This is a genomic window from Pantoea sp. App145, from assembly GCF_047947045.1.
In the GTDB taxonomy this organism is placed as follows: Bacteria; Pseudomonadota; Gammaproteobacteria; order Enterobacterales; family Enterobacteriaceae; genus Pantoea.
Genome location: NZ_CP133291.1, coordinates 57,672 through 115,342 on the forward strand (window position 1 = coordinate 57,672; position 57,671 = coordinate 115,342).

Genomic DNA, 57,671 nt, shown 5'->3' on the forward strand with positions numbered 1-57,671 from the left:
TCGATGGCTTCCGACTCATCATCAAAGACTTTTACCGCGAGCACCGGACCGAACACTTCATCACGCCATAAGTTAACGTTTTCACTTTCAATCTCAATCACCGTCGGCAGGATGTAGTTAGCGACTGTCTCGATTTCGCGTTGTTCGCCACCAGCGCGCACAATACCGCCCTGAGTCACTGCGGTCTGAATAAAATCCATCACCTTATCTTTATGCGCAGTCGAAACCATCGCGCCCATCCTTGCATTTGGGTTAAGCGGATGGTCAGGTTGCCAGCCGTGCAACTTCGTGATCAACTTCGCCATAAAGTCGGGATAGATCTGACGTTCAACTAATAATCTGGAGTTGGCTGAACAAACTTCACCCTGATTGAAACAGATACCGAAGGCGGCTTTTTCGGCGGCTAAATCGAGATCCTGGCAATTGGCAAAAATAATGTTGGCGCTTTTGCCACCACATTCCAGCCACACCTGCTTCAAATTGGATTGGCCGGAATAGGCCATAAAGGCTTTGCCCACTGCGGTTGAACCGGTAAAGGTAAGCACATCAATATCGTTATGCAGGCCCAGCGCGGCACCGGCTTCGATCCCCAGCCCGGTAACAACGTTTAACACCCCGGCGGGCAATCCGGCTTCCAGCGCCAGTTCTGCCAGTTTCAGTGCGGTGAAAGGCGAATTCTCCGAGGGTTTCAGGATTACACTGTTTCCGGCGGCCAGGGCCGGTCCGATTTTCCAGGCAGCAATATCGAGGGGGAAATTCCACGGTACAATGGCGGCCACAACGCCGACAGGCTCACGAGTGATGGTTGCCAGCGTTCCTGGACGGGTCGGGGCGACTTCGTCATAAATCTTATCGATACTTTCTGCGTACCAGGCAATCACATGGGCAGCCCCCGGCACATCAACGTTATAGGCATCGAGCACCGGTTTCCCCATGCTGACGCTTTCCAGAAGTGCCAGTTCTTCCCGGTGCTCCAGCATCAGCTCCGCCAGCCTGCGCAGCACCGCTTTGCGTTGCGCTAACGGGCACCCGGACCAGATGCCAGAGGTAAACGCCTGGCGGGCGGAATCCACCGCTGCGTCAATATCCTCAGCCTGGCAAGCGGTGACTTCCGCTAACACCGCATTGGTGGCGGGATTCACTACCGCCCAGGTTTTCTCCGCTTTGGCGACGTAAGGTTTACCCCCGATAAGGGCATGGGTGCTAAAGCGCTGTTTATTCAGCAGACCTTGCCAGTAATCACGATTATGCATACGCGTTCTCCTTATTCGCCTCGGTGTCAGCTACCGGCGTTCCTTGCAGGATCATGCTTGCCGCACGTTCGCCAATCATAATTGAAGGGGCATTGGTGTTGCCGCTGATAAGCGATGGCATGATTGATGCGTCAGCCACGCGCAAATTTTCCACGCCATACACCTTGAGGGTATCCGGTGCGACAACGCTCATTTCATCCCGGCCCATCTTGCAGGTGCCCACCGGATGGAAAACGGTGGCGCAATATTCTTTGACGTATTGATGCAGCTGTTCGTCAGTCTGAATATGCTTGCCCGGCAGCATCTCTTCACCCCGCAATGCGGCGAATTCCGGCTGAGCAAGAATGTTTCTTGCCACTTTTATCCCCTCAACCAGCACGCTGGCGTCATCAGGGTCGGCGAGGAAATTAAAATCAATGGCGATTTGCCCATCGCGCGTTAACTGCAACGCGCCGATCGATTTCGGGCGTAACACGCAGGTGTGAATCGCGTAGCCGTGGCCCCATTCAAATAAGCGCCCCCGGTGGCTGCGATAACCCGGCACAAAATGGAACTGAATATCGGGTTCATCGCTACTGAGTTTTGTCGCGGCAAAGCCACCCGCTTCTACATAATTGGTGGTTAACCAACCTTTGCGGCGAAACAGATAGTTGAAGGGAGAGGTCAGGATCGGTTTCCAGGCGGCGAGGGAAAAACCCAGCGTTAGCGGGTTACCGGACCGCACGGTGACCAGACCATCCAGATGATCCTGAAGATTTTTACCCACGCCGGGAAGAGGGTGCACCAGCGGAATACCTGCGGCTTCAAGTTCGGCGGCAGGCCCGATGCCTGACTTCAACAGAATATGCGGTGAACCAATGGAGCCTGCTGACAGGATGACTTCCTGGCGGCACAAAATTGACGTGGGGTGATCGCGGCCATGCTCAGTAATACGCACGCCTTTGACCACTTTGTCTTCAATGATCAACGTTTGCACGGTGCAGTCGGTCATGACCGTCAAATTGCTTTGACCAATATGGGGATGCAAAAATGCGCGATAGCTCGATAATCGTTTGCCATCTTTTTGCGTAACGTTATAAATCCCGACACCTGCCAGCGATTTACCGTTAAAGTCGGTGTTCTCCGCTAATCCGACTCGCTTGCCCGCCGCGACAAACAGCGCTGATACCGGATTGGGATCGCGCGGTTTATCGACCAGTAATTCGCCGCTAAAACCATGATATGCCGGATCCTGAGACAACAGATTCTTTTCCGAACGTTTGAACCAGGGCAGGACATTATTCCAGCCCCAGCCCTCACAACCTTGCTGTTCCCAGCGGTCATAATCAGAAGGTAATCCGCGAATATAAATCATGCTGTTCATGGATGAGGACCCCCCCAGCGCCTTGCCGCGCGGGACGTGGAGTTGTCGCCCCCCTAAGCTTTTTTGTGGCGTTGAATAAAAGTTCCAGCTGAACTTTTTGCTTTTATACAGGGTAATGGTTCCCGCAGGCGTCTGGATGCGTGGGGTCTCATCGCGACTTCCAGCCTCAATCAGGCAGATCTTCAGGTCTGCCTGCTCAGCCAGTCGGGCGGCCAGCACGGAACCTGCGGAACCCCCACCAATAATGATGTAGTCGTAGGTATTACTATTGTTCATAGTCATTCCGGTAATTATTTAGCAACAGAGGTTTGCGCTACTGCCTGAGTACGGCAGAGGAAATAATAAACAGGCGAGACGATGGCTAAACCAATAATCCAGGAGATATCGGCACCACCTAACATATTCGCTGCCGGACCGGTGTAAATGGCGGTGGACATAAAAGGAATCTCGACCACGATACCCAGCAGATAACAGAAAATGGCTTTTGAATTGAAGTAACCATATATTCCACCGTCACGACGGAAGAATGAAGCGACATCATAATTACCGTGGGCCACCAGATAGTAATCAACCAGGTTAATTGCCGTCCACGGCACCAGCACATACAGCAGCATCAGAATAAAGTTGGTGTAATTCACCAGGAAGTTTTCCTGACCATAAATCGCAATCAAGACTTCGATAAGAATGGTGACAATAGAAACAACAATACGGGCGCCAGAAAGCGGCGACCACTTAGGCAGGAATGTCTGGCCGAGGGTCAGGGTACAGAGCACACCGCAATAGAGGTTCATTGCATTGGTCGCGGCAATGCCCAGAGCAAAAACAATAATCACGGTGGAGGACAACCCACCGGTCATATTAACAATGCCGGTAATCAGATCACCATCCACGATGCAAATAGAAACCAGAATGCCAAGAATCATCGGGAACAATGAACCCAGTACGCACCCCAGATAACTACACCAGAAGACGCTTTTTTCGCTGATATCTTTTGGCATGTAGCGGGAATAATCGGATACATAAGGCGCGTAGGCCAGCTGCCATAACGCGGCGATGGAAATGGCACCGAGGAATCCGCTGAGATTAAAACCATTACGCGCAAGAAAATCAGTCGGCAGACCATGCACGAAAACAATCCACGCAAAGGCTGCGAGCAAAATAATACCGGATACCCACGACATCACCTTGGTGTAGGCATGAATCAGGTTATAGCCGAAGGCACAGGCCACCAGACTGAGAACCGCAGAAACCAGGATGCCGGTATCCGTAGAAACCGGAGCGTAGATGGCGTGCAGTGACTGACCGCCCAGCACCAGGTTCGATGCCAGAAAGCCGATATACATGATGACGACTAACGCCACCACCAGCACGGAACCATAAGAACCAAACTGGCCGCGGGTTTGAACCATCTGCGGCACACCTAATTGTGGTCCCTGCGCGGAATGCAATGCCATAAACAGCCCACCAGCAAGGTTACCAATCAATACGGCGATGGTGGCCCACATAAAAGATAAGTGGAAAATACTCACCGCCAGCGCGCCGGTAATCACGGTAAGCAACATGATGTTTGAACCAAACCAGATGGTAAAAAGATCCCGTGGCTTGCCATGACGTTCATGCGCGGGAATAGGCTGGATGGTGCTCAACTCTATTGTGGTTGCAACAGCATTATCTTTTGGGTTGTTTGTCATCATAGTTATCTCAACAAAGTCATTTGCAGGCTTGCCGCATGGCTGCGGTTATAACCACCCAAAAAATTGGGAGGGGTGAAAATAACGTTGATGGGATGTTGCAACAGTTGGCTATAGAGAGAAATGAAGAAAAATATAGCCAACTAATATAAAAAAAAGATGCAATCTCGCTTATGGATTGGCTGCCCCAAATTGAGACGTTAAAGGATGACAGGTTAGACCTTTTTGAATCTAATTAACCTTATGATTATTAACATCTAAAGTAACAACCCCTGTCTGAATGCCTTATTTTGGTGCGCGCCTGCACGTCACTGAAGCATCATTGGCAATATAAAATATCGTCAATTTTGCAAAATTAATAAGTAAAAATGTTGCCTATGAATCGCGTGGATTTGATTTATCTCAGCACCTTTTTATCTTGCCTGTGCAGTGCGGATGCGGCTTTAACAGGGCTTTGTATTTTATTTCGGCGATGAAGGTTGCCAGCAGGTTAAATATTTTCTATCCAGACGCTCACTTTATAATATTTTACCGTCTGCATGCGCTCCAATAGTCTTGGGTCCTTCTTAAGTGGTTAATCCCCTGCGTGATGCGGGATGAAGGACGTTGAAATGACATCATTAAAAACTGAAACAGATACGCTGATTATTGGCGCGGGTCAGGCGGGGGTTGCCATGAGCGAACACCTGATGCGTCTGGGTATTCCGCATCTGGTAGTAGAGAAAAACCGTATTGCCGAATCCTGGCGTAGTCGTCGCTGGGATTCGCTGGTTGCCAATGGCCCGGCCTGGCATGACCGCTTTCCGGGCATGGAATTTCCTGGCTGCTCACCAGATAGCTTTGTGGCAAAAGAACAGGTTGCCGATTATTTTGTCAGTTACGCCGCCATGAACCAGTCACCGATTCATACCGGCGTCGAAGTGTTAAGCGCCGAGCGCAATCAGGGACGCAGTGGTTTTACTGTCACCACCTCCGCAGGCGTAATCAATGTGCAGCGTATCGTGGCCGCCACGGGTCCCTTCCAGCGCCCGGTTATCCCGGCGATTGCCCCTCAACATGGCCAGATACAACAGCTGCACTCGGCTGACTATAAAAATCCGCAGCAGCTGCCACAGGGTGGCGTACTGGTGGTTGGTGCTGGTTCTTCCGGTGTGCAGATTGCTGATGAGCTGCAACGTGCCGGTAAGCCTGTGTGGTTGTCGGTGGGACCGCACGATCGCCCGCCGCGTTCTTACCGTGGCCGGGACTTCTGCTGGTGGCTTGGCGTGCTTGGTCTGTGGGACGCCGCAGCCAGTCAGCCGGGCAAAGAACATGTCACCATCGCCGTGAGCGGTGCACGCGGTGGTCATACTGTTGATTTCCGTCGTCTGGCGGCGCAGGGCGTAAACCTCGTTGGCCTGACGGAAAGTTTCACCGAGAACACCGTTCGTTTTCAGGATGATCTGGCGGAGAATATTGCGCGTGGCGATGCTAATTACCTCGCGTTACTGGATGCCGCTGATGCGTATATCGATCGTAACGGCCTTGATTTACCGCCGGAGCCACAGGCACGTGAATTCCTGCCAGACCCCGCTTGTGTCACCCATCCGCAGCTTTCATTGAATCTGGCAGAGGCCGGGATCACCAGCATTATCTGGGCGACAGGTTACGTGGCCGATTACAGCTGGTTAAAGGTCAATGCCTTCAATGAACAGGGCAGACCGCAGCATCATCGTGGCGTGTCCAGCGAGCCGGGCGTTTATTTCCTCGGCTTACCCTGGCTGTCACGTCGTGGTTCCACCTTTATCTGGGGCGTCTGGCATGATGCCAAATTCATTGCTGACCAGATCGCTATCCAGCGCCAGTACCAGCAGTATCGCGCTCCCTCTGACTCGCTTTAAGGAACTGTTATGCCTACTCATCAACGTATTCGTATGTTCAACACCAAAGAAACCTATCCGAATCAGACACTGGACAACGATCTCTGCCAGGCAGTGCGCGCCGGTAATACCGTCTACGTACGTGGTCAGGTCGGTACTGATTTTGAAGGTAATCTAGTGGGACTGGGCGATCCACGCGCCCAAACCGAACAGGCAATGAAAAACCTCAAACAACTGTTGGAAGAAGCCGGTAGCGATCTGAGCCATGTTGTTAAAACCACCACCTATATCATCGATCCGCGTTATCGCGAGCCGGTTTACCAGGAGGTGGGGAAATGGCTGAAAGGGGTGTTTCCGATTTCAACGGGCCTGGTGGTTTCGGCACTGGCGCAGCCGCAGTGGCTGATGGAAATTGATGTGATTGCGGTGATCCCGGATGACTGGGAGGCGAAATGACGCTTTCGATTGCGGCGCGCTGTGTGGAGTCCGGCCAGCTTGGTATCGCCATTAGTTCGTCGAGCATTGCCGTAGGGGCGCGTTGCCCGTGGCTGGTGGCCGGGGTGGGTGCGGTATCCAGCCAGAACATCACATTACCAGCGCTGGGGCAGCAGATTCTGGCGCGTCTGGAAGAGGGCTTAACGCCGGAACAGGCGCTAAAAAGCGCACTGGCAGAAGATCGCTTTAGCGAATATCGCCAGGTGACGGTAATTGACGCCAGCGGTCGCAGCGCCGCCTTTAGCGGTGACAAGACGCTGGGTATTTATCATGTGGTGCAGGGCAAAGAGTGCGTGGCCGCAGGTAATATGCTGGCGGAACAAGCGGTGATCGCCAAAATGGTGGCGGCTTTTGAAGCTGCCACCGGTGAGCTTACTGGTCGCCTGCTCACGGCGTTGCAGGCAGGGATCGACGCCGGTGGTGAGGCGGGGCCGGTGCATTCTGCTGCTGTGAAGGTGGTGGATGATTACACCTGGCCGCTGGTGGATCTGCGCGTTGACTGGGCAGAAGAAAACCCAGTGGCCGAGCTGCATAAGTTGTGGCTGGCGTATGAACCGCAGATGCAGGCTTACGTCACCCGGGCACTGGATCCACGCGATGCCCCGAGCTATGGCGTCCCCGGCGATGAGTAGCGCGGTGCGCGATATTCTTGCGGCGCTGCTGGCGTTTGATACCACCAGCCGCGAATCCAATCTGGCCTTGATTACCTGGATTGAGGATTTTCTGGTGCAGCGCGGTATCGCATCGCAGCGCATCATGGATGCCAGCGGGCGCAAAGCCAATCTGTATGCCCGGCTGGGACCGCGCGGTGACGGTGGAGTGATGTTATCCGGCCATACCGATGTGGTCCCGGTTGATGGTCAGCAATGGACGCTGCCGCCGTTTGCCCTGTCACAACAGGAAGGGCGCTACTATGGTCGTGGCAGTGCTGACATGAAAGGTTTCCTCGCCTGCGTGCTGGCATCGCTGGATAACTTTCTGGCCCAGCCGTTGCGCCTGCCGTTGCATCTGGCTTTTTCCTATGATGAGGAAGTGGGCTGCCTCGGGGTGCGGAGCATGGTGGAGTATTTGCGCGCTTCAGCGGAAAAACCCGCCATGTGTATCATCGGCGAACCGACAGAAATGCGTCCGGTTTATGGGCACAAGGGTAAAGTGGCGATACGTTGTCAGGTGCATGGCCGTGCCTGCCATTCGGCCTATGCGCCATCTGGCGTCAATGCTATCGAATATGCAGCAAAGCTTATCAACCATCTCGGCGAAGCGGCGCAGCAACTGAAACTGGTCGAGGATACGCGTTTTGAACCACCGTACAGCACGCTCCAGACGGGTGTGATTCAGGGCGGCAGTGCGCTAAATATCGTGCCGCAGGATTGCCAGTTTGATTTCGAAATCCGCTATCTGCCGGAGGTGCATGTCCAGGGGGTAATTACCCAGGTTGAGCAGTTTGCCCGGCAGCAGCTATTGCCACAGATGCAGGCGGTAGCGGGCGAAAGCGCGATCCATTTTCAGCCGCTGAGCCATTACCCTGGCCTGCTCACCAATCCCCAGTCGCAATTTGCACAATGGCTGGTGCAGTGGAGCGGTAGCGATGATTTTTCAACGGTGGCGTTTGGCACCGAAGGGGGATTATTTGATGAAGCGGGGATTGCTACCCTGATCTGCGGGCCGGGCAGCATGGAGCAGGGGCATAAACCGGATGAGTTTATCGCCATAGAGCAAGTCGAACGTTGTATGGCGATGCTTGATAATCTGTGCCAGTGGATGCGCAGTCTCTCTTAAAAACCACGCGATAAATCGTACCTGTTCTGGCGGCGCGATTTATCGCGCTAGCCAGTCACCATCTTCAATTGATCCTGATGATGTTATGACTTTCCTCGTCACAGGGATGCAACATTGCATTCCCGTTGTGACGATGCTGTTATAAAGCTCTTTTCGCGCAATGGGTCCGGATTTGTGTCGCTGAATGCATCTGAATGGGTAAACCGTAATGGTATTGAATGTTCCCGCGTCACCGCCAGTGACAGTGGTTTTCCACGACATTTACATGACGAATATGTGATTTGTGCCAACCTGAGTGGCCGGGAAGCCATCTGGCTGGATGGTAAAGAACATGAAGCGGTAGCCGGGCAGGTGACGGTTTACAATCCGGCGTCGATTCAGGCGTCAGCGTTCAGTCTGGAACCGGTAAGTTTTATTAGCGTGCATTTACCGCAGTCGGTGCTGCGCGAAGTGGTGGCGCAGCATGGCCTGCATAGCACCAGTCAGGCACCGGTGCTGCGGGAAGGGGCGTACTACGATGCGCGGGTGTTTGCCGCGATTTGTCGCTTTGCGGATGTGGCGCAGCAGGATGATGAACAGCTGCTGATGTGGTTATGCGGCGAGCTGCTGGATGATCAGGCCAGCTGCCAGCAGGGCGATGAACAGCTTATCGCCCAGGTGAAAAATTTGCTGCGCGCCGATCTGAGTGTAAAACCGCAACTGGATACGCTGGCGCAACAGGTGGGTTTCAGCAAATACCATCTGGTGAGGCGTTTCACCCAGCTTACCGGTATGCCACCGCTGCAATACCATATGCAACTGCGTTTACATCATGCACGTGATTTGTTGCGGCGTGGCGTGCATCCCCAGGAGGCGGCGCTGCAACTCGGTTTTTATGACCAGAGCCATTTTATCAATGCGTTCCGCAAGGTGATGGGCACCACGCCGCACCATTATGCCCATCAGCTGAGGATAAATTCCCGATAGCCGGAGCTGATCACATAGACAGCGAAGTAACAGAAAATCAGCGCTGAAGCGAGGTAGGAATATTTCAGCAGACGCTGCCCCAGCAGTTTTCCTCCCATGCTGCCCACCAGGCACAATACGCAGGTCCAGAATACCCCGGCGATAAAGAAGCCGCTGAGAAACCATGAGGTAGCACCCGTATTACCATGCCCCATGCGTGAAATTAGTGCGCCCCCGACGCTGGCAAACCACAGAATGGCGGTGGGGGACGATAGCGCCAGCATCACGCCACGGCTGAATTCACGCATCAATGAACGTTTTGGCTGTTGTTCAGACATATTGATCGCCGTGACCGAACGGTATGCCGCCAGCAGCATTTTGATCGCAAACCAGACTAACAACAGCCCGCCACCAACCCACAGCACCCAGCGTACCGCCGCAAACTGCAACACCACCGCCATGCCCGCCAGCGCCAGCAGCGCATAAATTAAATCGCCAATGCAGGTACCAATCCCCAGCCAGAAACCGTGGAAATAACCGCGCTGCATCGCCAGAGTGATCATGGCGATATTCGCCAGACCGATATCGAGGCACAACGACAAACTCAACAGAAAACCATTGGAAAACTGCAACATAATTAAATACGCATCCCGCGCTGGTAAAAGTGGAGGTATTTAACCATGTTGTCGTATAGGTATATTGGAAAGAATTGCGCATTACAGCAGCGGATAATTCTGCTGAATCAGCATCACAACTCGCCATCCTTCCAGCCCAGGTGGATGATAGGCCGCCATACGGGAGGCGAGCAGAGCGAGGCGGTTTGCGGGGATGTCCTGCTGTGATGAAAGCAACTCCTTCCAATTGTTGCGGTTTTTTGGGGCAATATCCGGCCACAAGACAATAGCATCGTCAATCAGCCCGATACCGGTATCGCGCAGTGGATAGGGGCTTTGTTCTTCATTGCCGCACTCTGCTGCGGATGATAGCTGGATCATTATTCTTGCCAGAATCACGGCGGCGATGGCTTTTTCCTGTTGCGCGGAAAGTCCGGTTCGAGTCAATCCCAGCTTTTCACGCGTGAGGTTGATCAGTGCCTCACGTTTTTCTTCTGCTCCTGTGCCCGCATTGAACGGTGAGAGCATTTTTCCTGACGTATTTAAATCATCAAACGACGTCAGATCTTTTCTCTCACGGGTTTGCCGGGTAAGCCGTGCAATAATATGGTTTTCAATCTCCGTTGCCCGCTTTTGCTCGACGGTATTAAGATCTTCACGGTGGGAAAATAACGTGGTGATCACCCCTGATAAATTTCTGCCACTGGTGGACCAGAGTGAATGCAGGGCGGGGAAAGTGCGCAGCAAATTAATAAGATTGTCAGCAGTGCCAGGTACGGGCCTCAGGATGTATTTTTCCGGGTCATACTCTAACAGTTGAAAATTTGGCGGGATTTCCTGTGCGGTAATCAGGCGGTTAAATTCATCATTTGGTATTGCTAACACTTTCCTGGAATCAGGACAATAAAACAGCGCATTGTGTGACCCCAGCCCCAGGGTTTCATCGAAGATATGGATTAATAAATCCATGGGGGGTTGTCGATACAGCGCCTCCGCCAATTCCGGATATTCCTCCTTCAACTGATTAATCAGGAATTGATAAGCGGGTAATGTTTTCTCGTCCGCATTTCTGAGCAGCTGTGCCACCCCGGCACGCTCGCTATCCAGTAGCAGTGCATCTTTGCAGAGTGGTAACAATACATATTGCAAAAAATTTTTTATTAATGTCGAACTTTCAGTATTTTTTCCGAGCAAATTACGCAGCATCGATTGCTGAAGGGTAGGCGATTGAGTCAGCACCCTAAGGGCCGGGCTACGTGGGGCGAATTTTCTAATACATTGTTCAACCAGGTCCTGCTGTGCGACGTCATTATTTATCGTTGCAACATTTTTAAAAAAAGTCGCACCGTATTCAGGATGGACAATTTCATCCAGATTAAGGTGGATTTTTTCATCGGATGCGAACATATCACCACTTAGTCTGAAATCGCCACGTTGGTAATTTATCAGTTTTTCGCCAGCTAAGGGACTAAACGCGATAAAATTCTGCGGGTGAACTTCAATATATCCTTTGTTGCTATTGCTTTGATGAGAACGTGTATTTGATGTGACAGTCTCGCTGCTGTTTCTCACGTTAATAGGTTGCTGTTGGACACGTGATTCACCTCCCTGAGGGTTAATGGGGGTGGCTGGACTCACTGAACTAATAGGAAGGTCTGACATATTATTTCTCCTTAAATAATGATGAGGTTTTTCTGATGCTGACGGTTTTTTTAATTTCGGCAATCATCAGGAAAAGGAGATTACAAACATACGGAAAAATAAAACATAGCGATTTTATGAGCAAGATATGAAATCAGAAATTGCAAAGGGATTATTCTGCTTTCGCCGCACGTCTTTGAAATAGCATATTCATTCAATCCTTCAACACCCGACTTTATCCAAATATATTTCAAGAGATCCATGATATGCGCGTGACTTCGTCTGTACCGCAGGCTGCTGATGACACAACAATAACTCCTAATCAGGTGACACCGATTGCCAGGATAGATCATATCGGTAATGTGGCCAACATCCCACAATCAACTTCCCATGCCACAGCCTCTGTTGCTGTCTCCACCTCCTCTCAGACTGCTATCAGCTGGCAGCGGCAAGCCGCTTTCGCCTGTTTGCTTGGGCAGCAGACGGGCTATTATCTGGACGCTAATGATCTACAGGTGGAGGAAAACCTGGCCCGTAGCGCGAGTATTGGGCACGGAAAGTTGCAATGTTATGACGTAAAAATTATGGCTACCGGGCAAAAGTTTGAAGTTTCTACCTATCCAGCCAGCGCCATTATCGCCAGTGGACATGAAGATCGATTCCCTGCCATTGCGAACTGTGTTAATAGCGAGCGTTCCAGGATTGGCATGGTGACGTTGCCCAGTGATAGCGGCCAGGGCGAAGAAAACTTTATCACCGTTTCGTTTAACCGGCAGGGGCTAATTTCGTGTGCCGAATGGCTGGAGCGACTTAATCATCAACGAGATAATTGTTGTTCGATTGAGGATATTGTCAGTGACTATATGACGCGATTACAAGGTGCGCGTGCGATGCTGGAAGGGTGTGGTGATTTCCATAAAAAGATCGCGGCCTTTGGCCATTCTGTGGGGATTAAAGCGCATGCCTATCTCAATCCGACAGTTATTTTCTTGTCCGAAAAACCGGAAGCTGTCGATGGTAGCCTCGAAGTGGAGTTTGAACCCTCGGCGTTTTTCTACCGTTTTCTGCAACAGGCCAGGATTAAATCCATGACAAAATCGAGTGGCATAAATTTTGCCTGTTACTTATCACCGGAGGTCAAGAATAGCAGAACCTATGATAGCAAGGCCGATAGCTATAATCTCGGCGTCATTCTTCAGGAATTATTCCACATCAATATTAATAACCAACAACATGAGAGGACAGCTTTTCACTCTCTAATTGCTGAACTGTTAGAGGCTCAAGCAAAAAATCGTCCCGATGCTGAACAGACTCGTAATCACCTGCAACCTCGTTACACATTAACCAGCCTGATTGACGAATTTCTCAACACCGCACCCACTAATAAGCGTGATGAAATAATTCCCCCGGGAAAATTAACGCTAATGATTCAAAAACAAGTCAATTACATTTCTGCGCTTTATTATCATCTTGCCGCCAGCGGAGATGAAGCGAGCCAGTTCCTGATCGATGCACTGATTGACTTTATAGTCACCACAGATACGTCACTGGTGGGTATGCAGCGTTATTTTACCTTTTCGCAAGAGATTTCAGGTATCCGGAGTCCTGAGGGAGAATTAACGCTACAGCAGCGTGTACAGGAGATGTTGCAGGCAAAGTCGTTTGACTCGTGTGCGCTGCTATTTTTGCTGTCCGATGCGAATACTACCCATCTGGAAAATTGCAGCTTCACTGACTGTTATCTTGATAATGTCATTGGTAACAAAAAACCCATATCTATGCTAAAGGGGAGTCAAATAAAACAAACCCCGGAGTCGCTGCATAAAAAACCGGCCAGTGTCTGGCTTAAAGATTTTAATATGGAACGACTGGTCCTAATCGGCACGGACACCGCCCCGATTCGTTGGTTAGTGCAGTCTCTGGGACACACGATCGTCATCGGTAATAAATGGGAAAATGTTCATATTTATTTAAATCAATGTAACAAAGAAGACAACACCGAAATTAACTTCAATCAATCACAGCTGAAAAATGTGGTGATGTCATCGCTTCCTGTTAACATCCATCACCAGCAACATCATTATTATCCGTGCTGCGAGATTCTCCAGAGCAATTTTTCAAATGTGGAGGCGGAAAATTTGACGTGGACCGGACTGGCGTTTCGCCGGGGATGTAATTTCTCCGGGTTAAGAGTCAAAAACTTAATCGTTAAAAATACCAGGTTTAATGACACCTTGTTTGGCAATTATGACCAACGGCAGATCACACTGGCAGCAGAGATGTTTAATCATCATCAAATACGTTCTCAACTGGAACCCGGTACAGGTGAAGGAGGAAAACCTGATTTTCTGCTATTTCTCGAAAGCATTGCCGACCAGCGGGTTAAACAGGATCTTGCGGAACAGATGGCTAGCCATATTATCGCTGGCGGGGGAGAACGCCTCAGTCACCCGGCTCTTTATGCTTTGCTAAATCATTTCTCGCAACAAGGCTATGCGTCTTCCATCAATATCCAGCACTGTTGTGAATGGGCAATGGATAAACTTTATAGTGCCTTGGGCACTCAGCTACTCGATCAGCGTATCAGTATTGAGGAACAGCATCATATTCTTACCCGTTACTTACCCGTCCTGGGAAATAATGCTTTATTGAAATATCAGCTTTGGATCCACCAAAGGTACCATCAATTGCCACCCGCTGTTAAAACTGCTTTTCTGACCATCCCGGAAATCGCTGCCGTACAACGTGAGTTGATCAAACTCATGGTTGTTGACGGCGATGACGGCCAGCAGCTGCCAATTTATGTCTTACCTGATAAGACAAAAGGCTTCTATCTCACCAATGAGCATCAGGATGCGGTGCTGGAAAAGCGAACCGATATCGTAATCAATCCTGAACCATTCGATATTGAACAACAGGATAAGACAATATCAGTGAGTTTTATTGGGAAAAATGCAGCGCGGATTAATGAAATCTTTTCCCTGCACCCCTGGCTGTTTATTCAACAACAACCAGCCCTCCGGCCTGTTTTTGATCCGTTTCAATTCACTGCGCCTGTCTTCGGGCGTGAAGCTGCACGGCTTGAACTCATCAGCAGAAATTTCCAGCGTTGTGTGGCTAAAAACGGTGCCTGGCAAATCGATCTGACCAGCATGGATGATCATCTGCTGTTGACGAAAGTACTGGCTCCTTATTTTTCTGAGGGGAGTTCGCCCAATCAACAACGTCAGAATTTATCAGATGAACTGCTGACTCTTCTGCGTTCACGCATGATGGATCTCAATGGATGGGGGAGCCAGGAAGAAGCTAAGCGGGCATACGGTCAATTTTTACTATTAAGTCCTAATCAGCAGCGTGCGGTGGCGGCTCTGAGCCTGGCAGAACTCTTTGCACGGTTATCCTCGTCAGAATTTAGTGGGACGCATGACAACTCCCCGCCAGCGTGGCGTAAATTAGCCTGGCATTTTCTGACAGATGTTGAACGCTTCTGGCTGGAGCTGGCTGATTCTTTTGGCAAGTCTTACCATCAATACAGCAAAGCCCACTATGACGAACAACAAAAGAAAATTGTCTATGAAAATACCGTGCAGGAAATCGACACGCTAAAACACTGGCAGGATACATTATGTCCGCAAGTGGGGATACTTACCGGTTATGCGGATTGCACAGCATTATTAAGTTCAGAGATGCGAGTCACCATGAATAAGCCGGGTTATATCGATAATAAAATCTGGGAAATGATGAAATTGTTTTGACCTGCACATTTGTAGCGGCGCGAATTATCGCACCGCTCTAAACTAATCCCTCTGCACCGCCGTGGTGCCAGGCGCTGCGAAAGAGTGCAATAGCACCTGAATGTTCATTCAGACTGGCCGCATAACCCGCGAATATTCTGAGCGGGCATCAGGGCATTAAGGCTGGCCCGGTTATTGCTTTCTGAAAATATTGCCCCAGCGTTGTGGCAATCACATCTTTTTTCATGCAGACAGCGTTGTCTGCCAGCTGCTGGTTTCACCCTGTCCGGTTCTCCCGGAAACCCATTTTATTGTTCTTACTGACTCATCACTTCATTCAGAGGGTGCTATGGCTATTAGTCGTCGTTCTTTTCTTCAGGGATCTGCATTATCGGCATTAGGTATGGCTGCGGGTGTTGCACCGAAAATCAGTTTTGCGGCGGATAATAAAGACGCCATCAAAGTGGCGACCATTCTTGATCTTTCTGGTGGTCTGGATATCTACGGTAAACCAATGTCCAACGCCATCAATCTGGCGGCCGATGAAATCAACGCGGCCGGGGGCTTGCTGGGGCGCCCGTTGCAGATGATTAATTATGATGCCCAATCCAATATGCAGCTGTATGCACAATACGCGCAGCAGGCGGCGTTAAAAGATAAGGTCTCCGTGGTACACGGCGGAATTACCTCGGCCTCGCGCGAAGTTATTCGTCCGGTACTGGACCGCTTCCGTACGCTCTACGTCTATCCGACGCAATATGAAGGCGGCGTGTGTGACCGCAACTATTTCTCAACGGGTTCTACCCCGGCGCAAACTGTGGAAAAACTGGTGCCCTACGCGATGAAAAAATGGGGCAAAAAAGTCTATGTGCTGGCGGCTGATTATAACTATGGCCAGATCGTCTCCGCATGGGTGAAAAAGTCGGTGCACGATAACGGCGGCGAAGTGATGACGGTGGAATTCTTCCCGCTCGATGTCACCGACTTCGGTGCCGCCATCTCAAAAATCCAGAGTGCGAAACCGGATATGGTGTGGTCGGCATTGGTGGGCGGCGCGCATATCTCTTTCTATCGCCAATGGCATGCGGCGGGTATGAGCGGCAAGATCCCGATTGCATCGACGGTGTTTGGTGGCGGCAATGAACACATCATCCTGTCACCGGAAGAGAGCAACGGCATCCTGGTGGCGGCCAACTATATGCAGGAAATCGCCACCCCGGAAAACCAGGCCTTTGTGCAAAAATTCCATGCCAAATACGGTGCCAGCACGCCAAATATCAGCGATCTGGCGATGGGGGCTTATCAGGGCATGTTGATTTGGGCGGAAGGGGTGCGCAAAGCGGGTGATGTTGACCGGATGAAGGTGATTGAAGCGCTGGAGTCTGGCATTAGCGTGACCTCGCCAAGCGGCAAAGTCACGGTCGATCCGGCCACGCATCACTGTTCGCTGGATGTGCACATTGCTGAGGTCGAGAACCATCAGATGAAAATCCTCGAAACCTTCACCGATCAGCCTCCGAGCGATACCGCAATGGTGTGCGATTTGAAGAAAAACCCGCGCGATACCAAACAGTATCAAATCGAGCTGTAACAGGAGCCACTATGGATCTGTTAATTATCTACGGCATTGAGGTGCTCAATGCTATCGCGGTGCTGATTATCATGAGCCTCGGTCTGGCGGTGGTGTTTGGCATGATGAAAATCGTCAATATGGCGCATGGCGAATTTATGATGCTCGGTGGCTATAGTGCGATTCTCGCCACCAACCGCCTCGGCCTGCCCATCTGGGTAGCCATGCTGGTGGTTGCCCCGCTGGTGGTGGGGCTGTTTGGCATCGTGATTGAGCGGGTGATTATCCGTCACCTTTATGGCCGGATGATTGACACCATGCTGGCAACCTGGGGATTGAGTCTGGCACTGATCGGTGCCGCGACCATGGTATTTGGTAATACCACGCTGGGTATCAGTTCGCCGCTACCCAGCGTCAGCGTGGGCAGCTACAGCACCAGTGGCTATTCGCTGTTTACCATCGTGTTTGCCTTGTGTCTGGTCGGTGGGTTGTGGCTGTTGCTGCGCTTTACCACCCTCGGCCTCTGCGCGCGCGCCACCATGCAGAACGCACGCATGGCGGCGGCGCTGGGTACCAATCCCGGCAAAATCTACAGCCTGACCTTCGGCCTCGGCGCGGCGCTCTCCGGGCTGGGCGGTGCGCTGCTGGCGCCGATCACCGGCGTGATTCCCACCATCGGCATCAGTTTTATCGCGAAGGCGTTTATCACGGTGATTGGCGGCGGCAGCGCCATTATTGCCGGGACGCTCTCCTCATCCATCCTGTTTGGCACCATCTCCCAGCTGGCAACCTACGCCTGGACGCCGGTATTTGGCGCAGTGGCGTTGTTGCTTAGCGCGATTGTGCTGCTGCGTCTACTGCCGCAGGGCATCACCGGACGCTTCTTCAGGAGGTCGCTGTAATGAAACTGATTGCTGAACGGGTGCAGATTATCGTGGTCGCGCTGGTGGTGATGCTGGCGGCGTTCTGGCTGTCCGGCGCATTGGAGCTGTATACGCTGCTGTCGGTGACAGTATTTCTGGTGATGGGGCTGCTGGCGCTCAGCCTGGCGTTTATCTGGGGTTATGGCGGCATTCTGTGTTTTGGTCAGGCGGCGTTTTTCGGTCTTGGTGCTTATACCTACGCGATATGCGCCATCAACTGGGGCGACTCCACCTGGGCGGTGGTGATGGCGGTGCTGCTGCCGACGCTGTTTTCGCTGCTGCTCGGGTATGTGATTTTTTATGGCGGTGTGAGCGATGTGTATCTTGGCGCGATCACCCTGGCTGTCAGCCTGGTGTTGTTTAACTGGGTAAACTCCACGGCGGGCAGTGAATACCATATTGGTCAGGCGCTGCTTGGCGGCTTCAATGGTATCCCGTCGGTGCCCACCCTTAACCTGCCATTCCAGCCTGATGCGATTTTGTCACCGGAAGCGATCTTTATGGTGACGGCGGGCTGCCTGGCGCTGTGCTATGTGCTGCTGAAATTCATCCTGCTGAGTCGCTTTGGCAAAACGGTGGTGGCGATCCGGGAGAACGAACAGCGTGCCGGTCTGCTCGGATATAACGTGCCGGCCCACAAGCTGGCGACCTTTGCCATCGGTGCTGCCATCGCCGGGCTGGCGGGCTGTCTGTACGTTAACTGGGGCGCATTTGTCAGCCCTGGCGTGTTCAGTATCAGCCAGTCAGCGCAGATCATCATTTGGGTGATTGTCGGCGGACGCGGCACGCTGATCGGTCCGGTGATCAGCTGCATTCTGTTGCAGTGGATGGTCACGCGGCTGGGTGCGCAGCAGACGGTAGACGTCAATCTGGTGCTGGGGGTGATTCTGGCGGTATTTGTGCTGCTGATCCCCGGAGGCATGTTGCCAACGATACAACGGCTGGGGCGGCGTAAGCGACAAGCCGCAGAGCAGGCAAACTCACCGCAGGTCAGCGAGGTGAAACAATGAACGCGCCGGTATTGTTACAAACCCGCAAGATGGGCGTCAGTTTTGGCGGGGTCCACGCGGTGAAAGAAGTGGATTTCACCCTGCACGAGGGCGAATTACGTTGCCTGATTGGGCCGAATGGTGCAGGTAAAAGCACCTTCTTCAAGATGCTGAGCGGGCAGGTGACGCCGAGCCGGGGGGAATGCCGCTATCGCGACCAGGTGATCTCCGGTCTGCGCCCGTGGGCCATCGCGCGTCTGGGTATTGGCATCAAGACCCAGGTCCCCAGCGTGTTTGAAGGGTTGAGCGTGCGCGAAAATCTGTGGCAGGCGGCGGCCAATAAAATGGTTAAAGCGGAGGTGCCTGCCGCCATTGATCGTGTGTTGCAGGATATCGGACTGGCGCATCTGGCAGACGTCACCTTAGCGGAGCTGGCGCACGGTCAGCGGCAATGGGTCGAACTGGGGATGATCCTGATCTCCCGCCCGCAGCTGGTGCTGCTGGATGAGCCAGCCGCCGGGATGACGCACCACGAGGTGCGTAAAACTGCTGAACTGATTAAAGCCATCAATCAACAAAGTACCGTGGTAGTGGTGGAACACGATATGGAGTTTATCAGCATGATCGCGCAGAAAGTGACGGTGTTTAATCAGGGGGCGGTGCTGGCGGAAGGGAGTTTCCGCGAGGTAACCAGTAACCCACTGGTCAAAGAGGCGTATCTCGGCAACGTGGAGATTAAACATGCTTGAAATTAAAGAGATGGTCTCGGGTTATAACAAGATTCCGGTGCTGCATTTGGCTGATCTGTTTGTTGGTGCCAAATCCTTTACTGGCGTGCTGGGGCGCAACGGCATGGGTAAAACCACGCTACTGCGCGCCATTATGGGGGAGCTGCCTGCGTGGCAGGGGCGTATTGCGTTGAATGGTATCGATATCACCGCTTATCAGGCGCATCAGCGGGCGGCGGCCGGGATTGGGTTTGTGCCGCAGGGGCGACAAATCTTTCCCTTGCTAACGGTGGAAGAAAACCTGCGCATGGGTTGCGTGAAGCACTTCTCGCGCGCCGGACAAATTATCGAGCAGATGCTGGAGATTTTTCCGCGCCTCAAACGGCTGCTGGCCCAGCCGGGAGGCGCTTTATCTGGCGGTGAACAGCAATTGCTGGCGCTGGCGCGTTGTTTGTGTGGGCAACCACAGCTGGTATTGCTGGATGAGCCAACCGAGGGGATCCAGCCGAATATCTGCGAGGAGATTATTGAGACGCTGCAACGACTGCGGCATGAGATGGATATTTCGATCATCCTGGTGGAACAGGATATTGAGTTTCTTTATGCGTTGTCGGATCAGATCCATGTGATTGAGAAGGGTGAGATTATTCACCACATCGATCCGCAAACCACCTCAAGCGCCAGTATTGCGGAGCAGTATTTAGGGTTTCATGCCTGATGGGCGAACCGGGCTGTCCCATCTGACACAATCTCCGACCGCCACAACAAAGCAGTTACCGTTCGGGTTGCTTACTGTAATGCTTTCCACTCCATGAGGGTGAAGCATGACTGAGCAATCTTTAATGGCGACGCTTGCGGGCGTGCGGCTGCATCTTTTCCATCCTGATGCCCAGAGCGTCCGTGCATTCTGTGCTTCGCTGACGCAACTGGGTTGTCAGGCGCAGCACAGCTGGCCGCTGCCGACTCTCGCACCGGATGATGTGCACCTGGTGATTGTTGCAGTGGAGCCGCATTTTCAGCAGTCGATCCTGCCGCTGATGCGTGCCTGGCGGCAGGCAAATATCCCGGTGATCGCCCTTGCTGATTGCCATAATGCCCGGTTATTTCCCTTGTTAATCGAGCTGCAACCCAGTGCTATCGCCGAACGTACCCTCAATCCGTTTGCGTTAATTGTGCAGATGATCGGCACGCTACAGGCCGTCAGACGGCAGGTAAAAGGGAAAAGTGAACGTCTGACCCAGGCGAAAGGCATTCTGATGCGCGAATACGGGCTGGATGAATCGGGTGCCTACCGTTTTATGCGCAGCGAAGCGATGAACACCCGCAGCAGCATGGAATATACCGCCGAGCGGGTGATCAACAGCCTGCAAAAGTAGTCAGCTCTGTGGCTGACGGATCAAACTGCTGGGGGTGTAACCAAAGGCTTTACGAAACGCCAGGCTGAAGTGCGACATATCGCTAAAGCCGTGATCCATCGCCACCTGGGTGATATTGCGTGCTTTGCCTTCGGCCAGCGCTTTGTGGCTGGCCTGCAAGCGCTCCTGCCAGACAAAATTCATCGGCGTGGTGCCATGGGCAGCAAATACCCGGCTGACGGTGCGTGGCGAAACATGATGTGCATTGGCGATTTGCGCTACGGACAAATCATGTTCGTGCAGATTCAGCCGCAAAAAGCTCACCATGCGCGAGAAAAGATCGGGTCTCAGCGCATCATCGCTTTTCTGCAAATTGAGGCTGACGGAAATCATATTCAGCAACGTGTTGGCGAATTGTTCCGTGAGAAAGGCATTCTCACGCTCGGCGTTAAAGGAGAAGGTTTCGGTAAGCATTTGCCTGAGCGACAGCATGCCCGGACGGGTGAGATCCAGCGCTTTTCCTGCCAGTCGGGCAATCGCCGGGGCCTCTTTTTCAATCATCGGACGTGGCAAATGGACGATATTGATCGCGACATTGTCCATCGCGAAATCAAACGGCGTGGCAGCATCATAAATCACCACATCACCGGCACTGACGTGTGAATGATTGTCGTTCTGACTGAGCGTGCCGGAACCGCTGCAGATATAGCCAAGATAGAAATCGTGATTAGGATGGCGGCGAATGCATTCACGGGTGCGTTGCCACACCAGCGCGGTACGGGAAATATGGTTGGCGATATCCACATGTCCCAGCATCGAATAGCCAAAACTCCCGGAAAATTCCCCGCTATGGGTTTGTCTGGCCTCGGCTTTGATCAGTCGTGAGCATACTGCATCACGCCAGGCATCGAAGCGATGACGGTTTTCCAGGTTATCGGTGGTGAAATTTTCTTTCATGACAACGTCCCCTAAACATGGCGAAAAGGGCGGCAGTGGGAGAAATAAAGCAATTTTTGGGCCATGAAAGCGACAAAAAAAGCCGCCGCGTCGGGGAGCGCGGCGGGAAACGGAGCAGGTTTACAGGGCCGGATGTTTTTTATGCCAGTCGGTAACCTGCTGATAAGCCCACGCGCCCTGAATCATGGTGGCTTCGGCAAAATGGGCGGCTACCAGCTGAAAGCCGATAGGCGCACCGGCCGCGGTCATGCCGCAGGGCAGCGTGATGGTGGGGTGGCCGCTGGCATCGAATGCACTGGTATAGCGCAACACGCCGTTAAACAGTGCCTGATCGGTGCCAAAACGGGTCATGGTGTCCCAGGTTAATCCGGCGAAAGCAGTGGCAGGAGCCAGTACCAGGTCCACCTTGCTGAACAGGGCGGAGATATCCCCCCGCAGTGCCGCCCGGCTGAGCAGCAAGCGTTGATATTCCAGTGCGGTAACCTGATGCCCCAGGTCCAGCAACCCGGCGAGACCCGGTCCATATTTCTCTTTCTGTGCCGGATAGGTGTCCTCGTGCGCCAGCGCGGTTTCCACTGCACACAGCGCGCTCCATTCTGCTGCCGCTTGCTCGGTATCCGGCATGGTGATATCGACAAAGGTGGCACCGAGTTCGCTCAGGGTGGCAATGGCAGACTGCAACGCGACGCGGGTGTCGTCATCCACCTGATCCAGCGACCAGGCTTTATCGAGGCCGATACGCAGTTTGCTGACGCCGCGGGTCATCAGAGCCAGGTAGTCCGGCACCGGTTCACTGCTGGAAGTGGGGTCTTTCTCATCCCGTCCGGCAATCGCCTGCAACATGGCGGCGGCATCCGCGGCGGAGCGTGCCATCGGGCCAATATGGTCGAGGGACGCTGCCAGTTCACAGGCACCGTGCCGGGTGACACGGCTCCAGGTGGGTTTGATGCCGGTCAGGCCGTTGGCGTTCGACGGGAAGCGGATCGAACCGCCGGTATCGGTGCCTATCGCGCCGTAGCACAGACCCGCTGCGGTAGCGACGCCGGAGCCACTGGAGGAAACACCGGTCCACAACGCGCTACCCCACGGGTTGGTCGGGCGGGTGATCTCCGGGTGGTGATCGGCAAAGGCGCTTTCGGTTTGCGTCAGTTTGCCCATGATTACCGCTCCGGCCGCGCGGAAACGCTCCACCACTGTTGAGTCTTCCGCCGGATAGTGATCTTTGTGGATGATCATACCGTGGCTGGTGGGCGCGTCTTTGGTCCAGATCAGATCTTTCAGTGCGATGGGCACTCCATGCAGCGGGCCACGTAACGTGCCGCTGGCAATCTCGCTATCCGCTTCAGCGGCTTGTTTTAACGCGCTTTCACGCATCAGGTGAAAATAGCTGTGCAGCGTTTTGTCCAGCGTATCGATACGCGCCAGCAGGGCGGTAGTGACCTCAACCGAGGTGATTTCACGCGACTGAATCAGGCGGCCAATTTCCAGCAAACTTTTGTAGTGCAGGTTGTTCATCGTGTGCTTTCCTCGCAGAAAAATGTGGATGAACAACAACGTAAAGCAGACGTGCCAGCCCGGCTTTGTTAAGGCGGACAACCGCTGTGTCAGGAATGACAGGGCGTGTAGCGGCGCAATTTATTGCGCTGTTGTTGTGGTGCGGAGGCTACAGGCGCGCGATAAATCGCACCGCTACAATTTGGTGCGAAGCTGATATATATATTTTGCCATTACTTAGCGATATTTCTTTTTAAGAAAAATATTATCGTTCTTACTATTAAAATGCATGTGTCTGCGCCTGAAATAAAAGTTATCTCAATAATGAAAAACCTTGTGTGGATATAGCATAACCGCGCTATTTACTTGTTTTATTCCCGCTGCCTATTATCGCTTCCATTCGGTTATTTCCCCCAGATTCGCCAAAAGTGAAATAAATCATGACGAAAATATTGAGTAATGACGCTGAAGCGCTTGACGCTGCACGCCATCTGGCGGAACAGGCAAAAGCGGGGGCGATCGAGCGCGATCAGCAACGTATTTATCCCACTGCTTTGTTGAATCAATTTACCCAGCTGGGGCTGGGTAGTATCAGTGTGCCGCGCCAGTTCGGCGGGGGCGGTTTATCATTCCGGACCGTGGCGGAAGTATTTCGCCTGATTTCTGCCAGCGATCCGTCGCTGGGACAAATTCCACAAAATCATTTCGGCCTGATTCAATTCATCCTTGGTGAAGGAACGCCAGAACAGCAGCAACGTTTGCTGAGTGCCGTAGTCAGTGGCAAGCGGCTGGGCAACGGCGGACCAGAAAAAAATACCCGTCATACCCGTGATGTGCAGGCACAACTTGTGACAACGTCACAGGGGTTACAACTTACCGGCGAGAAATTCTACTCCACCGGGGCGTTATTCGCTGACATCCTGGTAACGACCGCGATTCATGATCAACAGCCGGTGATGGCGTTTATCCCGCAGCCCGCCACAGGTGTTGAGATAGTCGATGACTGGTCGGGGATGGGGCAACGCACCACCGCCAGCGGGACGGTCCGATTGCAGCAGGTGGCAGTGGATCCCCAGCTGGTGATGCCGTTGCCGGCACCGGAAAAACCCACGCTGCGCGGCGCAGTATCACAACTGATTCAGGCGGCTATTGATGCCGGTATCGCACAGGGCGCGCTGGATGATGCGCTGTCGTTTGTACGCAGCAGCTCTCGCCCGTGGGTGGATGCTGGTGTCACCCGTAATGCAGACGATCCCTACATCATTGCCGATGTTGGTCGCCTCAGTACCGAGCTGACGGCGGCAAATGCCTTGCTGGCACGCGCTGCGCAGCTGCTGGATAGCATCGATCAACAATCGCTGACGGCGGAAAACTGTGCGCAGGCATCGATAGCGGTCGCTGAAGCCAAAGTACTGACCACCGAGGTTGCGTTACACGCCAGTGAAAAGTTGCTCGAATGGGGTGGCAGCCGCGCCACTTTGCTGCGGCATGGCCTCGATCGCCACTGGCGCAATGCGCGCACCCACACCCTGCATGACCCGGTGCGCTGGAAAACCCATGCCATTGGCAACTACTACCTCAATGCAGTGCTACCGGCACGCCATGCCTGGATTTAAGGAGCAATCATGACCCAGGTTCAGCCCAAACAACCCGCTGCACGCCTTGCTGATGCACAACAGGCGCTGGCGGCAGCGCAGCAACTGGCTGCACAGTATCGACGCGATGCCGCGTTGCGTGACCGTGAACGCCAGTTGCCCCATGCTGAGTTACAGCAGTTTTTCGCTGCTGGTCTGGGGGCGATTACCGTGCCTCGGGCCTATGGTGGCATCGCCATCCCCTCGGGGTTGCTGGCGCAGATTGTTGCCATTGTCAGCGAGGCGGATGCTGCCATCGGCCAGGTGCCGCAAAATCACTTCTACGCGCTGGAGGTGCTGCGCGTTAATGGCAGCCCGGCGCAGCAGCAGCGCTTGTATGAAGAAGTGCTGGCGGGCGTGCATCTGGGTAATGCACTGGCGGAATTTAGTTCCCCAACGGCGCATCAGCGCAGCACGCGCATCGCCGCTGGGCAGCTCAACGGCAGCAAGTTTTACGCCACCGGCGCGTTATTTGCGGACCGTATCCCCACCGCTGCGCGCGGTGATGACGATAAAGAACAATTGGTGTTTGTCCCGCGCCATCAGGCGGGCGTCAGCGTTATTGATGACTGGAGCGGCTTTGGGCAGCGCACCACCGGCAGCGGCAGCGTGCAGTTTGTTGATGTCGCCGTCAGCGCGGCTGATGTGGTGCCATTCCAGACCGCTTTTGAACGACCCACGGCGGTTGGTCCCTTTGCCCAGATCCTGCATGCGGCCATCGATCAGGGCATCGCGCGGGCGGCCTTTAACGACATGCTGGATTTTCTGCGGCAGCGGGCACGTCCGTGGCCGGACAGTGGCGTTGAACGTGCCGTTGACGATCCCCTGACGCTGGACCGCACCGGCCGCCTCGCGGCACGGCTATCCGCGGGTGATGCGCTGCTGGCGCTGGCGGGGGAGGCTGTTGATAGCGCACAACAGCAACCCACGGCAGAAAGCGTGGCGACGGCGTCGGTCGAGGTAGCGAAAGCACGGGCGTGGACTACGGAAGTGGCGCTGGAAGCCGGTAATTTGTTGTTCGAACTGGGTGGCTCGCGTGCCAGCCTGCGTGAACACAATCTTGATCGTCACTGGCGCAATGCGCGCACCCATACCCTGCATGATCCAGTGCGCTGGAAATATCCGGCGATTGGTAACTATCTGCTGAATGGCGTGTTACCGCCGCGTCGGGGGACATTATGAGCCACAAGCAGATTCTGCTGAACGCTTTCAATATGAACTGCGTGGGGCACATCCATCACGGTATGTGGACACATCCGCAGGATCGTTCCGTCGATTTCAATTCACTGACCTACTGGACCGATCTCGCCCGTCTGCTGGAGCGCGGCTTATTTGATGGCATTTTTATCGCCGACATCCTTGGCGTTTACGACGTTTATCAGCAGGGCATCAATCTGACGGCCAGCGAGTCGATCCAGTTGCCGGTTAACGACCCGCTGATGCTGGTTTCCGCCATGGCGAGCGTCACGCAACATCTGGGTTTCGGCGTCACTGCCAATCTGAGCTATGAAGCGCCATACGCTTTTGCCCGCCGTCTTTCGACGCTCGATCATCTGACGCAGGGGCGCATAGGCTGGAATATCGTCACCGGCTATCTCGATAGCGCCGCCCGCGCAATGGGCCAGCGCCAGTTACTGGACCACGATCGCCGTTATGATCAGGCCGATGAGTTTCTGGATGTGGTGTATCAGCTGTGGGAAGGCAGCTGGCAGGACGATGCGCTGGTGGTGGATCGGCAACGGCGGTTGTATGCCGATGCGCAGAAAATTCATCAGGTAAACCATCAGGGCGAGTTTTATCAGGTGCAGGGTTATCACCTGAGCAGCCCGTCGCCGCAACGTACGCCGTTGTTATTTCAGGCGGGTAGCTCGGCGCGCGGGATGCAATTTGCGGCACGTCATGCCGAATGCAGTTTTGTCAATGCCAGCTCCCCGGCAGCGATGCGTCAGCAAACTCAGCGGCTGCGTCAGGCAGCAGTGGATGCCGGGAGGCTGGCTGAGGATCTACGCATTTTTATGGGTGTCAGCGTGATTGTCGCCCCTACCGAACGCGAGGCGCAGGAGAAGTATCGCAGCTATCTCGCCTACGCCAGCCCGGAGGCGGGAATCGCTCACTTCTCGAGTTCGATTGGCATGGATCTGGCCGCTTTCGGACTTGATGAGCCGATTACCAGCGGCGATACGCGGGCGATTGAATCAGTGAGCAAAGCCTATAGCGGCTGGACACGTCGGCGTCTGCTGGAGCAACACGCGATGGGCAGCCGTTATCCGCTGGTGATGGGTAACCCTGCGCAGGTGGCGGAGCAACTGATCAACTGGATAGACGAAGGGGATATTGATGGTTTCAACCTGACGCGCATCCTCAATCCACAAAGTTATCAGGATTTTATTGATTTAGTCGTGCCAGAACTTCAGCAGCGTGGACGCTATAAAACCGCCTATCAACCTGGTTCAATACGTAAAAAGATTTTTCAGCATCAGGACCGTCTGCCCGATCGCCATCCGGCGGCACGCTGGCGGCTTGCGACCAACCTTCGTTAATCCATTGACCTCAGGGAATTGTTATGAAAATTGCGTTAAAACTGGCCGCTGCGTTGCTGGCCGTAAGCTCAGTAGCGAGTGCTGCTAATTACAGCGGCCCGTTAAAAGTTGGCACTACCGCAGCCTTTGCTCCGCCGCTGGAAACCGCCGTTGCTGAAGCAAAAAAGCAGGGGCTTGATGTCCAGCTGGTGGAGTTTACCGACTGGACCGCACCCAATGTCAGCGTGGAAAATGGCGATATCGATGTTAATTTATTCCAGCACAAGCCTTTCCTTGAAAACGCGAACAAAGAGGGCGGTTTCCATCTGGTGCCTTACGCGCCTGCCATCATCAATAACATCGGCCTGTACTCGAAAAAACATACCTCGCTGGACCAAATCCCGCAGGGTGGCACGGTCGCCATCGCCAATGACCCGATTAACGGCGCACGCGGTCTGCTGCTGTTGCAAAAGGCCGGGTTGATTACCTTAAAACCCGGCGTCGGTCTCAAAGCCACCGTTGATGATATCGCCAGCAACCCAAAAGATTTGAAGATTATCGAAGTCGAGGCGGTGCAGTTGTCGCGCTCACTGGATGAAGTTGACCTCGCGCAGGGCTATCCACACTACCTGCGTCTGGCGAAAACCATCGATCCGGAAAAAGCCTTGCTGTTTGATGGCCTGGAACACCCGGAGTATGTCATTCAGTTCGTGATTCGCGACGGTCATCAGGACGATCCTCGTCTGGCTAAGTTTGTCGATATCTACCAACACTCGCCAGTGGTGCGCGCCAAACTGGACAGTTTCTACGGCAAGCTGTACCAGCCAGGCTGGAGCCAGTAAGCATGGTCAGCCTGACGTTGCCCGGCGAACAGGATGCCTTGCTGGAACAGACGCGCGAGGGATCGGGCAAGGCGCATGTGCAGATCCGCGACTTAACGAAACGCTACGCCGGGCAGACGCAGGAGGCGTTGAAAGATATCAACCTGCAGGTTAAGCGGGGGGAGATTTTCGGCATTATTGGTCGCAGCGGAGCCGGTAAATCCACGCTGATCCGTTGCCTCAATCGGCTGGAAGCGCCGACGGCCGGGCAGGTGGTCATCGATGGTATCGACCTTGGCACACTGAGCGATCGCGAACTGGTGCAGTGGCGACGCCGCACCGGCATGATCTTCCAGCATTTCAATTTATTGTCGGCGAAAACGGTACGGGAAAACATCGAGCTGCCGATGAAGGTGGCCGGGGTGCCCGTTGCACAACGCCAGCGCAAAGTTGATGAATTGCTGGCACTGGTGGGGTTGGAACAGCGCCAGCACGCCTGGCCCGCGCAACTTTCTGGCGGGCAAAAGCAGCGCGTCGGCATTGCCCGCGCGCTGGTGCATGACCCGGAATTGCTGCTGTGCGATGAGGCCACCTCGGCACTCGACCCGGAAACCACCCGCGCCATTCTGGCGCTGCTCAGGAAAATTAATCAGCAGCGCCATATCACCATCGTGCTGATCACCCATGAAATGGACGTGGTGCACGATCTTTGCCATCAGGTGGCGGTGATCGATCAGGGTGAGATTATCGAACGTGGTCCGGTGTGGCAGGTGTATAGCGATCCGCAGCACGAAACCACCCGCCAGCTGCTCAACCCACAACATCAGGCGCTGCCGGAATATCTTGTGCCATTGCTTACGCCACAACGTCAGCAGGCCGGTTCACGTTTGCTGGTACGGCTGCGCTATACCGGGCAGGGCGCGTTACCGGATATCGGTGCACTCAGCCAGCGCGTCGCGGGGGAAGTAACCTTGCTGTTTAGCGCTATTGAGTGGGTGGAAAATAAACCCACCGGCCAGCTGCTGGTGCTGCTGGATGTACGTCATGACGCGCCGAACGTGCAGCAGGCGCTGAACGGCATGGCAGACCAACTGGAGATTGCAGGTTATGTCACTGGGCTTTGAACGTTTATGGACCGGATTGCTGGATACCTTGTTAATGGTCGGGGTGTCGTCGCTGTTCGCGCTGGCGCTGGGGTTACCGATGGCGGTGATCCTGGTGGTGACGGGGCGAGGCGACTTGTTCCCCAATCCGCTGCTGAATCGTCTGCTTGGCTGGCTGGTGAATCTGTTTCGCTCTATCCCGTTTCTGATTCTGATGGTAGCGCTGATTCCGTTTACCCGCTGGGTGGTTGGCACCACCTATGGCGTGTGGGCGGCGACGGTGCCACTGACGCTGGCGGCGACACCTTTTTTTGCGCGGATTGCCGAGGTCAGCCTGCGTGAAGTGGATAAAGGGCTGACTGAAGCGGCGCAGGCGATGGGGTTTCATCGCTGGCATATTGTCTGGCACGTCTTGTTGCCGGAAGCCCGCCCCGGCATCGTCAGCGGTTTTACTATCACCCTGGTGACGATGATTAACGCCTCCGCGATGGCAGGCGCGATTGGTGCGGGCGGTCTGGGCGATCTCGCCTATCGCTACGGTTATCAGCGCTTTGATATGCAGGTGATGTTGACGGTGATTGTGGTGCTGGTGGCACTGGTTACCCTGCTGCAATTCTTTGGCGATCGCTTATCCCGGCGGCTGAATCATCGTTAACGAATGGGCAACTGACTGAGCGCGCTGAGTAACGCATCCACCTTCGGCAACAATTGTTTGCGGCGCGGCCAGACCAGGGTCAGCGCCAGCCCATCGGGTTGATGTTCGGGCAGGATAATTTCCAGCTCTCCACGCGCCAGCTGCTCACGCACCAGCCATGAAGGCATCTGCCCGACACCCAGCCCGGCACAGACCGCCTGTACCTGCGCATCCACATCACCCAGTGCCATGCGATGTGGTACGTTGCGCCATTGCAGATGGCCGTCCTCCGCTTGCAGCAGCCAGGGTTTGGTGCTGCCATCAACGCGTTCATACATAATGGCCCGATGCTGCATCAGTCCGGTGACATCGGTGGGGCGTCCGATGCGGGCCAGATAATCTGGCGCGGCGCAGAACACCATCCGCTCACGTCCCATCTGACGACAACCAAGCGAGGCAGGCAAATCCGGGGTATCACCAATGCGCACCGCCACATCAATCCCTTCCTCAAACAAATCGACAAAACGATCGGAGAAACTCAGGCTGAGTTCCAGCTCCTGATGTTGCAGGCAGAAGGGTAACAGCTGCGGCATCACCGCCAGTCGGCCATAGGTGTTGGGCACTGCCAGCCGCAACCGGCCGGAAGGAATGCTGCGCTGTGCCGCCAGCACTGCTTCAGCTTCCGCCAGTTCCTCCATAATGCGGATACAGGTTTGATAGTAAGCGGAACCGGCGTCGGTCAGTTTCAGGCTGCGTGTGGTGCGTTCCAGCAGACGCGAGCCAAGGCGCATCTCCAGGCGGGTGACGCTTTTGCTGATCGCTGAACCGGTGAGGTGCAGCCGTTCCGCTGCTGCGGTAAAGCTGCCACTTTCCACGCTGGCAACAAACGGGACGATGTCCTTCAGTCGTTGATCGTGCATCTATTCATGAACTCAGGTTGGGAATGATGTGAATTAATGCCAGAGATAGGAATTAAATTCTCTATTACGCTAATGATTACGCAAACTGAGGAGAATTGAAATGCAAAAGCAGGCGTTAATTGTTGGGATCAGCGGCGTGATTGGCCGTGCGCTGGCGGAGAAATTGATCAGCGAGGGCTGGCAGGTGACGGGTCTGTCACGCGGACGTGGGGCAGTGCCGGAGGGATGCCGCAGCCTGACGGCAGATCTGACCGATGCGGAAGCGGTCAATACGGTGCTGGCCGGGGTAAAACCGGATGCGCTGTTTTTTAGCGTCTGGTCGCGTCAGGAGAATGAAAAAGAAAACATTCGCGTTAATGGCGGCATGGTGCGCAACGTGATTAACGCGCTGGGCGATCGTTTGCAGGGGGCGCATGTGGCGCTGGTAACCGGACTAAAACACTATCTCGGTCCATTCGAAGCCTATGGCAAAGGGGCCGTACCGGTCACGCCTTTCCGTGAGGAACAGGGGCGTCAGCCGGTCGATAATTTCTACTATGCGCAGGAAGATGAAATCTTTGCCGGCGCGGAGAAATTTGGCTATCGCTGGAGCGTGCATCGTCCCCATACCATCATCGGTTATGCATTGGGTAACGCGATGAACATGGGCCAGACGCTGGCAGTGTATGCCACGCTGTGCCGTGAAAAGGGCTGGCCCTTTATCTTCCCCGGATCGACGGAGCAATGGAATGGCCTGGCTGATGTGACCGATGCCGGTTTGCTGGCGGAGCAACTGCTGTGGGCGGCGACATCTCCTGCTGCGGCTAATCAGGATTTTAATGCGGTCAACGGTGATGTGTTCCGCTGGAACTGGTTATGGCCGCGACTGGCGAGCTATTTCGGTATCGAAGCAGCAGCGTATCCGGCGCAGATGATGCCGCTGGAAGGGCGGATGCAGGATGCAGCGGCAGCATGGCGTGAGATCGCGCAGCGTGATGGCTTACGCGAAGCCGATATCAACAAACTTGCCTCGTGGTGGCACACCGATGCCGATCTGGGCCGTCCAATGGAGGCTTTCACGGATATGAGCAAGAGCCGTAAGGCCGGGTTTACCGGGTATCGCAGCACGCTGGATTCGTTTACTCAGCTGTTCGATAAACTGAAGGCAGAGCAGGTGATTCCATAACGTTGCATAAGAATCTGTCACGGATCCCAGAACGCAGAAAAAAACGCGGGTTAGCGTAACGCATTGGATAAAAATTTGGGATAAGTCAGGCGGTTAGATTAGAATCGCGACGGGTGCTTGAGGCTTTCTGCCTTAAGCATTTGCCAACGGCAGAAAGAGAAAAGCCCCAGTTAACATATGACGTCTTGCAGGACGTTTTACATTAAACTGAGGCCACATTCCAAATGCCACACGCGTTTAGAGTAGCCTCTTACGGACCTTCGGGTCAAGGAGAAGTAGGCTATGAAGCAGCATAAGGCGCTGATTTTCGCCCTGATCGTTATCTGTACCACCGTTTTGATGGTGGTGCTGGTTTTGAGGAAAGACCTTTGTGAGGTCCACATCCGAGCTGGCAATACGGAGGTCGCTGTCTTCACAGCCTGTGAATCTGTCAAGTAAGAGACCCGGCGGGGAGTTGTTCCCCGCCAACTCTTTAGGTTGTTGCGGCTGGCCTCAATGCACCCGTTCTTCAACATTCGTTCCCTTTACGTTATCGCCACCCAGCGTTTCCCCAGCAACACCGTTAACGCCACAATGGTAACAATCGCTGCCAGATGCATCACAAAGTCCTCCTTATGCAGATGCACCGGATGGCAAAAGGCCAGCAAGGTTACCGCCATGCAGGCAACCCCAAAGCCTGCCATCGTCAGACTGCGCACCGGATGCAGCGCACGGGTACGGCGCAGGCTGGCAATCATCATCACCATCATCGGTGTGCTGACCACCAGCAAAAAGGTGTAGCAGTTGGTGCCATCGCCCACATGTAACGGCGGCTCCACGCGCGGAATGTTGAGAATACTCAACGCCAGCCACAGCAATCCCAGAGGCAACAAGGCTTTCCAACTGAGGCTGCGACGTCCGGCAATGCTCATCGTAAAGGCGCTACGAATAGCCAGCGTGCCGAGCACAAAGGCCAGTGCCAGTTGTAGCATTGCCCAATGTGCACCTGGTTGTGACCAGTCAGTGAGGCTTCGTTGCACCAGAAAACTTGCCAGCACGCCGCAGGGCAATGCGCCAGCCAGCCAGGTCAGCACCCGCCAGCCCGTGGCGCGCGGACGTTTGACCGGCTGCACTGATTGGCTGAGTTTTTCAATCAACAGGTTATGATCAGTCATGATGTGCTCCAAAGCGGCGTAGATTGATCAGCGCACGATGCAACAGCGATTTCACCGCTGCGACGCTCAGGTTGTTATGCGCTGCCGCCTCTGTCAGGCTCATTTCACGTAAATGGACATGTTCGACAATTTCCCGCTGGCGTGAAGGCAGCTGACGCAAATATCCCGCCAGCTCTTCCTGTGAATCCTGACGTTGCGTATCCGCCGGGGCGGATGCTTCCGACAGATGCTCCTCTGCCACTTCCCAGCGCTGATGACGTCCCCGGCGGCGCAATGCATCCACGGCGCGCGCTGAGATGATCGCCATCAGCCAGGGTAAGAAGGGATAAGCGGGATCATAGGTATGACGGACCCGGTGCACTGTCAGCAGCACATCCTGGATCACGTCTTCGATCAGCGCGTCGTCAGCGAGCTGTTTTCGGACCTGCGAACGAATCACCGGCACCAGTGCTTGCAGCAAGCGTGTATACGCCAGCTGATCGCCTGCCTGCGCCCGTTCCATCAGTGCAGGCCAGCTGTCGCGCCCGGTATCGCTTGTATCCATATTCCGCCTTGTTGGGTCAGGCTTTTTTGTTCGCTGCCTGAGTCAGCGCATCAACCACGATGCCGGGGGTTAACACCTGCGGCAACACTTTTGGCGGTCCGCCATCGGCCGGATACACCAGGTACATCGGCAGACCACCCTGACCAAACTGTCCGAGGGCATCATCGACATCGGGATTAAATTTGGTTGAGTCGGCTACCATATACAGCGTACCGGTTTTCGCCAGTGCGTCTTTAACCGCCTGGGTCGAAAGCGTGGTTTTCTGGTTAACCTGACAGGTTATACACCAGGATGCAGTGAAATCCACAAAGATGGCTTTACCGTGACCACGCTCTGCTGCAACGGTTTGTGGCGTCCATTTTTCCTGGGTGATGGTTGCTGCCACCTGGTCACCCGGTAGCCCCGCTCCGGATTTGATCATCCCCGGCAGCGGAGCAAGCACCGCAATCACCAGGACGGCAGTGACGGCAAACAGGACTTTGTGGCCTTTTCCGGCGAAGCGGCGTTTTTGTGCCATGCCGTATAACCACCCGGCAAACCCCAGCACTACCGAGCCAGCCAGTAAGGTTGCCAGCGCGCCACTACCTGACTGTTGCGCCAGTACCCACACCAGCCAGGCGTAAGCACCGAACATAGGAAATGCGAGGCCGCGTTTCAGAATATCCATCCATGCGCCGGGGCGTGGCAGGAATTTTGCCAGTGCCGGAAACAGTGACACCAGGGTAAAAGGAGCGGCAAAACCCAGTGCAAGGGCAAAGAAGATCACCAGCGCAACGGCAGGAGGCTGGACCAGCGCATAACCGATAGCGCTGGCCATAAAAGGTGCAGCGCAGGGGGTGGCGACAATAATCGCCAGTGCACCCGTCAGGGCCGAACGCACAAAGGCACCGCGTCCGATGTCGATTGCGCCCACTTGCTGCACTGACAAACCGACTTCAAACACGCCAAGCAGGTTGAGTGCCGCCGCAAGAATCACCAGCGCCAGCAGGGCGATAACCAGCGGTGATTGCAGTTGAAAACCCCAGCCAACCGCTGCGCCACCGGCGCGTGCCGCCAGCAGAATACCCGCCAGTGCCATCATGGTCACGACAACACCGAGTAAAAATGCCAGACCTTCACGACGCGCGCTGGCGCTGTTATCGGAATGACGTAACAGGCCCAGTGCTTTCAGTGACACCACCGGAAATACGCAGGGCATAAAGTTGAGAATGATGCCGCCAATAAAGGCGGCCAGCATGGCGGTTAACATCGCTGGCCTCGTCGATTAGTTAGTCGCGGTTTGCGGATGTGCGTCGCTGTACTGTTTCACGGCGGCGAGTGCTTTCTCGATATGGGTGTCCGGGTTTCTGTCAGTATAACTCAGCAGGATGTCGCCATTCGGGGCGATGACATAGGAAGTGCGGTCAGACAGGGTTTTACCCTTCATCTCCATAGTGGTTTTGTATTCTGCTGCGACTTTGGCACCCGGGTCGGCCGCTACCGTGAATTTATCGCGGCACTCCAGTTTGGAGAAATCGCTGACCTGGTCGGTGTTACCGGCAGTCACGCCAATCACTGTCGCCCCCATTTTTTTGAAGCTGTCAGTGGCTTCAGCAAAATCATGCGCTTCAAGGGTACAACCCTTACTGAACGCCGCCGGGAAGAAGTAAAGCACCACCGGACCTTTCTGTAGCGCCTGTTGCAGTGAGAAGGTCAGCGGTTTGCCTGCCAGAGCGCCCTGCAATTCGAAGTTGGGTGCTTTGGCTCCGACGGGTAGTGCGGCCTGCGCGGTAATTGCGGTGGCGGATAGGCCCAGCACGGCAGCCAGGGTCAGGGTACGAACGAGGTTTTTCATGGGTTTCATTATCTGCTCCTGCGGGTTTGAGGGTGTTCCGGTTTTTCGACTCTGTTAATCAGTTCGCTGGATGAGCAGGGAAAGTTTCGGTCAGGTGAAAAGATTTTTACAGGGGTGCGTTAAAGACCCGGCAACAAATGCCGATATCACGGATGTGTACCTTTATGAATTTAATCGGGATATATTTCCAAAGGAGCAGGCATGCAAGGGTTGGTAGTGATCGTCATATGTATTGTAATCACGATTTTAAGCTATAAGAAGATAGCGAATCGTTGCCGTGATAAAGGCCGGGGGAAATTCAGAACCTTTCTCACTGCAGCGATTGCGAGTTTCTTTATTTTTGTGGTGACAATGGGCGTGGGCGTGGCTAATTTCTTCCCCAAAAATCCGAACTCAGATATTGTTGATGTACCGAAAGTCCCAATGATTAAATGGACAGAAGCGAAGGACATGTCGCTGGTCCATACATTGATTGCGAAGGATATGAAAGAAAATCCTCAGATGACCCAGGAGATTCTGAAAGAAATTTCTACCTACGCTGAAGACTCTCTTGATAGGGGGATGGCTGAAAGTAATTATATCGATTATGGCGTTAGCAACAGTAAGTATATGACGGCAATTGAAAATTCAGATTGTCGCCAGCAATATAAAGCACAGCTTGCCCCGTATAAAGCATGGCGTGATGCGCAGGACTGGCGTCCTTTCTCCGAATTTCCCAAAGAGATGCGGAAGCAGGAGATGTACCGAAGAGACCGGGTAACGAATGATTATCTCAACAAGGCAGCGGAGGTCGGTAACGTCTTAAATCAGTGTGTTTTTGCTCTGATCAGCTCACTCCCTCACCTTTCACGACCCGATGCAAAGCCAATTGTTTTACCACCCTATGAATCAGAAGGGTTAAAGTGCGTGCGCAATAATGGAGGCAACTATAATGCGTGTTATTAATAAAATAATTCTGCCCGCCTTGCTGGCGCTGGCATCAGCATCTGCTTTCGCTGCGCCGATTGACGGTGTAGCTGGGGAGCCATTTAAGATTAATAACGAAGTTATCTGTTTGAAAGAAATCCAACAGCAGATGACACCTTATCTTAAATCCTTCGAAGAAGAGAAGGGTGTTAAATATAAATTTATCGTCAAGACAGGGCTAAGTTATAACGATATGGCAGGCTTACGCCTGGAAGTGAAACGTGTCGATGCCGGGCTGAACGACCATATCGCCGATATGGATTATTACTGGATTCAGGAGCGCGGTAGCATGTGCCAACCGGCTTATCTCATTCTTGACAGAACTGAAAAATAACATCGAACAGTGATAATACGCCTCCATCCTGGTGGCGTGTTTATCATCCGATCTGCCTTGCACATCATATCCATTCACTCACGCAATAACGCCGGTTTTACTACCCACTTATAAGATGACTCGTATAACTTAATGCGTTAAGAGCTGGTGCGGTTCTGCTCAAGTACGACTAAGCTAATTCTGCCGGATAGAAAATCTATCTATAAAAGGAGTTTCTGATGAAAGAAGGAATTAGCAACTCATCCCTGTTTAAAGTCAATTCGCATTTTAATCAGGTTATTTCTACTTATAATTGGTCAATGAATTGGATCTGTCAGGTCACGAATTCACCTTTTGAACCGTTGTCGCAATCGGTGAGTAAGGAGATTTCAGCTGTTTTATCACGTATCATGCCGGAAGTTGATAAAGTTTCTGATGATTACCGTGCGGAAACCATACCCTACGAGCGTTATATTTTTCTCAGTCGAGCGTTACGGCTGTTGAATATAAAGAAAAACCGGGAGTTACTTAATCATTTATTTACACCGTCACCTTTCCCGCCGCCAGAAAAAAAGTCAAATTTGCAACATAAAAAAATTTTTGAAGATTTTTTTGATATCACGGGTGTGGCCATGGCCAAACCCGTCGAGGTGAATCAGGCCATTTTCAAACAACTGGTTGTGGTACTCCAACAAGGGAGAGCGCTGACAAAAGAGGGGGAAGCGCTGATGGAGGAGGGGCGAGCCATATTGCCTTGCACACTTATCGCGCCAGAAATTGTACTGCTCAACTTTTTCGCCTCTTTGGTGCCGAATCGAACCGATATCGCATCTGCCATAACGGTAGCGATTAAAACATTATTCCGGGCAAGATGCTGCCAGGTCATCCCAGCCGCTAAATGGCTTTCTTCGCTCTATGACGGGCTGAATCCGTTAAAGTGGATTGTGGATGATGAGACCGATTTGGGGCAGTTGTTGCGAAAAGCAAAGATGGGACACCATCTCTCTCTGCAGGGGATGTGGGAAGCCGCAAACAGGCCACCAGTCATACCTGAACAGACCGCAGGGAATGTGCGTCCTCCTGTGACAGCCGGATTTTGTGTCGAGGCGGCAACCCCTCCAGTCCGCTTCAGAGATTGGGGATCGATGATGTTGCAGAATAATATTCCTGGTCTCGCCCGGCAAAAGCGTGAAATCACTGCCCCGACAACCGCAGTTAGCACGGTGCCACCCCATGCCAGCCTGAATGAGCAGTCCACCATTAAAATCAATGCCCACAATGGTACAAACTGGCTGGTTGAGTGGAAAACTTACGTCAATATCACAAATGAAGTGATTGATAACTACCAGGATATTTTTTCCTTTGTTTCCGCTGAACTGAAAACGTCATTAAAGAAATGCTGTCATTTAGATCTCGATCCTGACCGTATTTATTATCACCAATTTAAATATGCGGGTTCTTCTACTAAAACCGTCACTGGCTGGGATCATGTCGGGCCACCAGATAAATCGTTAACACTGACAGAAAAGGCAATGGAAAACTTCAATGCCGAAGAGCGACTGAATGATGACACCCTTAATGGCAGTGACGGGATTTATACAGCAAACAGTACAGCAAAATACTATGACGAAAGAAATGAGGTTCGTTTAACCCCCAGAGTTTTCAAAGATGTCGTTATCGGCATTGATTTTTCCAATGAATTTAAACAGGAACAAAAGGACTATTGGAGTAAATATTCAGCGGGAGTCAGGCTATTGGCTAAGGGGCAGGCAATCAGTGCAGCTATGGAGCAGTGCGCAACCGGGAAATTATCACCGGAAGGGTTAAAGCTATTGGATGGCGCGATTTTTGGCAATGTGCTAAAAAATTCGGCTGTCTCGCTGGCAGCACTGAAACAGGAAATGGGTGTCGGTTTGGGGGCTTCGCTGACAACCTTTGATATTAACGGCTATGAAGCCAGTAATATTTTTATTCTGCGAGGAAGTGATGGCAAAATCATTGTCTATCTGCCATCTCTTGATAAATACTATCGGGAATTCGACAATGAAAGTCAGATGAAGCAATGGTTCATCAATCAGATTACCGACCCGAGAAAATGTGAAATACTGGCGGGGCATTTTACCCTGCTGAACCGTCAGGATGGCATGCTGACTAACGGTGTTCTTTCCGCAATGAGAAAAATAAAAGAGGGCAGGTGGGGAAGTGAATGTATTAACATCAGACCAAAAACGATAAATGGTGATCCTTTTACCTGGCTACGCGACAGGATGAAAGAACGTATATTAAGCGACAGTGAGGTGTTGACGACTTCTAATAATGAGGTGCTCAAGCAACAGGTTTTAATGAATTTACAGGCGGCAAAAAGTGTTATTGGATTACTTTTCGTGGTTGCGCCTGCGGTTGGAGCAGTGACTTTCCTGGGCATGGATATCGCCGAAGCGAGCCTCGACCTGGATCAGGCCATTAATGGAGATAGTTATGCTCAACGTAAAAAAGCCATAAAAAACTTGTTTTGGGATGGTGCGGCCATCTTATTTGATGGTATCGCTGCTGTGGAAAGTGTTGGCGTGAGGGAGGGCAATCGTATCAGGTTCGGTAGCCGTTTTATCTCCGATGAGGTGAATATTTTTAAATATTCACCGAAAATGGAAACAGAGGGTGTTGCGGAAGCCACACTAGAAGAAGGCATTAAAGTTGAATCCCTTGTGGATTCAACACCACCTCGAAGGCTGGAAACGCTAAATCTCTCTTTCTGGCAACGCTATGTTGTTGCGCCAACCAATAATATTGTGACCCTGGCAAAGGGTCTGAAAAAACTCGATAAACTCAGTCATCAACGTGCACAAATACTTAATAGTGCGATGGAAAAGGCCATTCCCACCTTGCTGAAGGCTAAAGATGTGTTATATACCCCGAAAGGAAGAGAGATTCTCTCTCTTCATTTAGGCTATATTAAACGCACTGAACAGTTCCGTGAGGCCGTGGGAGGATTTAATGGTTTTGAAGAAAGTGATCTTCTTGAGATAAAAAAACATATAAAGCTGGATGAATCAAGGCGTTATTACATGATTGATGAAAGCAAATCCCTGACAGATAAAATAGCCTCTGCTTTGGTCAAAGTCAGGAAACTGAAATTGAATGAGATGCGTTCTTTACTGCATGATCTTAAAACGCTGGAAAGCTATGATCTTAGAAATCGATTCGCGTCATATCTGGAACAGCTGACCAATGTGGATATCGTCAGAACCGCTGAACGCATTGATGCCTTATATGAGCGCGCGCAATGGGCGTTACGAAATGATAAAAGCATCCGTTATGAGATGCTTACAGAGAAGAGTCGGCAAAATGTGGTAGCTACCTGGCATCACGACGAAAATTATATCGGTCTCACCGAACGGTTCATGCTGTTAGATGAGCACTCACAGAATCAAGCCTGGATGCATGAACTATTTCATCCTAGTGTATTAATTGATGGTAAACCGTCCCCGGATTTAATTTATCCGACTCCCCGCTATGGCGGGACAGGCCCCAATTCACTAATGGGTAGACGCGATAACTCAATTCTTTTTTCCCGGGGAGATTGGGGAAGTGATTTCATTACCGGCGGAGGTGATCATATAAAAAATGGTAAGCTGGTGGAAAGAATTGATCCGCTTTATCATTCTTCGGTGATTACAGATACCCGACTCAGGGAAAATCATGCTTTCAGGCGTGAAATATTTTATGAAAATGCTGACTCATTTACTCTCTGTATTTCCGAGATGGGGGAGGCGATTCCCGGCACAACCAATCCTGATGGTTCGATCAACTCACCTTTCAGATCCGAAAAGTAACAGTGTCTGACAGGGCTGAAGAGTTGACCTGATACCAAAGTCTCTCCAGTCAGAATGGATGTATCGGCTTTGGTAAAGATATTCATATAAAACACCTATCTGGCGACAGGCATTTCTTCTTACCTCTCGTAAAAGTAAAGCCGATATAGTCGCCACTGCCTGAGTGAATCGCCGAACAGGCGTTAATCGTTCATGAGGGCAATATGAATATCCGGCGTCTGAAGTCTTTCATCACTATTGTGGATATGGGCAGCATTACCCGTGCGGCAGATGCATTACATATTGCGCAACCAGCGCTCAGCCAGCAGTTAGTGGCGCTGGAAGAGCATTTTAAGCGCCAGTTGTTGATTCGCAGTCAGCAGGGCGTGGTGCCAACCGAAGCCGGCAAGGTACTGTACGGTCATGCCAACGTCATGCTGCGTCAGTTTGGACAGGCGGAAGTGGATGTATTGAGCGCTGGGCAGCTGCTATCGGGCCGGGTTTCCATTGGCCTGGCGCCATTTAGTGCGGCGGCAAATCTGGCGGTGCCCTTACTGAATGAAATGCGCTTACGCCACCCGGGGATATTACTGCATCTGGTGGAAAGTGTCGGGCAGACCTATAGCGAACTTATCGCCAATGGTCGGCTGGAGATGGCGTTGCTGCATGGTCGCGGTGGCATCAAAGGTCTGCATTATGAACCGCTGTTGGAAGAATCTTTCTGTCTTGTCGCCCGGGCTGATGTTGCTTTCGACGCTGATGATGGCGGGATAAGGGTTAACCAACTCGCCGGACTCCCGTTGCTGCTGCCACCTGCCTATAACTTTGTCCGCCGTGCCATCGACGAAGCTTTTTATCAACATCATCAAAGCCTCAATGTTGTCGGTGAACTGGAGGCGGTGAATAGTATTGCCCGTGCTGTGTATGCGGGTCTTGGCTGCACCATCATGCCAAAAGCAATAGCAGAACAGATTCAGGCGGGTTCGCCCAACGTGGTGATCCGCGCCATTCGCGCACCGGTCATTAGCCAGACTCTGTCCTTATGTATTTCCGACCGGACACCGTTGTCGGAGCCTGCTGCTGCGGTACGTGAGCTGTTGCTTGAACTTACTGCTGGCCTGACTTCGCTGGTTTGATGGTTGCAGGCCGCATCCCGTTACAGAACAGGCTCAGGGTATGCTGCACAATCATTTCGCGGTTGAAAGCGGGATCGCCGGCAAAACGGGTAAACGGCACCAGTACCATACTCAGTATTGAGGTCATCAAAAGCTGCGGCTCCAGGTCTGCATTGAGCAGCCCTTGTTGTTGCCAGCCCTCGATCAGACCTTTCACCTTATCGCGTTCCGCATGTCCAAAGCGGGTTTTGATGTGATGTCCTAATCCACCCTGGCCTTCAGTGACTTCCTGCATCCACAGTGGAGCAAACCAGTTGTGGGTCTCAATGATGTCGGCGATCTCGCGGATAAAGGCGCTAAACGTTGTGACAGGGTCACTCGGTTCATGCATAAAATGTCCGACAAGACGCTGTCGCAGCGGCAGAAAACGCTCCTCAACCACCACATCAAGCAGCGCTTCGCGTGACTGAAAATAATAATTCAGCATTGCCGGACTGACACCCGCCTGGCGCGCAATGGCGTTGAGCGATGTCTCGCCAATGCCTTTCTCCGCGTATAGCGCCAGGGTGATATCCAGCAGATGTTCGCGCTGCTGCGCGTTAATCGCGCCACCGCGTGGGCGGCCGGGACGACGCGGTTCGGATTTTGCTGATTTTGCGTCTAAAGGGACTTTCTGTGCGGTCATTTTTGCGTGCTCACTTGTTTCCTGCCAGACTACGATCAATATTAATTGTGTATTTAATTAATTTCAACGTGGTGTTTCCTATGAAAACCAATTCTCTGGTACAGCCAGTCACCAGCTCGGATACCAAACGGCAGTCATTTGGCTGGCTGCTGGGTGCGTTGCTGCTGGTCATGTTGCTATCTGCCCTGGACCAAACCATTGTTTCTACAGCTTTACCGACGATTGTTGGTGAGCTGGGCGGTTTAGACCGCCTGTCGTGGATCGTTACCGCTTATATGCTGGCTTCGACCCTTGTTGTACCGCTATATGGCAAATTTGGCGACCTGTTTGGTCGTAAACCCGTGCTGCAAATCTCGGTGATTTTGTTCCTGGTCGGCTCTGCGTTGTGTGGGCTGGCACAAAACATGGAACAGCTGATTTTTACCCGTGCCTTGCAGGGGCTGGGGGGAGGCGGCCTGATGGTGGTCAGTATGGCGGCGGTGGCAGATGTGATCCCGCCTGCCGATCGGGGTAAATATCAGGGTTTGTTTGGCGGCGTATTTGGCCTCGCGACGGTGATTGGGCCGTTGCTGGGGGGTTTTATTGTGCAGCACGCGTCCTGGCGCTGGATTTTCTATATCAATCTGCCGCTGGGCTTGTTTGCACTGCTGGTGATAAACGCGGTGTTCAAAACCGATAGCAAACGCAGGGCGCATGAAATTGACTACCCCGGTGCTTTTTTCCTCTGTCTGGCGCTGGTGGGTATCACGCTGTTCACCAGTGAAGGGGGCTCGGTACATGCCTGGTCTGATCCACAACTGTGGTGCATTTTCGCCTTTGGCGTGGTGGGAGTGATTGGCTTTGTGTATGAAGAACGTCGGGCGTGGGAACCGATCATCCCACTGACGTTATTCCGTAATCGGAGTTTTCTGCTCTCCAGCCTGATTGGTTTTATTGTCGGGATGTCGCTGTTTGGCAGCGTTACTTTTCTGCCGCTGTATTTGCAGGTGGTGAAAGCCTCGACACCCACGCAGGCCGGTTTGCAATTGCTGCCGCTGATGGGCGGTTTGCTGGTCACCTCGATTATCAGTGGACGGGTGATCAGCCACACCGGTAAGTATCGTATATTCCCGATTGCCGGTACCTTGCTGGCGACCATCGGCATGGCGCTGATGACCACGCTAACGCTGGATGCCCCGGTCTGGCACATTTACCTGTTCTCCAGCATTTTAGGCATGGGAATGGGCATGGTGATGCAGGTTCTGGTGCTGGCTGTGCAGAACACCGTCTCACCTGACAGCATTGGCGTGGCGACGTCTTCGGTGACGTTGTTCCGCTCGGTGGGCGGTTCCATTGGGGTGGCGTTGTTTGGTGCGGTGTTCAGCCAGGTATTGAAATCCGGGCTGACAAAGCTGGTGGACAAGGGCGCTGAACTGCCACACAGCCTCGACCCCGAGGCGATCCACCATCTTGCTATGGATGTGCAGATCCCGTATTTGCAGGCATTTGGTGATGGGGTGCATGCGGCATTTCAGATGGCGGCGGGCGTGATGTTGCTGGCGTTTATTCTGTCGTTGTTTATGCCGGAATCACCGTTACGTAAAAAAGCAGCTTGATCGCTTTTCAGGTCGTCATTGATGCGGCATAGTAATGCCGCATCGCGATGCGCCTGGATCAGCAGACAGGCAATAACTGAGCTGGCTAACCCTTATGTTTAACCACTGAGAGGAGCCAGCCATGTGCGCTGCCCGTATCTGGATTAAAAACCCCCTTGCCGTATTTCTCCCCGACAACCTTGATGGCCGTGGCGGCTTGGTTATTGAAGGTTCGCGTATTAGCGAAATTCTGCGCCTGGGGCAGACCCCGTCTCAGCCTTGTGACAGCGTGGTTGATGCCCGTGACCATGTGGTATTACCCGGTCTGATTAATGCCCATCATCATTTTTATCAAACCTTAACCCGCGCCTGGCTTCCGGTAGTGAATCAACCGCTTTTCCCGTGGTTGAAAACGCTATATCCAGTATGGGCGCGCCTGACCCCCGAGGCGCTGCATCTGGCAAGTCAGGTGGCGATGGCGGAGTTGTTGCAGTCCGGCTGCACCACAGTGAGCGATCATCACTATCTTTTCCCTGCCGGGATGGAGCAGTCACTTGATGTGCAGGTGGAGGTGGTACAACAGCTGGGCATGCGCGCGCTGCTGACCCGGGGTTCGATGAATCTGGGAGAAGAACAGGGTGGCCTGCCTCCACAGCAGACTATTCAGGATGCCGACACCATTTTGCAGGATAGCCTGCGCCTGATTAAGCAGTATCACCAGCGACACGAAGGAGCACAGATTCAGATCGGCCTCGCACCCTGTTCCCCGTTTTCCGTGACCACCGATTTAATGCGCGAAATCGCCCGCCAGGCGGAACAGCATGATGTTCGCCTGCATACTCATCTGGGGGAGACGTTGGATGAAGAGGCGTTTTGCCAGCAAACCTTTGGTATGCGCACCGTTGATTATCTGGAACATGTGGGCTGGCTCAGCAATCGAACCTGGCTGGCGCATGGCATTCACTTCAATGATGACGAAATCAAACGCCTGGGTGCCGCAGGCACCGGTATCTGCCATTGTCCGGTATCGAATATGCGGTTGGCTTCAGGCATTTGCCCGACGGTAGATCTTGAGGCGGCTGGCGCGCCGGTTGGCCTGGGTGTGGATGGTTCGGCCTCGAATGACGCGTCGAATTTGATGTACGAGGCACGCCAGGCACTTTATCTGCAACGGTTGCGCTATGGCGCAGCACAGATAACCCCGCAGCGGGTGTTGAGATGGGCGACAGCCGGGTCGGCGCGCTTGCTGGGACGTGCGGATATTGGTGAGCTGGCGGTGGGCAAACAGGCGGATCTGGCATTATTTAAGCTCGATGAACTGCGCTTTAGCGGCAGCCACGATCCGTTATCTGCGTTGATTTTATGTGGTGCGGAACGGGCGGATAAAGTGATGGTAGGTGGGGAATGGCGTGTGTCAGGCAGTGAGATCATCGGGCTGGATGCGGCAGAGCTGATGGTGAAACATCGTGCAGCAGCAAAAGCGCTGATTGCCGGATTGTAATCATCATATTCCGTAACGGCGCGATGCGTCGCGCCGTTACGGATCATGTTACACCGTCACGCCTGCGCGCTGCTGAAGGATTTTCACCGCATCAGCGGCAGCTCGTCCCAGCGCTGGTAAATCGACGCCTGGAATCACATCATCCTGCATGATAATTTTTCCATGGCAGAGCAGCGCCTTGATACGCGCCCGCCCGCCACAGGCAATCGGCCCGATGGCCATATCGTGCAAACCGAAGTAGCGCGGATCGTCGAGCTGATAAATTGCGATATCCGCCGCCATACCTGGAGCAATCACGCCGGTTTGCAATCCCAGCACTTGTGCGCCGCCGTGGGAGCCCCAGCGCACCACATCTTCAATGCTGGCGGCATCGCCACCGCCTTCAAAAGTGCCACCGGCATAACGCGGTTGCGCCAGCATCCCTTTACGGGCGCGTTGTAATTGCCAGGCAGCATGGGTTTCGCTCTGCATATCTGCGGCTTCATTGGATGCCGCTCCATCAACACCAATCGAAACTTTTACCCCGGCCTGCTCGAGAGCAACCAGGTCAGCAATACCGCTGCCGAGGCGGGCATTACTCTGTGGACAATGGGCGATACCGCTGCCTGCTGCACCGAGTAAGGCGATCTCTTCCGGCAACAATTTCACCAGATGGGCGAACCACACATCGCTGCCGATCCAGTCATGCTCGGCGCAGAATTGCAGCGGTGTCATACCAAATTTGGCTTTGGCGGCATCGAGATAATCAACCGTTTCGGACAGGTGACTGTGCAGACGAATGCCAAGCTGGCGCGCCAGCCGGGCACTTTCCCGCAACTCCTGCGGTGTGGTGGAGTGCAGTGTGGTGGTGGGTGCCATCACCACCTGACGCATGGCGAAGGCGTTGGCCTGATGGTACTGCGTCACCAGCCGTTCGACATCGGCCATCATTGTCTCGAACTTTTCCGGGCGCAAGGCAGTGGGTAAATCGCTTTCCAGCCCGCGGCTCTGGGTGGCACCGCCACGGCATAACACGAAACGTACGCCGAGCTGTTGCGCCTCCTCAAACAAAATCTGCGCGCCATCAAACGGCATCTCAGGCCAGTAAAGATAGTGGTGATCGGCAATGGTGGTGCAGCCGGAGCGCACTAACTCCACCAGACCAATGCGTGCAGCGATGCGGAAAGTCTGTTCATCAAATGCCCCACGAAAACGGTAAGGGGTGGCGGCCAGCCAGGCGCCGAGACTTTGGTTCAGTCCCTGCGGCTCGCCTTTCAGCAGTGATTGAAACAGGTGATGATGGGTGTTGACCCAGCCCGGATAGACCACACAATCGCGTGCGTCGATCACCTGCTCATCGGCCTGTGCCTGAAGCGAACCCAGTTCGCTGATTAGACCGTTTTCGATACGGATATCACGCGTGCAACTGCGGGGCTGCTGAGCATCCCCGGTGAGGATGGCCTGGCAATTTTTAATCAGAATTTTCATGCCTGTCCCTTACATGGCTGCCTGACGATAGAACTGGGTGGTAAAGGCTTTTTGCCACGGCGTGGCGGCATCCAGCAACCCGGCTTTTACCATAAAGTCGCGGGTGGTTTGCCAGCGTTTTTCCGTCATCACTCCCAGGCCCTGTTTCGCCGCATCGCCGCCATCAATCAAATGCAGGGCTTTCATCTGCGCGACGCCAAACGCCAGAATCGCATCGGTCATCTGCGGATTTTCTTTTTTGATCAGCGCGTCACCGGCAGCGGGATTGGCCAGGTAAGATTTCCAGCCCTCCATTGAGGCTTCGACAAAACGTTTCATCACATCGGGTTTCTGCTGCAACAGATCATCGCGCGTCACCAGAATGCCGCCATACGCCGGATAGCCGTAATTGGCGAACAGATAAAATTGGCTGTCCGGCTGCACTTCTTTAATTTGCTGGACTTCTGAGGTGGCGTACGCCTGCTGCGCGGTATTTTTATCGGCGAGGAACGGCTGCATATTGAAAGTATAAGGACGCACCTGGCCGTCGCTGAGCTGATATTTGCTTTTCAGCCACGGCCACCAGCTGGCCTGGCCGCTGGCGGAGACCAGCACAGTTTTACCCTTCAGCCCGGCCAAATCCTTTACATCACCGTGGGTGATAATCCCCTGTGGATCGAACTGGAAGGGGGCGGCGATGGCTTTTAGCGGGAAGTTACGCTGGATGCCCTGCAACACCTGAAGATCATAGCTGACGATAACATCGGCACGGTTCGCCAGCAGCAACGTCATATTGTTCAGCTGCGGCCCGCCCGAACGGACTTCCACATCCAGGCCATACTTTTTATAGATTCCGGTGGCGACAGCCTGGTAATAACCGCCTTGCTCGGCTTGTGCGACCCAGGTGGTTTGCAGCACCAGCTTGTCTGCGGCGTGGGTGAGGGAAGATGCGCCGATAAGCGCGGCAAACAGCGGCAAACGGAAGGACGACATTGACATAAAAACCCCCAAAGCAAACGCAAAGTGTGTTCGTGTTCAGGGGATGATGCGGTGTATGAACCTGCTCACGATGCATAGCACCGTCCCCTGACGAGGTACAGCCGAAGCTGTAGAGCAATGTTCCGCATGGCAGGCGCGCCACGCTAACCGCTTATACTCTGCACTGGAATTAGCAAAGCCCATGCCATTCACCATGTTTATGGTTATCATTATGATTTTAATAGATAAATAATCAGGTGATATCACTGCGTGATGAGTTGTTTGTGAAATTTTGCTCATTTGTGAGTCATTGGTTGCTGATTTGCATCGTTATGGTGCAATAAAACCGCACTTAACTCGTAGCGGCGCGATTTATCGCGCGGTTTTGAGCCGAAGCATCGCAACAACCGCGCGATAAATCGCGCCGCAACGGTAGCCTGCGATTTGTGGCACAGATATTGCCAGATTGCTATTGAGTAGAAGCTGTCAGCCGTGGTCGTTGCCCGGTGGGTCATTGCTCGATCGTCCAGCCAATGGACGCGGGGATGGCCTGCCAGTTACGGTACAGGTCATCCGTTATCTCTTTATAACGAGGTGCACCAATGGAAAAGACAACGACTTACGCTATGCATGAACTGGCTAAAGAATCACGGATGGGCGCACGCGGCAGTGAAGCGGTACGCGAAGTGCGTATCATCGATCTCGCTGATTTCGACCAACGTAAACACGAAATCGCCGACCAGCTGTGGCAGGCGGCCATCGACATCGGGTTCTTCCAGGTCTCCGGCCATGATATCCCACTCGACGATATCAACGCCGCGTTCGCTAATGCGGAGCGTTTTTTTGCACTACCGGAAAGCGAAAAGGCCCGTCATCCGCTCAGCCGCAATGCGGGTTGGGAATATCGTGCGCAAATCCGTCCTTCTACCGGCAAGCCTGATCAGAAAGAGTCGTACCAGATTACGCTGCCACGTATGGCTGGCCTGTGGCCGGATGATGACACCCTGCCAGGTTTTCGTGATGAGGTAATGAAGTTCGAGCGTCAATGCTGGGCGGTGGGGATGAAGCTGCTTTCATGCTTCGCGCTGAAGCTTGGCTTCCCGGAGGACTTCTTCAGCCATGCACATGAACCCTCTCACGCCACTTACCAAAGCACCTTACGTATGCTGCATTACTTTGCGATCACCGGTGAAGTGGATGGCCCGTGGCGTGCAGGTGCACATACTGATTTCGATTGCCTGACCTTATTGTTCCAGCGCGATGGGCAGGGCGGTTTGCAGGTATGTCCGGGCAAAGAGATGGAGGAGCAGGTCTGGACGCCAATCGCGCCGCTGGATGGGCTGATTACCTGCAATATTGGCGATATGCTGATGCGCTGGAGCGATGATAAATTGCCGTCCAATTTCCATCGCGTGGCAAATCCTTTACCAGGCGAATCCGTCCCTGCGCGCTACAGCCTGGCGTTTTTCTGCCAGGCGAATGAAGACGTTATTATCGAAGGGCCGGAGAAAAAATATCCACCGATTTCGGCGAAGGATTATCTGGCACAACGTATCAGTGCAAACTTTTCCGGTAAATATTGAGCGAAAATAATACCGCTTCGCTTCGTGAGTCAGCGCTGAATTAATTTTAAGCCAAATTTGTGTGCAGGATGTGCAATACATCCTGCACCTGTCGATTAATTCATCAGAAAGTGATTTAACTATTTACCTGCGGAAATATCCTGGTATTGTAGTGTAAGCCTGAGTAAGTGAAGTGTAAGGTACTGCAAGTCTGAGCGGTTCTGATTTTTCCGGCGTTCATTACTGCGGTATAAACCTGAAACCAACTTCAATGAGTGACACACGACACCATGAATTCCCCTGCAATGTTTAAAGCACTGGCCGCTCTGGTTTTTCTCTCTCTCGCAGGGTGCTCATCCCATTCTGCCCATCGTGACTCACAGGCCGACAATGACAGTGCTCAAAGCCAGGAAGATCTTATTCCGGTTATTGCCGCGTTGCATGACCAGATGCATTCATGGCAGGGAACACCTTATCAATGGGGTGGCACGCAATTATCCGGTGTTGATTGTTCCGGCTTCGTGTGGCGCACCTTAAAGGATCGTTTCAATATTCCGATGGACCGTGTCACCACGCGTGAATTAATTCAAATGGGTGAGCGGGTTCAGCCTGACCATATGCAGCCCGGTGACCTGGTATTTTTCCGCATCAATCATGAACTGCACGTTGGTTTTTATGACACCGATCAACAATTCCTGCACGCATCGGCCAGTCGTGGAGTCATGCGTTCTTCCCTGAACAATCCTTACTGGAAATCAGTATTTATTCAGGCGCGCCGTTTGCACCGGGAATACAACTCCGAAATCACGCTGAATAAAACTACCTGATTTACACCCAGCAGATAAACTGTTTATCAATGCCATCAACGTAAAGGATGTCTGGTGAACAGTTCCCAACCGCAACGTCGGCGACCAACAGAATTTGCCGTGCGCTGGCCTAATCGTGGTGCGATGGTCAGGCAGGCATTGTCACAAAGCCTGCCGTGGTTTGCCTTCGTCAATATTAGCTTTGCTTTGCTGATCGCCCTGCGTGATCGTTTGTTTGATCACTACGATGATAGTTTGGTCACACATCAAACGCTGATTCCTGTCGTCGAAAGTGGCGTCTATCTGGTGATTGCCGCATCGCTGTTGTTATTGATGACGGTATGGCGTGGGCAACATCATTTATCGATGTTGAGTCTGACGTTGCTCACGCTGATCGGTGTGATTTGGGCATTCAACTGCTACTGTTTTGCTGTTTACTGGCAACTTCCTTTAACTTATCCACTTAGCGTTATTTTGCTGCTGACGGCAGTGGCTGCCTTCTATTTTTATCCCGGTGGGTTGCTATGTTTTATGTTGCCGCTGTGGCTGGCTGTGCCGTTCGCCAGCGTGCAGCTGAACCAGGGCATCAATCACCGCTTTGCCATTATGTGGCTGATATTCACCGTTATCCTGATTTACGGTCGCTACATTTTGCTACGCTGGTTCAACGAGGCCTGGCAGCGCTACGAACAAAACCAATTGCTCATCTCCCGGCTGGATATGCTGGCGCATCAGGATGTGTTAACGGGCACAGCAAACCGGCGCGCGCTGGAAAATCATCTCAGCCAGGCGATAACGCAACAGCGCCCATTCAGCCTGATTATGCTCGATGTTGATTACTTCAAACGCTACAACGACCACTACGGTCATCAGGCCGGAGATGAATGTCTGGCGGCGGTAGCTGAAGTGCTGAAAGAGGCTGTGCGTACCCCGGAGGATGTCGTGGCGCGTTATGGAGGCGAAGAATTTGTGGTGATGCTTGTGGATGCTACGGTTGCTCAGGCAGAAACCGTAGCCGCGCGGATCCAACAGAGTTTTCAACGACGTGCGCTGCCGCATGCGACATCTGACGCCGCCGCGTATGTGACGGCCAGTATGGGGATTGCCCGTGCAGCGCCCGGTCTGACTGCTGAGGCGATCATTGCTCTGGCTGATAAGGCGCTGTATCGCGCTAAAGAGCGCGGCAGAAATTGCTGGGTCAGCTGACATCCGGGTCTGGCTTGCGCGCCGGAGGGGGGTACCAGTTTTCCGGCGTGACCAATACGCTTCCCTCCGGCTGCGCAACGAAATTTGGCGACATAATCTGTACACCAAACTCATTAAATACATCCTGAATATGGCTATGTAGTTCAGTTCTGGCGGCGGCCAGAGATCCGCCTGCTGGCAGCCGCACCTGAAGCTCATAGGCGATGTACCAGTCCATTAGCGCCAGTTGACGTACCAGCGGAGGTTCCTGATGTACAATGGCTTGCGTGCGGCTGGCGGCTAGCTCAAGCATACTGTGCACCTGACGCCACGGTGTGTCATAGCCGATCGTCACGCTGGTGGTCAGATTAATCCCTGTGCCTTTAAGTGCGGTGCTGAGATTGGTGATCTTGCCACTGACCACCACCGCATTCGGCACCGTGACTTCATAATTTTCGCGTGTAATGATTTTTGTCGCCAGCATCCCGACTTCAGTGACCACACCTTCATTGTCACTAATACGAATCACATCGCCTTTACGCAGGGCGCGTGAGTAGGTGAGTACCAGACCACTCATGGCATGGTTCATGATACCCGCCGATCCCAGCGTCAGCATCAGACCGAAGAACACACTAATACCTTTGAACGCCAGGGAATTGGCACCGGGCAGAAACGGATAAGCGGCAGAGAGCGCAAACAGCCAGATAGCAACACTGATCAAACGGCGCGTTACGCCGATAGTTTCAGGATGCAGGCCGGGAATATGCATATTTCCATACTCGACCCGACGGAGTACCAGCCGAATAATACGGGTAAAAATGGCGGTGATCAGGATAATCACGGCGACAATAAATAAACCCGGCAATGCCGACAGCACCGCCACGCCGATCTCCTGCAACAGCGCCAGCGCATAATCACCCAGATCCAGTCCCCAGATGCGGGTATAAGGAAACAAGCGCAATACCCAGCTTAACCATAGGTAAGTCATGACCAGGCAAAGCAGCAACATTAATGTCTGATACAGCCGTAACCGGACTGGCCCGAAAAAAGTCCGCACCGGCGCAGGTAGCAGGTGTTTGCGGCTGGCCGGACGTTTGGCCGCTGCGCGTGTCTGCCACTGATTCAGGTGCCAGCACAGCGCCACCAACAGAACTAACCCCGCTGCGCCAGCCAGGCTTTTCACCAGCGAAATCAGCAAATAGTGCGGAGAATACTGCTCTTTCAGTAAACCACGTAATTTTTCCAGACGCTGATAAACATGGTCTGCCGCCTGCATCAGTGTTAAATCGTCACCTTCATCCAAATCGGCCTGGCTGAGTAACATAAATGGCTGATGGTTGACGGAAAATAGCACCCCTGGCTGATGGAAACGCATCACAGGTTCCATAACAACCGGTTGTTGCAGATCGTCAGCGTTAAGCCCGCGTAACTGTGTCAGGGTACGTTGTACGCGTTCTTCCGGGGTGGTCATGCCAAAACGTGCCTGCAACATCACGACGGGTTGATTTAGCAGCACCAGGGTTCGTGCTTTCTCCTGTGGTGTAGGTGACTGACGCGGTTCAGCGCTAAACACACTTGTCGCGAGAAATAGTAATAGCCAGCAAAGCAGATAAACGCCTGTTTTCATTACGCTCATCCTCGTGCCAGGTTCTGACAGTAATCAGAACTGATAGCTGTAATTCATGCTGAAAAAATAGATATTCGGATCGTTATAGTGACCTTTCACCAGTGGCGATGAAACGGACGACGATTCCATATTCAGGTATTCAAAGGCCACCCCAATATTGCTGGACGTCGTCAGCTGGTATTGCGCACCAACGCCATAACGCCACGCTGCACCCGAGGGCATGGTCATTGAGGTATCATCCTGGTTTTTATAGAAACTGCTGTCATAGGCGATACCCGTGTTCAGACGCCATTGGTCATTCGGGCGGAACTGCACGCCAAGTGCGGTGTGCCAGGTGTCGCGCAGGCGATTGTCGCGCGTCAGTGGTTGGCCGCTGACAGTGATCTGATTGGCACCGTAAGCGCTCCAGTCCTGCCAGCCGAGGTCGGCTAACAGCGACCATTGCTGATTGAGGTCATGTACCGCACTTAACATCAGTTGTGCCGGGGTGTTAACCTGCGCCGATATTGGCAGGTTATAAGAGACATTATCTAACTGCGGGAAGCGTGCTGTGCCATTGATGTTGAAGTGATAATCAGTTTTGCTGGTGTAGGTGAGACCCACGCGCGTTGCATCGGTGACTTGCATGAGTAAGCCGGTACGGAAGTTAAGTGCCCAGTCATGATCCGTGGCTTTTTCATCCTGCCCATCAACATTACGCGTCAATGACAGAAAGCCGTAGTTGATACCGAGACCCAGCCCCCACGACAGTCGCTCATTGATTTTCCACGCAATCGCCGGACTGAGTGTCATCGCAACCAGGGTGCTTTTTTTGATCAGGCGGTCCCCCGCCCAGTCACCAAAATCCAGCCCAAGGCCGTAATTGCCATACAGGCCAATGCCAGCAGACCAGCGGTCGCTAAGGCGCTGATGGTAGAACATGCTGGCGCCGGGAAACCAGCCGATAGTGTTGCCGGGGCTGTTGCCCTGTAAGGCGGCATCATTATCCAGTGTATAGGGCGTATCGCCGTATAACGCCTGAAGACCACCGGTAATCATATGATCTGGCAGTCGCGTCATCCCGGCGGGGTTGGTCATTAACGTTGATGCATCCTGTGCCCGTGCGGCTTGGCCAGCACCGGCAAGGCCGGTATCTTCCGTGGCAATTTCATACAGATATAAACCACTGGCATGAGCAAGTAATGGCGTACTCAACACCATAAATAACAGGACATTGCGGCGCATAACGTCTCCCGACTGGGTAGTTATTTACTGGCTAATCCGGATGGGCAGGAAACATCACTGATTTTTTTATGATACAGCTGCTGATTACCGGCTTTTAATGCATCAGCAGCGGCGATAATCTCATCATGAGTCTCTTTATTATCGGTAAAGTGTTTTGTCAGCGCCTGATCGGAAACGGTGGTGCTGACATGGCAGTGCGCACGCAGGTCCTGTAAAATCGTTTGCTCGCGCAAGGCAAAACCGAGGCTTTCATACGGGGATGCTGCCAGATAGTGAAACGGCATCAGCAACAGGGCCGATAATAATAGAGATCGACGCATATTATTCTCCATTCGTGAATTACTCTTTAAGGTCAGTGAGTATTTTTGCGATCTGCTGCAACGCGGGCATAGCGGATGTAAAAAAAGCTTTAATACCCGGACATAAATAATTTAGACCGGATTCGCCATCTGGGGTGAGCACGATACGATTTTTCGGGCATTCCCCCCAACAAAGCGTCAGATATGGGCAGGTTTTGCAGTATCGTGGCAGAGTATTACGTTTCCCCATGCCGAATTGTTTTTGTCGCTCAGAAAATACCAGCTGTGCCAGCTGATGGGTGGTGACATTCCCCAGGCGATATTCGGGGTAGACATAATGATCGCAGGAAAACACATCGCCATTTTTTTCAATTGCCAGCCCCTTACCACAAAACTCGGCAGTGATGCAGAGTTGAGAAGGCAACCCCATGGTCTGGACGACTGCGGTTTCAAATAAGTTCACTTGCACCCGGCCAAGATCTTTACTGACCCACTCCTGAAAAGTGGCGATCAGGAACTGCCCCCAGTCTTCAGGATCGACCGACCAGTCGGTGACGATTGAATCCAGATCGCCCGGCCGGGCGCGTCGCGACCCGGTGACGGGAAGCGTGTCATCCTGCCAGAATTGTGGCGCGGTATGTTTAAAATCAACCGGCTCCACGCAGGGATTAAACTGGATATAAGTCGCACCTAATTCCTGAGTCAAAAAACGATAGACTTCAAGGGGATATTTTGCGGAGGTACGGTTCACCACCACCAATGCATTGAAAGGAACGCCGTGACGCTTTAAGGCATCAACGCCTTTCATCACGCGATCAAAGGTGGGTTTTCCACTGCGCGTGACACGATAACGGTCATGTAACTCCCGTGGCCCATCAATGGAAACACCTACGAGGAAATGATGCTTCTTCAAAAATCTGGCCCAATGGTCATTAATTAACACCGCATTGGTTTGCAGATCATTTTCAATCCGCTGGCCGCGGGGTTGGTATTTTTTCTGTAAAGCGACAACCTTTTCGAAAAATTCCAGCCCCATTAATGTCGGTTCACCACCTTGCCAGGAAAAAATAATCTCCTCCCCGTCCTGACTGGCAATGTATTGACGGATAAAGTTTTCCAGTATTTCATCGCTCATACCTGCATCGCGATGCTGATGTAATAACTCTTCTTTATGCAGATAAAAGCAGTAGTTGCAATCCAGGTTACAGGTGGAACCGGAGGGCTTTGCCATCATGTGATAACGACGTTTGTAGTTCACTCCCAGCTTTTCAAAAGTCGGCAGCGGAGTCAGCGGAATAGTCGTGCTATGTTTCATCTTATGCCTCACTGAGATGCCGGGAAGACGGTGTTCCAGTCTTTTTTCATGCTGACAACGGGCCAGCCATGCCGATGTGCTTCATCCAGTCCTTTATCCAGTCGTCCAAAAGCGGATTGACGGTCGTAGGCATATTCACGCTCAGCGTCATCGTGATGAAGATAAAGCACCAGATTGGTTTTAGATCCAGAGGAGACATATTGCAGCATCGGCAAATCGCCATCGGAATTGCCGAAGGCGAGGATGGGCATCCGGCCAATATAACGATTGATGGCCACCGGTTTATTATCACCATCGTCGATAAAGTTAATGACCCCTTGTTTAATCAGACGCGGTTTGCCGTCTTTCCCCATTTCGAATTTGACCTGGTCAGTCGAACCAATCACCTGTTCCGGCGGGATGCCATAGGTTTTTTCTACCCACGGACGCATAAAATCAGTGCCGCCGCCGGAAACGATATAGGTTTTAAAACCGTTGGCGCGTAGATAGCTCAGCAGCTCCAGCATCGGCTGGTAAACCAGTTCGGTGTAGGGGCGTTTGAAGCGAGGGTCGCGCGCAGTCTGCAACCATTGTGTCACGCTGGTTTTAAAGTCGTCGGTGGTCATTCCGGCGTCAGCGGCGTGTTCAATTGCCATCAGTCCCTGATTGCCGGTTGCGGCCACGGCATGCATATCGTTTTCCAGTATCCCTTTAAAAGGTTGCTGGTTTTTCCATGCAGGATGCTGCGGTGCCAGTGCTTTGATACGATCGATCAGGTACACCAGTTGCACATATGCAGGCTGTTCGGTCCAGAGCGTACCGTCATTATCAAATACCGCAATACGTTCCTCTGGCGGCACGTAATCCGCACTGCCTTGCTGTGTGACTTTCTGGACAAAACTCATAATCTTTTCTTTCGACGCAGAGTCATTCCAGGAGGGGAGCTCCGTCGCAGCCTGGACGGCTGGCAAGGCAAAGCAAAACCACAAAATGAATACAGCGATTGAATGCGCGAATGTTTTCATTTCGATACCTTCATGAAGGCAGAAAAAATGGCCCATAAAATATGGGCCACGCATTAAATACTCAGTTACCGGTCGGCAAACCTAACTGGAAACCTTGTTTTTCGAGCTGATCGCGCACATTCTGGAAACGCTGATACTGGCTGATGGTAATCGGGCCGGTATAGGCTTCGCTCTGCGCCGGACGTGGTGGATATTTGACATAGGTTTTCATCAGGTCACCGATGGCCTGATTGAACGTCACCAGAGTCCAGGTGTGCTCGGTGTAGTTATTCATAAAGATGTCATAACGTTCCTGCGGGTCCTGCCAGAGATCGAAAATCTGCGGCACAGTCGCCACATAGGACGACGGGCCTTTCCAGCCTAAGTTGCTGTCCACCGCCAGCCCGCCAGTTGAGGCACCATTATCGCCGCGCAGATTGAACTCTGCTTTGTAGTGTCCGACCCTGACGGCCCCTGGCGTCAGTTCATTTTCGGTAAAGTAGAACCATGATGTTCGAGGGTCCGGACCAGTGCCGAACAGTACCGGGGAAATATCGTAACT

The 57,671-nt window shown here is 53.0% G+C and carries 50 protein-coding genes (2 of these 50 cut by a window edge); 29 read left to right on the top strand and 21 right to left on the bottom strand.

Annotation, left to right across the window (positions count from 1 at the left end):
- The 3 genes in view from RCF31_RS20195 to RCF31_RS20205 are tightly spaced (at most 14 nt apart) and all read right to left on the bottom strand, a layout consistent with a single transcriptional unit that may run on beyond the window.
- Positions 1–1,253, bottom strand: the 5' portion of a protein-coding gene (locus tag RCF31_RS20195) for an aldehyde dehydrogenase (protein ID WP_416413590.1). It extends 238 nt beyond the left edge of the window; the window shows 1,253 of its 1,491 coding nt (coding positions 1–1,253); it begins with the start codon at positions 1,251–1,253; its stop codon lies beyond the left edge, outside the window.
- Positions 1,246–2,892, bottom strand: coding sequence for a GMC family oxidoreductase (locus RCF31_RS20200; RefSeq protein ID WP_416413591.1), 1,647 nt, complete (start codon positions 2,890–2,892; stop codon positions 1,246–1,248). Before RCF31_RS20200 ends, RCF31_RS20195 begins: the two co-directional genes overlap by 8 nt.
- Before the next feature lie 14 nt (positions 2,893–2,906).
- On the bottom strand, positions 2,907–4,310 hold the full coding sequence (locus RCF31_RS20205) for a purine-cytosine permease family protein (RefSeq protein ID WP_031285270.1): 1,404 nt from the start codon (positions 4,308–4,310) through the stop codon (positions 2,907–2,909).
- Between the two features lie 608 nt (positions 4,311–4,918).
- Between RCF31_RS20205 and RCF31_RS20210 the strand changes: the two genes are divergently transcribed.
- From RCF31_RS20210 to RCF31_RS20230, 5 genes are all read left to right on the top strand, one after another.
- Positions 4,919–6,187, top strand: coding sequence for a flavin-containing monooxygenase (locus RCF31_RS20210; RefSeq protein WP_416413593.1), 1,269 nt, complete (start codon positions 4,919–4,921; stop codon positions 6,185–6,187).
- Positions 6,188–6,196: 9 nt separating this feature from the next.
- The gene (locus RCF31_RS20215; protein WP_416413594.1) at positions 6,197–6,622 is read left to right on the top strand and encodes a RidA family protein; all 426 of its coding nucleotides are present in this window, start codon (positions 6,197–6,199) and stop codon (positions 6,620–6,622) included.
- Positions 6,619–7,293 carry a DUF1028 domain-containing protein gene (locus RCF31_RS20220; protein ID WP_416413595.1) on the top strand — a complete coding sequence of 225 codons (675 nt, stop codon included), beginning with the start codon at positions 6,619–6,621 and terminating at the stop codon, positions 7,291–7,293. The genes RCF31_RS20215 and RCF31_RS20220 overlap by 4 nt, the downstream gene beginning before the upstream one ends.
- The gene (gene argE / locus RCF31_RS20225; protein ID WP_416413782.1) at positions 7,286–8,440 is read left to right on the top strand and encodes an acetylornithine deacetylase; all 1,155 of its coding nucleotides are present in this window, start codon (positions 7,286–7,288) and stop codon (positions 8,438–8,440) included. The genes RCF31_RS20220 and argE overlap by 8 nt, the downstream gene beginning before the upstream one ends.
- Positions 8,441–8,614: 174 nt before the next feature.
- The gene (locus tag RCF31_RS20230) at positions 8,615–9,406 is read left to right on the top strand and encodes an AraC family transcriptional regulator (RefSeq protein ID WP_416413596.1); all 792 of its coding nucleotides are present in this window, start codon (positions 8,615–8,617) and stop codon (positions 9,404–9,406) included.
- Here the strand turns inward: RCF31_RS20230 and RCF31_RS20235 are convergent.
- Both RCF31_RS20235 and RCF31_RS20240 read right to left on the bottom strand, forming a co-directional pair.
- Positions 9,382–10,020, bottom strand: a complete 639-nt coding sequence (locus RCF31_RS20235; RefSeq protein WP_299450754.1) for a LysE family translocator — start codon at positions 10,018–10,020, stop codon at positions 9,382–9,384. The two genes, RCF31_RS20230 and RCF31_RS20235, sit on opposite strands and share 25 nt — an antisense overlap.
- Before the next feature lie 81 nt (positions 10,021–10,101).
- Entirely contained in the window at positions 10,102–11,661 is a 1,560-nt protein-coding gene (locus RCF31_RS20240) for a hypothetical protein (protein ID WP_416413598.1), read from the bottom strand.
- Between the two features lie 245 nt (positions 11,662–11,906).
- Between RCF31_RS20240 and RCF31_RS20245 the strand changes: the two genes are divergently transcribed.
- The 7 genes from RCF31_RS20245 to RCF31_RS20275 all read left to right on the top strand — a co-directional run bounded on the left by RCF31_RS20245 (position 11,907) and on the right by RCF31_RS20275 (position 20,960).
- Complete coding sequence (locus RCF31_RS20245) at positions 11,907–15,395, top strand: hypothetical protein (protein ID WP_416413599.1); 3,489 nt, start codon at positions 11,907–11,909, stop codon at positions 15,393–15,395.
- Positions 15,396–15,723: 328 nt separating this feature from the next.
- Positions 15,724–16,965, top strand: coding sequence for an ABC transporter substrate-binding protein (locus RCF31_RS20250; RefSeq protein WP_416413600.1), 1,242 nt, complete (start codon positions 15,724–15,726; stop codon positions 16,963–16,965).
- 11 nt (positions 16,966–16,976) lie between these two features.
- Positions 16,977–17,846, top strand: coding sequence for a branched-chain amino acid ABC transporter permease (locus RCF31_RS20255; protein WP_416413601.1), 870 nt, complete (start codon positions 16,977–16,979; stop codon positions 17,844–17,846).
- Positions 17,846–18,877 (top strand): branched-chain amino acid ABC transporter permease, encoded by a 1,032-nt coding sequence (locus RCF31_RS20260; protein ID WP_416413603.1) that lies wholly within the window; start codon positions 17,846–17,848, stop codon positions 18,875–18,877. Before RCF31_RS20255 ends, RCF31_RS20260 begins: the two co-directional genes overlap by 1 nt.
- Complete coding sequence (locus tag RCF31_RS20265; protein WP_313687692.1) at positions 18,874–19,605, top strand: ATP-binding cassette domain-containing protein; 732 nt, start codon at positions 18,874–18,876, stop codon at positions 19,603–19,605. Before RCF31_RS20260 ends, RCF31_RS20265 begins: the two co-directional genes overlap by 4 nt.
- Entirely contained in the window at positions 19,598–20,302 is a 705-nt protein-coding gene (locus RCF31_RS20270; protein WP_416413604.1) for an ABC transporter ATP-binding protein, read from the top strand. Before RCF31_RS20265 ends, RCF31_RS20270 begins: the two co-directional genes overlap by 8 nt.
- 106 nt (positions 20,303–20,408) lie before the next feature.
- A complete protein-coding gene (locus RCF31_RS20275; protein WP_416413605.1) occupies positions 20,409–20,960 on the top strand; it encodes an ANTAR domain-containing response regulator in 552 nt (183 codons plus the stop codon).
- On the opposite strand, the gene RCF31_RS20280 is transcribed toward RCF31_RS20275, so the two are convergent.
- Together RCF31_RS20280 and RCF31_RS20285 are read right to left on the bottom strand one after the other, a co-directional pair.
- Positions 20,961–21,896 (bottom strand): helix-turn-helix domain-containing protein, encoded by a 936-nt coding sequence (locus RCF31_RS20280; RefSeq protein ID WP_084880733.1) that lies wholly within the window; start codon positions 21,894–21,896, stop codon positions 20,961–20,963.
- Between the two features lie 120 nt (positions 21,897–22,016).
- Positions 22,017–23,411: an amidase gene (locus RCF31_RS20285; protein WP_416413606.1), complete on the bottom strand. Its 1,395-nt coding sequence runs from the start codon at positions 23,409–23,411 to the stop codon at positions 22,017–22,019.
- A 419-nt stretch (positions 23,412–23,830) separates the two neighbouring features.
- On the opposite strand from RCF31_RS20285, the gene RCF31_RS20290 reads away from it, so the two are divergent.
- Genes RCF31_RS20290 through RCF31_RS20315 form a run of 6 tightly spaced genes read left to right on the top strand, consistent with a single transcriptional unit; the run spans position 23,831 to position 30,122 of the window.
- Positions 23,831–25,006 carry an SfnB family sulfur acquisition oxidoreductase gene (locus RCF31_RS20290; protein WP_416413607.1) on the top strand — a complete coding sequence of 392 codons (1,176 nt, stop codon included), beginning with the start codon at positions 23,831–23,833 and terminating at the stop codon, positions 25,004–25,006.
- A gap of 9 nt (positions 25,007–25,015) precedes the next feature.
- A complete protein-coding gene (locus RCF31_RS20295) occupies positions 25,016–26,206 on the top strand; it encodes an SfnB family sulfur acquisition oxidoreductase (protein ID WP_416413608.1) in 1,191 nt (396 codons plus the stop codon).
- Positions 26,203–27,564: an LLM class flavin-dependent oxidoreductase gene (locus RCF31_RS20300; protein WP_416413609.1), complete on the top strand. Its 1,362-nt coding sequence runs from the start codon at positions 26,203–26,205 to the stop codon at positions 27,562–27,564. The genes RCF31_RS20295 and RCF31_RS20300 overlap by 4 nt, the downstream gene beginning before the upstream one ends.
- 23 nt (positions 27,565–27,587) lie before the next feature.
- Complete coding sequence (locus RCF31_RS20305; protein WP_084880750.1) at positions 27,588–28,385, top strand: MetQ/NlpA family ABC transporter substrate-binding protein; 798 nt, start codon at positions 27,588–27,590, stop codon at positions 28,383–28,385.
- 2 nt (positions 28,386–28,387) lie between these two features.
- Positions 28,388–29,488, top strand: a complete 1,101-nt coding sequence (locus RCF31_RS20310) for a methionine ABC transporter ATP-binding protein (RefSeq protein WP_416413610.1) — start codon at positions 28,388–28,390, stop codon at positions 29,486–29,488.
- The gene (locus tag RCF31_RS20315) at positions 29,472–30,122 is read left to right on the top strand and encodes a methionine ABC transporter permease (protein WP_084880755.1); all 651 of its coding nucleotides are present in this window, start codon (positions 29,472–29,474) and stop codon (positions 30,120–30,122) included. Before RCF31_RS20310 ends, RCF31_RS20315 begins: the two co-directional genes overlap by 17 nt.
- Here the strand turns inward: RCF31_RS20315 and RCF31_RS20320 are convergent.
- Positions 30,119–31,021, bottom strand: coding sequence for a LysR family transcriptional regulator (locus tag RCF31_RS20320; RefSeq protein ID WP_416413611.1), 903 nt, complete (start codon positions 31,019–31,021; stop codon positions 30,119–30,121). The two genes, RCF31_RS20315 and RCF31_RS20320, sit on opposite strands and share 4 nt — an antisense overlap.
- A gap of 100 nt (positions 31,022–31,121) precedes the next feature.
- On the opposite strand from RCF31_RS20320, the gene RCF31_RS20325 reads away from it, so the two are divergent.
- Positions 31,122–32,186 carry an SDR family oxidoreductase gene (locus RCF31_RS20325; protein WP_416413612.1) on the top strand — a complete coding sequence of 355 codons (1,065 nt, stop codon included), beginning with the start codon at positions 31,122–31,124 and terminating at the stop codon, positions 32,184–32,186.
- A 282-nt stretch (positions 32,187–32,468) separates the two neighbouring features.
- Entirely contained in the window at positions 32,469–32,624 is a 156-nt protein-coding gene (locus RCF31_RS20330) for a Hok/Gef family protein (protein ID WP_416413613.1), read from the top strand.
- A gap of 86 nt (positions 32,625–32,710) precedes the next feature.
- Here RCF31_RS20330 and RCF31_RS20335 read toward each other — a convergent pair whose 3' ends face one another.
- The 4 genes from RCF31_RS20335 to RCF31_RS20350 are packed head-to-tail and all read right to left on the bottom strand — an operon-like array spanning position 32,711 to position 35,727.
- Positions 32,711–33,340, bottom strand: a complete 630-nt coding sequence (locus RCF31_RS20335; RefSeq protein ID WP_313684594.1) for an NrsF family protein — start codon at positions 33,338–33,340, stop codon at positions 32,711–32,713.
- Entirely contained in the window at positions 33,333–33,884 is a 552-nt protein-coding gene (locus RCF31_RS20340) for a sigma-70 family RNA polymerase sigma factor (RefSeq protein ID WP_299450791.1), read from the bottom strand. Before RCF31_RS20340 ends, RCF31_RS20335 begins: the two co-directional genes overlap by 8 nt.
- 16 nt (positions 33,885–33,900) lie before the next feature.
- Complete coding sequence (locus tag RCF31_RS20345) at positions 33,901–35,133, bottom strand: protein-disulfide reductase DsbD family protein (protein ID WP_416413614.1); 1,233 nt, start codon at positions 35,131–35,133, stop codon at positions 33,901–33,903.
- Positions 35,134–35,148: 15 nt separating this feature from the next.
- Complete coding sequence (locus RCF31_RS20350; protein WP_299450795.1) at positions 35,149–35,727, bottom strand: peroxiredoxin; 579 nt, start codon at positions 35,725–35,727, stop codon at positions 35,149–35,151.
- A 192-nt stretch (positions 35,728–35,919) separates the two neighbouring features.
- On the opposite strand from RCF31_RS20350, the gene RCF31_RS20355 reads away from it, so the two are divergent.
- The 4 genes from RCF31_RS20355 (at position 35,920) to nac (ending at position 41,945) form a co-directional block, all read left to right on the top strand.
- A complete protein-coding gene (locus RCF31_RS20355; RefSeq protein WP_416413615.1) occupies positions 35,920–36,663 on the top strand; it encodes a hypothetical protein in 744 nt (247 codons plus the stop codon).
- On the top strand, positions 36,650–37,018 hold the full coding sequence (locus RCF31_RS20360) for a hypothetical protein (protein WP_416413616.1): 369 nt from the start codon (positions 36,650–36,652) through the stop codon (positions 37,016–37,018). The genes RCF31_RS20355 and RCF31_RS20360 overlap by 14 nt, the downstream gene beginning before the upstream one ends.
- Before the next feature lie 218 nt (positions 37,019–37,236).
- Positions 37,237–40,830, top strand: a complete 3,594-nt coding sequence (locus tag RCF31_RS20365) for a dermonecrotic toxin domain-containing protein (RefSeq protein ID WP_416413617.1) — start codon at positions 37,237–37,239, stop codon at positions 40,828–40,830.
- Positions 40,831–41,033: 203 nt separating this feature from the next.
- On the top strand, positions 41,034–41,945 hold the full coding sequence (gene nac, locus RCF31_RS20370) for a nitrogen assimilation transcriptional regulator NAC (RefSeq protein WP_416413618.1): 912 nt from the start codon (positions 41,034–41,036) through the stop codon (positions 41,943–41,945).
- On the opposite strand, the gene RCF31_RS20375 is transcribed toward nac, so the two are convergent.
- The gene (locus tag RCF31_RS20375) at positions 41,917–42,609 is read right to left on the bottom strand and encodes a TetR/AcrR family transcriptional regulator (RefSeq protein WP_416413619.1); all 693 of its coding nucleotides are present in this window, start codon (positions 42,607–42,609) and stop codon (positions 41,917–41,919) included. The genes nac and RCF31_RS20375 overlap by 29 nt on opposite strands.
- 80 nt (positions 42,610–42,689) lie before the next feature.
- Here RCF31_RS20375 and RCF31_RS20380 point away from each other — a divergent pair, with 80 nt between their 5' ends.
- Together RCF31_RS20380 and RCF31_RS20385 are read left to right on the top strand one after the other, a co-directional pair.
- Positions 42,690–44,204 (top strand): MDR family MFS transporter, encoded by a 1,515-nt coding sequence (locus tag RCF31_RS20380; RefSeq protein ID WP_416413620.1) that lies wholly within the window; start codon positions 42,690–42,692, stop codon positions 44,202–44,204.
- A 121-nt stretch (positions 44,205–44,325) separates the two neighbouring features.
- On the top strand, positions 44,326–45,684 hold the full coding sequence (locus RCF31_RS20385; RefSeq protein ID WP_416413621.1) for an 8-oxoguanine deaminase: 1,359 nt from the start codon (positions 44,326–44,328) through the stop codon (positions 45,682–45,684).
- A 48-nt stretch (positions 45,685–45,732) separates the two neighbouring features.
- Here the strand turns inward: RCF31_RS20385 and RCF31_RS20390 are convergent, their stop codons facing one another.
- Complete coding sequence (locus RCF31_RS20390; protein WP_416413622.1) at positions 45,733–47,151, bottom strand: amidohydrolase family protein; 1,419 nt, start codon at positions 47,149–47,151, stop codon at positions 45,733–45,735.
- A 9-nt stretch (positions 47,152–47,160) separates the two neighbouring features.
- On the bottom strand, positions 47,161–48,129 hold the full coding sequence (locus tag RCF31_RS20395) for an ABC transporter substrate-binding protein (RefSeq protein WP_416413623.1): 969 nt from the start codon (positions 48,127–48,129) through the stop codon (positions 47,161–47,163).
- Positions 48,130–48,710: 581 nt separating this feature from the next.
- On the opposite strand from RCF31_RS20395, the gene RCF31_RS20400 reads away from it, so the two are divergent.
- The 3 genes from RCF31_RS20400 to RCF31_RS20410 all read left to right on the top strand — a co-directional run bounded on the left by RCF31_RS20400 (position 48,711) and on the right by RCF31_RS20410 (position 51,682).
- On the top strand, positions 48,711–49,691 hold the full coding sequence (locus RCF31_RS20400) for an isopenicillin N synthase family dioxygenase (protein WP_416413624.1): 981 nt from the start codon (positions 48,711–48,713) through the stop codon (positions 49,689–49,691).
- Positions 49,692–49,960: 269 nt separating this feature from the next.
- The gene (locus RCF31_RS20405; RefSeq protein WP_084880800.1) at positions 49,961–50,497 is read left to right on the top strand and encodes a C40 family peptidase; all 537 of its coding nucleotides are present in this window, start codon (positions 49,961–49,963) and stop codon (positions 50,495–50,497) included.
- A gap of 54 nt (positions 50,498–50,551) precedes the next feature.
- Positions 50,552–51,682 (top strand): membrane-associated sensor domain-containing protein, encoded by a 1,131-nt coding sequence (locus tag RCF31_RS20410; RefSeq protein ID WP_416413625.1) that lies wholly within the window; start codon positions 50,552–50,554, stop codon positions 51,680–51,682.
- Here the strand turns inward: RCF31_RS20410 and RCF31_RS20415 are convergent.
- The 6 genes from RCF31_RS20415 to RCF31_RS20440 form a co-directional block, all read right to left on the bottom strand.
- On the bottom strand, positions 51,675–53,288 hold the full coding sequence (locus RCF31_RS20415; protein WP_416413626.1) for a mechanosensitive ion channel family protein: 1,614 nt from the start codon (positions 53,286–53,288) through the stop codon (positions 51,675–51,677). The two genes, RCF31_RS20410 and RCF31_RS20415, sit on opposite strands and share 8 nt — an antisense overlap.
- Before the next feature lie 33 nt (positions 53,289–53,321).
- On the bottom strand, positions 53,322–54,512 hold the full coding sequence (locus RCF31_RS20420) for an OmpP1/FadL family transporter (protein WP_416413627.1): 1,191 nt from the start codon (positions 54,510–54,512) through the stop codon (positions 53,322–53,324).
- Between the two features lie 20 nt (positions 54,513–54,532).
- Positions 54,533–54,832: a YicS family protein gene (locus RCF31_RS20425; RefSeq protein WP_416413628.1), complete on the bottom strand. Its 300-nt coding sequence runs from the start codon at positions 54,830–54,832 to the stop codon at positions 54,533–54,535.
- A gap of 19 nt (positions 54,833–54,851) precedes the next feature.
- Positions 54,852–56,126 (bottom strand): anaerobic sulfatase maturase, encoded by a 1,275-nt coding sequence (locus tag RCF31_RS20430; protein WP_416413629.1) that lies wholly within the window; start codon positions 56,124–56,126, stop codon positions 54,852–54,854.
- 8 nt (positions 56,127–56,134) lie between these two features.
- Entirely contained in the window at positions 56,135–57,130 is a 996-nt protein-coding gene (locus RCF31_RS20435; protein WP_416413630.1) for an HAD family hydrolase, read from the bottom strand.
- A 61-nt stretch (positions 57,131–57,191) separates the two neighbouring features.
- Positions 57,192–57,671, bottom strand: the 3' portion of a protein-coding gene (locus RCF31_RS20440; RefSeq protein ID WP_416413631.1) for an arylsulfatase. 1,215 nt of this gene lie beyond the right edge of the window; 480 of the gene's 1,695 nt are visible here — the last part of the coding sequence; its start codon lies off the right edge, out of view; it ends in the stop codon at positions 57,192–57,194.

What these genes read in the sequence shown, in the direction of transcription:
- RCF31_RS20255 (WP_416413601.1), top strand. Translation starts at nt 16,977, where the DNA reads ATGGATCTGTTAATTATCTACGGCATTGAGGTGCTCAATGCTATCGCG.
- RCF31_RS20375 (WP_416413619.1), bottom strand. Translation starts at nt 42,609, where the DNA reads ATGACCGCACAGAAAGTCCCTTTAGACGCAAAATCAGCAAAATCCGAA.
- RCF31_RS20435 (WP_416413630.1), bottom strand. Translation starts at nt 57,130, where the DNA reads ATGAAAACATTCGCGCATTCAATCGCTGTATTCATTTTGTGGTTTTGC.
- RCF31_RS20330 (WP_416413613.1), top strand. Translation starts at nt 32,469, where the DNA reads ATGAAGCAGCATAAGGCGCTGATTTTCGCCCTGATCGTTATCTGTACC.
- RCF31_RS20215 (WP_416413594.1), top strand. Translation starts at nt 6,197, where the DNA reads ATGCCTACTCATCAACGTATTCGTATGTTCAACACCAAAGAAACCTAT.
- RCF31_RS20290 (WP_416413607.1), top strand. Translation starts at nt 23,831, where the DNA reads ATGACGAAAATATTGAGTAATGACGCTGAAGCGCTTGACGCTGCACGC.
- RCF31_RS20355 (WP_416413615.1), top strand. Translation starts at nt 35,920, where the DNA reads ATGCAAGGGTTGGTAGTGATCGTCATATGTATTGTAATCACGATTTTA.
- RCF31_RS20360 (WP_416413616.1), top strand. Translation starts at nt 36,650, where the DNA reads ATGCGTGTTATTAATAAAATAATTCTGCCCGCCTTGCTGGCGCTGGCA.
- RCF31_RS20310 (WP_416413610.1), top strand. Translation starts at nt 28,388, where the DNA reads ATGGTCAGCCTGACGTTGCCCGGCGAACAGGATGCCTTGCTGGAACAG.
- argE (WP_416413782.1), top strand. Translation starts at nt 7,286, where the DNA reads ATGAGTAGCGCGGTGCGCGATATTCTTGCGGCGCTGCTGGCGTTTGAT.
- RCF31_RS20250 (WP_416413600.1), top strand. Translation starts at nt 15,724, where the DNA reads ATGGCTATTAGTCGTCGTTCTTTTCTTCAGGGATCTGCATTATCGGCA.
- RCF31_RS20270 (WP_416413604.1), top strand. Translation starts at nt 19,598, where the DNA reads ATGCTTGAAATTAAAGAGATGGTCTCGGGTTATAACAAGATTCCGGTG.
- RCF31_RS20265 (WP_313687692.1), top strand. Translation starts at nt 18,874, where the DNA reads ATGAACGCGCCGGTATTGTTACAAACCCGCAAGATGGGCGTCAGTTTT.
- RCF31_RS20205 (WP_031285270.1), bottom strand. Translation starts at nt 4,310, where the DNA reads ATGATGACAAACAACCCAAAAGATAATGCTGTTGCAACCACAATAGAG.
- RCF31_RS20345 (WP_416413614.1), bottom strand. Translation starts at nt 35,133, where the DNA reads ATGTTAACCGCCATGCTGGCCGCCTTTATTGGCGGCATCATTCTCAAC.
- RCF31_RS20335 (WP_313684594.1), bottom strand. Translation starts at nt 33,340, where the DNA reads ATGACTGATCATAACCTGTTGATTGAAAAACTCAGCCAATCAGTGCAG.
- RCF31_RS20285 (WP_416413606.1), bottom strand. Translation starts at nt 23,411, where the DNA reads ATGAACAACCTGCACTACAAAAGTTTGCTGGAAATTGGCCGCCTGATT.
- RCF31_RS20385 (WP_416413621.1), top strand. Translation starts at nt 44,326, where the DNA reads ATGTGCGCTGCCCGTATCTGGATTAAAAACCCCCTTGCCGTATTTCTC.
- RCF31_RS20320 (WP_416413611.1), bottom strand. Translation starts at nt 31,021, where the DNA reads ATGCACGATCAACGACTGAAGGACATCGTCCCGTTTGTTGCCAGCGTG.
- RCF31_RS20340 (WP_299450791.1), bottom strand. Translation starts at nt 33,884, where the DNA reads ATGGATACAAGCGATACCGGGCGCGACAGCTGGCCTGCACTGATGGAA.
- RCF31_RS20305 (WP_084880750.1), top strand. Translation starts at nt 27,588, where the DNA reads ATGAAAATTGCGTTAAAACTGGCCGCTGCGTTGCTGGCCGTAAGCTCA.
- RCF31_RS20275 (WP_416413605.1), top strand. Translation starts at nt 20,409, where the DNA reads ATGACTGAGCAATCTTTAATGGCGACGCTTGCGGGCGTGCGGCTGCAT.
- RCF31_RS20365 (WP_416413617.1), top strand. Translation starts at nt 37,237, where the DNA reads ATGAAAGAAGGAATTAGCAACTCATCCCTGTTTAAAGTCAATTCGCAT.
- RCF31_RS20390 (WP_416413622.1), bottom strand. Translation starts at nt 47,151, where the DNA reads ATGAAAATTCTGATTAAAAATTGCCAGGCCATCCTCACCGGGGATGCT.
- RCF31_RS20245 (WP_416413599.1), top strand. Translation starts at nt 11,907, where the DNA reads ATGCGCGTGACTTCGTCTGTACCGCAGGCTGCTGATGACACAACAATA.
- RCF31_RS20300 (WP_416413609.1), top strand. Translation starts at nt 26,203, where the DNA reads ATGAGCCACAAGCAGATTCTGCTGAACGCTTTCAATATGAACTGCGTG.
- RCF31_RS20350 (WP_299450795.1), bottom strand. Translation starts at nt 35,727, where the DNA reads ATGAAACCCATGAAAAACCTCGTTCGTACCCTGACCCTGGCTGCCGTG.
- RCF31_RS20240 (WP_416413598.1), bottom strand. Translation starts at nt 11,661, where the DNA reads ATGTCAGACCTTCCTATTAGTTCAGTGAGTCCAGCCACCCCCATTAAC.
- RCF31_RS20380 (WP_416413620.1), top strand. Translation starts at nt 42,690, where the DNA reads ATGAAAACCAATTCTCTGGTACAGCCAGTCACCAGCTCGGATACCAAA.
- RCF31_RS20200 (WP_416413591.1), bottom strand. Translation starts at nt 2,892, where the DNA reads ATGAACAATAGTAATACCTACGACTACATCATTATTGGTGGGGGTTCC.
- RCF31_RS20315 (WP_084880755.1), top strand. Translation starts at nt 29,472, where the DNA reads ATGTCACTGGGCTTTGAACGTTTATGGACCGGATTGCTGGATACCTTG.
- RCF31_RS20415 (WP_416413626.1), bottom strand. Translation starts at nt 53,288, where the DNA reads ATGAAAACAGGCGTTTATCTGCTTTGCTGGCTATTACTATTTCTCGCG.
- RCF31_RS20400 (WP_416413624.1), top strand. Translation starts at nt 48,711, where the DNA reads ATGGAAAAGACAACGACTTACGCTATGCATGAACTGGCTAAAGAATCA.
- RCF31_RS20325 (WP_416413612.1), top strand. Translation starts at nt 31,122, where the DNA reads ATGCAAAAGCAGGCGTTAATTGTTGGGATCAGCGGCGTGATTGGCCGT.
- RCF31_RS20430 (WP_416413629.1), bottom strand. Translation starts at nt 56,126, where the DNA reads ATGAAACATAGCACGACTATTCCGCTGACTCCGCTGCCGACTTTTGAA.
- RCF31_RS20425 (WP_416413628.1), bottom strand. Translation starts at nt 54,832, where the DNA reads ATGCGTCGATCTCTATTATTATCGGCCCTGTTGCTGATGCCGTTTCAC.
- RCF31_RS20420 (WP_416413627.1), bottom strand. Translation starts at nt 54,512, where the DNA reads ATGCGCCGCAATGTCCTGTTATTTATGGTGTTGAGTACGCCATTACTT.
- RCF31_RS20260 (WP_416413603.1), top strand. Translation starts at nt 17,846, where the DNA reads ATGAAACTGATTGCTGAACGGGTGCAGATTATCGTGGTCGCGCTGGTG.
- RCF31_RS20405 (WP_084880800.1), top strand. Translation starts at nt 49,961, where the DNA reads ATGAATTCCCCTGCAATGTTTAAAGCACTGGCCGCTCTGGTTTTTCTC.
- RCF31_RS20295 (WP_416413608.1), top strand. Translation starts at nt 25,016, where the DNA reads ATGACCCAGGTTCAGCCCAAACAACCCGCTGCACGCCTTGCTGATGCA.
- RCF31_RS20220 (WP_416413595.1), top strand. Translation starts at nt 6,619, where the DNA reads ATGACGCTTTCGATTGCGGCGCGCTGTGTGGAGTCCGGCCAGCTTGGT.
- RCF31_RS20395 (WP_416413623.1), bottom strand. Translation starts at nt 48,129, where the DNA reads ATGTCAATGTCGTCCTTCCGTTTGCCGCTGTTTGCCGCGCTTATCGGC.
- RCF31_RS20210 (WP_416413593.1), top strand. Translation starts at nt 4,919, where the DNA reads ATGACATCATTAAAAACTGAAACAGATACGCTGATTATTGGCGCGGGT.
- nac (WP_416413618.1), top strand. Translation starts at nt 41,034, where the DNA reads ATGAATATCCGGCGTCTGAAGTCTTTCATCACTATTGTGGATATGGGC.
- RCF31_RS20235 (WP_299450754.1), bottom strand. Translation starts at nt 10,020, where the DNA reads ATGTTGCAGTTTTCCAATGGTTTTCTGTTGAGTTTGTCGTTGTGCCTC.
- RCF31_RS20280 (WP_084880733.1), bottom strand. Translation starts at nt 21,896, where the DNA reads ATGAAAGAAAATTTCACCACCGATAACCTGGAAAACCGTCATCGCTTC.